This is a genomic window from Janthinobacterium foliorum (assembly GCF_978021625.1).
Window position 1 is genome coordinate 1 of the sequence record NZ_CDXDQE010000002.1, and the last position, 57,671, is coordinate 57,671.

Annotated in this window: 48 protein-coding genes and 1 tRNA gene (1 of these 49 running past the window's edge); 25 read left to right on the forward strand and 24 right to left on the reverse strand. The window is 64.1% G+C overall.

Annotated features, from left to right (window positions below; translation table 11 throughout):
- Positions 1-114: 114 nt before the first annotated feature.
- The 5 genes from ACZ92H_RS04490 to ACZ92H_RS04510 all read right to left on the reverse strand — a co-directional run bounded on the left by ACZ92H_RS04490 (position 115) and on the right by ACZ92H_RS04510 (position 3,301).
- Positions 115-993: a site-specific integrase gene (locus tag ACZ92H_RS04490; protein WP_465048468.1), complete on the reverse strand. Its 879-nt coding sequence runs from the start codon at positions 991-993 to the stop codon at positions 115-117.
- A gap of 125 nt (positions 994-1,118) precedes the next feature.
- Positions 1,119-1,193, reverse strand: a tRNA-Val gene (locus ACZ92H_RS04495).
- Between the two features lie 81 nt (positions 1,194-1,274).
- Positions 1,275-1,991: a DNA polymerase III subunit epsilon gene (gene dnaQ / locus ACZ92H_RS04500; RefSeq protein ID WP_131375420.1), complete on the reverse strand. Its 717-nt coding sequence runs from the start codon at positions 1,989-1,991 to the stop codon at positions 1,275-1,277.
- A gap of 103 nt (positions 1,992-2,094) precedes the next feature.
- On the reverse strand, positions 2,095-2,532 hold the full coding sequence (gene rnhA, locus ACZ92H_RS04505; protein WP_131375418.1) for a ribonuclease HI: 438 nt from the start codon (positions 2,530-2,532) through the stop codon (positions 2,095-2,097).
- Positions 2,525-3,301: a class I SAM-dependent methyltransferase gene (locus ACZ92H_RS04510; RefSeq protein ID WP_465048470.1), complete on the reverse strand. Its 777-nt coding sequence runs from the start codon at positions 3,299-3,301 to the stop codon at positions 2,525-2,527. Before ACZ92H_RS04510 ends, rnhA begins: the two co-directional genes overlap by 8 nt.
- Positions 3,302-3,320: 19 nt before the next feature.
- Between ACZ92H_RS04510 and gloB the strand changes: the two genes are divergently transcribed.
- Entirely contained in the window at positions 3,321-4,130 is an 810-nt protein-coding gene (gloB, locus tag ACZ92H_RS04515; RefSeq protein WP_465048471.1) for a hydroxyacylglutathione hydrolase, read from the forward strand.
- Between the two features lie 98 nt (positions 4,131-4,228).
- Here gloB and aceB read toward each other — a convergent pair whose 3' ends face one another.
- Entirely contained in the window at positions 4,229-5,827 is a 1,599-nt protein-coding gene (gene aceB / locus ACZ92H_RS04520) for a malate synthase A (protein WP_465048472.1), read from the reverse strand.
- A 213-nt stretch (positions 5,828-6,040) separates the two neighbouring features.
- Between aceB and ACZ92H_RS04525 the strand changes: the two genes are divergently transcribed.
- A complete protein-coding gene (locus ACZ92H_RS04525) occupies positions 6,041-6,952 on the forward strand; it encodes a LysR family transcriptional regulator (RefSeq protein WP_465048473.1) in 912 nt (303 codons plus the stop codon).
- Positions 6,953-7,411: 459 nt separating this feature from the next.
- Here the strand turns inward: ACZ92H_RS04525 and ACZ92H_RS04530 are convergent, their stop codons facing one another.
- The 4 genes from ACZ92H_RS04530 to ACZ92H_RS04545 form a co-directional block, all read right to left on the reverse strand.
- Positions 7,412-7,615, reverse strand: coding sequence for a cold-shock protein (locus tag ACZ92H_RS04530; RefSeq protein ID WP_010398811.1), 204 nt, complete (start codon positions 7,613-7,615; stop codon positions 7,412-7,414).
- Positions 7,616-7,913: 298 nt separating this feature from the next.
- Positions 7,914-8,276, reverse strand: a complete 363-nt coding sequence (locus ACZ92H_RS04535) for an Hpt domain-containing protein (protein WP_131375408.1) — start codon at positions 8,274-8,276, stop codon at positions 7,914-7,916.
- Between the two features lie 23 nt (positions 8,277-8,299).
- Entirely contained in the window at positions 8,300-8,950 is a 651-nt protein-coding gene (upp, locus tag ACZ92H_RS04540) for a uracil phosphoribosyltransferase (RefSeq protein ID WP_010398816.1), read from the reverse strand.
- Between the two features lie 154 nt (positions 8,951-9,104).
- Positions 9,105-10,799 carry an isovaleryl-CoA dehydrogenase gene (locus tag ACZ92H_RS04545; RefSeq protein ID WP_465048474.1) on the reverse strand — a complete coding sequence of 565 codons (1,695 nt, stop codon included), beginning with the start codon at positions 10,797-10,799 and terminating at the stop codon, positions 9,105-9,107.
- A gap of 371 nt (positions 10,800-11,170) precedes the next feature.
- On the opposite strand from ACZ92H_RS04545, the gene ACZ92H_RS04550 reads away from it, so the two are divergent.
- Positions 11,171-12,910 carry a putative bifunctional diguanylate cyclase/phosphodiesterase gene (locus ACZ92H_RS04550; RefSeq protein WP_131375405.1) on the forward strand — a complete coding sequence of 580 codons (1,740 nt, stop codon included), beginning with the start codon at positions 11,171-11,173 and terminating at the stop codon, positions 12,908-12,910.
- The gene (locus ACZ92H_RS04555; RefSeq protein ID WP_131375403.1) at positions 12,907-14,403 is read left to right on the forward strand and encodes an HDOD domain-containing protein; all 1,497 of its coding nucleotides are present in this window, start codon (positions 12,907-12,909) and stop codon (positions 14,401-14,403) included. The genes ACZ92H_RS04550 and ACZ92H_RS04555 overlap by 4 nt, the downstream gene beginning before the upstream one ends.
- Positions 14,404-14,668: 265 nt before the next feature.
- Here the strand turns inward: ACZ92H_RS04555 and aroC are convergent, their stop codons facing one another.
- Entirely contained in the window at positions 14,669-15,763 is a 1,095-nt protein-coding gene (gene aroC, locus ACZ92H_RS04560; protein ID WP_131375401.1) for a chorismate synthase, read from the reverse strand.
- A gap of 352 nt (positions 15,764-16,115) precedes the next feature.
- Between aroC and ACZ92H_RS04565 the strand changes: the two genes are divergently transcribed.
- On the forward strand, positions 16,116-18,377 hold the full coding sequence (locus tag ACZ92H_RS04565; RefSeq protein ID WP_131375399.1) for a putative bifunctional diguanylate cyclase/phosphodiesterase: 2,262 nt from the start codon (positions 16,116-16,118) through the stop codon (positions 18,375-18,377).
- A 72-nt stretch (positions 18,378-18,449) separates the two neighbouring features.
- Here the strand turns inward: ACZ92H_RS04565 and ACZ92H_RS04570 are convergent, their stop codons facing one another.
- Positions 18,450-18,896 carry a CBS domain-containing protein gene (locus tag ACZ92H_RS04570; RefSeq protein ID WP_092709205.1) on the reverse strand — a complete coding sequence of 149 codons (447 nt, stop codon included), beginning with the start codon at positions 18,894-18,896 and terminating at the stop codon, positions 18,450-18,452.
- A gap of 227 nt (positions 18,897-19,123) precedes the next feature.
- Positions 19,124-19,747, reverse strand: coding sequence for a 2OG-Fe(II) oxygenase (locus ACZ92H_RS04575; protein ID WP_465048475.1), 624 nt, complete (start codon positions 19,745-19,747; stop codon positions 19,124-19,126).
- A 283-nt stretch (positions 19,748-20,030) separates the two neighbouring features.
- On the opposite strand from ACZ92H_RS04575, the gene ACZ92H_RS04580 reads away from it, so the two are divergent.
- The 4 genes from ACZ92H_RS04580 to ACZ92H_RS04595 are packed head-to-tail and all read left to right on the forward strand — an operon-like array spanning position 20,031 to position 25,594.
- A complete protein-coding gene (locus ACZ92H_RS04580; protein WP_465048476.1) occupies positions 20,031-21,341 on the forward strand; it encodes an O-acetylhomoserine aminocarboxypropyltransferase in 1,311 nt (436 codons plus the stop codon).
- Between the two features lies 1 nt (position 21,342).
- Positions 21,343-22,155 carry an alpha/beta fold hydrolase gene (locus ACZ92H_RS04585; protein ID WP_465048477.1) on the forward strand — a complete coding sequence of 271 codons (813 nt, stop codon included), beginning with the start codon at positions 21,343-21,345 and terminating at the stop codon, positions 22,153-22,155.
- Positions 22,156-22,184: 29 nt separating this feature from the next.
- On the forward strand, positions 22,185-23,576 hold the full coding sequence (locus tag ACZ92H_RS04590) for a PoNe immunity protein domain-containing protein (RefSeq protein ID WP_465048478.1): 1,392 nt from the start codon (positions 22,185-22,187) through the stop codon (positions 23,574-23,576).
- Positions 23,577-23,605: 29 nt separating this feature from the next.
- Positions 23,606-25,594, forward strand: a complete 1,989-nt coding sequence (locus ACZ92H_RS04595; protein ID WP_465048479.1) for a DUF6630 family protein — start codon at positions 23,606-23,608, stop codon at positions 25,592-25,594.
- 85 nt (positions 25,595-25,679) lie between these two features.
- Here ACZ92H_RS04595 and ACZ92H_RS04600 read toward each other — a convergent pair whose 3' ends face one another.
- Positions 25,680-26,648: an IS1595 family transposase gene (locus ACZ92H_RS04600; RefSeq protein ID WP_465048480.1), complete on the reverse strand. Its 969-nt coding sequence runs from the start codon at positions 26,646-26,648 to the stop codon at positions 25,680-25,682.
- On the opposite strand from ACZ92H_RS04600, the gene ACZ92H_RS04605 reads away from it, so the two are divergent.
- Positions 26,647-27,042 carry a hypothetical protein gene (locus tag ACZ92H_RS04605; RefSeq protein WP_465052350.1) on the forward strand — a complete coding sequence of 132 codons (396 nt, stop codon included), beginning with the start codon at positions 26,647-26,649 and terminating at the stop codon, positions 27,040-27,042. The genes ACZ92H_RS04600 and ACZ92H_RS04605 overlap by 2 nt on opposite strands.
- A gap of 7 nt (positions 27,043-27,049) precedes the next feature.
- Here ACZ92H_RS04605 and ACZ92H_RS04610 read toward each other — a convergent pair whose 3' ends face one another.
- The gene (locus ACZ92H_RS04610) at positions 27,050-28,426 is read right to left on the reverse strand and encodes a YihY family inner membrane protein (protein WP_465048482.1); all 1,377 of its coding nucleotides are present in this window, start codon (positions 28,424-28,426) and stop codon (positions 27,050-27,052) included.
- Between the two features lie 67 nt (positions 28,427-28,493).
- On the opposite strand from ACZ92H_RS04610, the gene wrbA reads away from it, so the two are divergent.
- From wrbA to ACZ92H_RS04655, 9 genes are all read left to right on the forward strand, one after another.
- Positions 28,494-29,102 carry an NAD(P)H:quinone oxidoreductase gene (gene wrbA / locus ACZ92H_RS04615; protein WP_465048483.1) on the forward strand — a complete coding sequence of 203 codons (609 nt, stop codon included), beginning with the start codon at positions 28,494-28,496 and terminating at the stop codon, positions 29,100-29,102.
- Positions 29,102-29,512, forward strand: coding sequence for a DUF2069 domain-containing protein (locus tag ACZ92H_RS04620; protein ID WP_465048484.1), 411 nt, complete (start codon positions 29,102-29,104; stop codon positions 29,510-29,512). The genes wrbA and ACZ92H_RS04620 overlap by 1 nt, the downstream gene beginning before the upstream one ends.
- Positions 29,509-30,924, forward strand: coding sequence for an FAD-binding oxidoreductase (locus ACZ92H_RS04625; protein WP_465048485.1), 1,416 nt, complete (start codon positions 29,509-29,511; stop codon positions 30,922-30,924). Before ACZ92H_RS04620 ends, ACZ92H_RS04625 begins: the two co-directional genes overlap by 4 nt.
- Positions 30,921-31,346: a DUF4124 domain-containing protein gene (locus tag ACZ92H_RS04630; protein ID WP_465048486.1), complete on the forward strand. Its 426-nt coding sequence runs from the start codon at positions 30,921-30,923 to the stop codon at positions 31,344-31,346. The genes ACZ92H_RS04625 and ACZ92H_RS04630 overlap by 4 nt, the downstream gene beginning before the upstream one ends.
- The gene (locus tag ACZ92H_RS04635) at positions 31,334-33,931 is read left to right on the forward strand and encodes an FtsX-like permease family protein (protein ID WP_465048487.1); all 2,598 of its coding nucleotides are present in this window, start codon (positions 31,334-31,336) and stop codon (positions 33,929-33,931) included. The genes ACZ92H_RS04630 and ACZ92H_RS04635 overlap by 13 nt, the downstream gene beginning before the upstream one ends.
- On the forward strand, positions 33,931-35,007 hold the full coding sequence (locus tag ACZ92H_RS04640) for a lipocalin-like domain-containing protein (RefSeq protein ID WP_465048488.1): 1,077 nt from the start codon (positions 33,931-33,933) through the stop codon (positions 35,005-35,007). Before ACZ92H_RS04635 ends, ACZ92H_RS04640 begins: the two co-directional genes overlap by 1 nt.
- A 63-nt stretch (positions 35,008-35,070) precedes the next feature.
- On the forward strand, positions 35,071-36,924 hold the full coding sequence (locus ACZ92H_RS04645; protein ID WP_465048489.1) for an ABC transporter transmembrane domain-containing protein: 1,854 nt from the start codon (positions 35,071-35,073) through the stop codon (positions 36,922-36,924).
- 42 nt (positions 36,925-36,966) lie between these two features.
- Entirely contained in the window at positions 36,967-37,641 is a 675-nt protein-coding gene (gene leuE, locus ACZ92H_RS04650; RefSeq protein WP_131375369.1) for a leucine efflux protein LeuE, read from the forward strand.
- Between the two features lie 12 nt (positions 37,642-37,653).
- Positions 37,654-38,739, forward strand: a complete 1,086-nt coding sequence (locus ACZ92H_RS04655) for a threonine aldolase family protein (protein WP_465048490.1) — start codon at positions 37,654-37,656, stop codon at positions 38,737-38,739.
- Positions 38,740-38,764: 25 nt separating this feature from the next.
- On the opposite strand, the gene ACZ92H_RS04660 is transcribed toward ACZ92H_RS04655, so the two are convergent.
- From ACZ92H_RS04660 to ACZ92H_RS04680, 5 genes are all read right to left on the reverse strand, one after another.
- Positions 38,765-39,382: a glycoside hydrolase family 25 protein gene (locus tag ACZ92H_RS04660; RefSeq protein WP_465048491.1), complete on the reverse strand. Its 618-nt coding sequence runs from the start codon at positions 39,380-39,382 to the stop codon at positions 38,765-38,767.
- Positions 39,383-39,394: 12 nt separating this feature from the next.
- Complete coding sequence (locus ACZ92H_RS04665; RefSeq protein ID WP_465048492.1) at positions 39,395-39,808, reverse strand: phage tail protein; 414 nt, start codon at positions 39,806-39,808, stop codon at positions 39,395-39,397.
- Entirely contained in the window at positions 39,805-39,939 is a 135-nt protein-coding gene (locus ACZ92H_RS04670; protein ID WP_465048493.1) for a hypothetical protein, read from the reverse strand. The genes ACZ92H_RS04665 and ACZ92H_RS04670 overlap by 4 nt, the downstream gene beginning before the upstream one ends.
- 167 nt (positions 39,940-40,106) lie before the next feature.
- On the reverse strand, positions 40,107-41,540 hold the full coding sequence (locus tag ACZ92H_RS04675) for an OmpP1/FadL family transporter (RefSeq protein WP_131375361.1): 1,434 nt from the start codon (positions 41,538-41,540) through the stop codon (positions 40,107-40,109).
- A 162-nt stretch (positions 41,541-41,702) separates the two neighbouring features.
- Positions 41,703-44,513: a bifunctional diguanylate cyclase/phosphodiesterase gene (locus ACZ92H_RS04680; RefSeq protein WP_465048494.1), complete on the reverse strand. Its 2,811-nt coding sequence runs from the start codon at positions 44,511-44,513 to the stop codon at positions 41,703-41,705.
- A gap of 160 nt (positions 44,514-44,673) precedes the next feature.
- On the opposite strand from ACZ92H_RS04680, the gene ACZ92H_RS04685 reads away from it, so the two are divergent.
- Together ACZ92H_RS04685 and ACZ92H_RS04690 are read left to right on the forward strand one after the other, a co-directional pair.
- A complete protein-coding gene (locus ACZ92H_RS04685) occupies positions 44,674-45,648 on the forward strand; it encodes a thymidylate synthase (RefSeq protein WP_131375359.1) in 975 nt (324 codons plus the stop codon).
- On the forward strand, positions 45,648-46,685 hold the full coding sequence (locus tag ACZ92H_RS04690) for an SMI1/KNR4 family protein (protein ID WP_465048495.1): 1,038 nt from the start codon (positions 45,648-45,650) through the stop codon (positions 46,683-46,685). The genes ACZ92H_RS04685 and ACZ92H_RS04690 overlap by 1 nt, the downstream gene beginning before the upstream one ends.
- A gap of 21 nt (positions 46,686-46,706) precedes the next feature.
- Here the strand turns inward: ACZ92H_RS04690 and ACZ92H_RS04695 are convergent, their stop codons facing one another.
- The 4 genes from ACZ92H_RS04695 to ACZ92H_RS04710 form a co-directional block, all read right to left on the reverse strand.
- A complete protein-coding gene (locus ACZ92H_RS04695) occupies positions 46,707-48,986 on the reverse strand; it encodes a TonB-dependent receptor domain-containing protein (RefSeq protein WP_465048496.1) in 2,280 nt (759 codons plus the stop codon).
- A 199-nt stretch (positions 48,987-49,185) separates the two neighbouring features.
- Positions 49,186-50,532: a VWA domain-containing protein gene (locus ACZ92H_RS04700; protein ID WP_465048497.1), complete on the reverse strand. Its 1,347-nt coding sequence runs from the start codon at positions 50,530-50,532 to the stop codon at positions 49,186-49,188.
- A gap of 9 nt (positions 50,533-50,541) precedes the next feature.
- Complete coding sequence (locus ACZ92H_RS04705; RefSeq protein WP_465048498.1) at positions 50,542-51,795, reverse strand: TerD family protein; 1,254 nt, start codon at positions 51,793-51,795, stop codon at positions 50,542-50,544.
- Positions 51,796-52,038: 243 nt separating this feature from the next.
- Positions 52,039-52,614 (reverse strand): TerD family protein, encoded by a 576-nt coding sequence (locus tag ACZ92H_RS04710; RefSeq protein ID WP_131375350.1) that lies wholly within the window; start codon positions 52,612-52,614, stop codon positions 52,039-52,041.
- Positions 52,615-52,819: 205 nt separating this feature from the next.
- Between ACZ92H_RS04710 and ACZ92H_RS04715 the strand changes: the two genes are divergently transcribed.
- The 4 genes from ACZ92H_RS04715 to ACZ92H_RS04730 form a co-directional block, all read left to right on the forward strand.
- Complete coding sequence (locus ACZ92H_RS04715) at positions 52,820-53,617, forward strand: alpha/beta fold hydrolase (protein ID WP_465048499.1); 798 nt, start codon at positions 52,820-52,822, stop codon at positions 53,615-53,617.
- Positions 53,614-54,099 (forward strand): dihydrofolate reductase, encoded by a 486-nt coding sequence (locus ACZ92H_RS04720; RefSeq protein WP_465048500.1) that lies wholly within the window; start codon positions 53,614-53,616, stop codon positions 54,097-54,099. Before ACZ92H_RS04715 ends, ACZ92H_RS04720 begins: the two co-directional genes overlap by 4 nt.
- A gap of 262 nt (positions 54,100-54,361) precedes the next feature.
- Positions 54,362-56,620 carry an Orn/Lys/Arg family decarboxylase gene (locus ACZ92H_RS04725; RefSeq protein WP_131375343.1) on the forward strand — a complete coding sequence of 753 codons (2,259 nt, stop codon included), beginning with the start codon at positions 54,362-54,364 and terminating at the stop codon, positions 56,618-56,620.
- A 279-nt stretch (positions 56,621-56,899) separates the two neighbouring features.
- On the forward strand, positions 56,900-57,671 hold the 5' portion of the coding sequence (locus tag ACZ92H_RS04730) for a sigma-54-dependent transcriptional regulator (RefSeq protein ID WP_131375341.1). The gene runs 608 nt beyond the window's last position; the window shows 772 of its 1,380 coding nt (coding positions 1-772); its start codon is at positions 56,900-56,902; its stop codon lies beyond the right edge, outside the window.

Here is a 57,671-nt window from a genome sequence, read left to right on the forward strand (position 1 = left end):
CAGCACCAAGCATGCTGCCTGCTGTTTGAACTCAGGGGAAAACGTACGTCTTTGCTTGCTCATCAAACACCTCTCCATGGCGAGCATTCTCGCCTAAATTGGTGTCCAGGTACATTAAACCACTACAATTTGCGACCATAGCAGGCCAAGTATTTCAGCTCTTCTCATGCCCGTGGATATGGCGACGGCAAAAATGAGCGGCATTTCCTTGTTCCGGCATTTGCGCAGCTCCGCAAGCAGCGCTTCCTCTTCGTCCGGCGAGATGATCCGCCGTCGGCGCCGCTCGCCGCCCTTCACCTTGGCCTTGTCTGCTTCTGCAAAGGGATTGTGGCCGTTGAGGCGTTTCCACGCCTTGTTGTCCGTGAAGCGCAGCTTGTTGACGACGGCTTGCAGAGCATATATCTCGCGCTTGACCGTGCTCTTCGCCTTGCCCTGCCGCAATCTGACATCGATGTATTCGGTTGTCTCCTGCTCCGTCAGGTCGTCGATATAGAAATCTCCGATCTTTTGCTTGGCGAAGCCCTTGGCATGCTCCCTCAAGCCCGCAAGAGGTCCCGATGGGACGACGAAGCCGCTTTTAATGTAGGAGATCTCAATGTTGCGGCAGCTTTCCAGGCGCGCCCTGGCGGCCTTTGCTGTTTGCTGGACCTTGTCTACGCCGCAATCTATCAATGGGGTCACGTAGGCGCGCAGATAGCTGTCGATGGCATGGCCAAGCGTGCAGCGCCCTTCCATGATGAATTCCGCGGCAAGGCGCTCGATCTCGGAAACCATCAGGCTCGCGCGGTCTCGCCCTTGGGCTATCAGAAGCCTGCCTTGCGGCGTCTTGGTGTCGGCCAAAAATATCTTGGCGCGCTCGAGCTCGTCTTGCCCAAACGAGCGGTCGACAACGAAGTCGCCACGCTCAACGCGCACTCTGTAACGTATGGATTTTGTTTTGTCGGCGTTTTTCCAGTCGATGACCCGGATGCCGCGAGGAATGGATGATGCCATGATTGGCCTTTGGCGTTGGTGGAATCGTTTGTCGAATTCCCCTATTTTTCACCATCAAGCCGGCATTTGCCTATGCCTTGAAACCTGCCGGCGAACGCCAAGACCTTGATTTCAAAGCTTAAATTTGGTGGGAAGTGCAAGTTTCGAACTTGCGACCCCTGCAGTGTGAATGCAGTGCTCTACCCCTGAGCTAACCTCCCGAAGCGAGGCGAATTATCGCATAGGTGTTGCGGCATTCGCAAGGGCCGGCGGCAGGAAATTTGTCGCGGCCGGCATTTTTCTCAGGCAGCCGCTGGCGGTGCCGTGACGGCGCTCCAGATGCACTGGCCTTTGGCGGCCTTGTCCAGGCCGGCGATGGTGGCTTCGTGGGCGGCCAGTTCGTCGGGCGTGGCGCTCTGGAAGATGACTTCGGCCAGGGGCACGATTTCCAGGGTGGCGCCGTCGGCGGCCTCTTCCACTTCTTCCTCCATGCTCAGGCTGTTCTGCCCGCGCGTCATGGCCAGGTAGACGTCGGCCAGCAGTTCGGAGTCGAGCAGCGCGCCGTGCAGCTTGCGGTGGGCGTTGGAGACGCCGTAACGGTCGCACAGGGCGTCCAGCGAGTTGCGTTTGCCGGGATGCATTTCTTTCGCCTGCACCAGGGTGTCGATCACGCCGTGCACCTGCTCGTGGACGGGCGGCAGGTTCAGGCGCTTGAATTCCGCATTCAGGAAGCCGATATCGAAGGGGGCGTTGTGGATGATCAGCTCGGCGTCGGCAATGTAGGCGCGGAATTCGTCGGCGATTTCCGCGAATTTCGGCTTGTCGCTGAGGAACTCGGTGGTCAATCCGTGGACGGCCAGTGCGCCCTCTTCCGAATCGCGCTCGGGATTGATGTAATGGTGAAAATTGTTCCCGGTCAGCATGCGGTTGTTCAGCTCGACCGCGCCGATCTCCAGGATGCGGTCGCCCGTGCGCGGGTTCAGGCCGGTGGTTTCAGTATCGAGAACAATTTGACGCATGGCAGATTCAGTCTTAAAAGCAAAAAGCGAAGGGCACAGTATAGCAAACCTGTGCCCTCCGGTTACGCCCTGCCCGCTGCTGCATGGCAGGAAATGTTGGTTCTCAGGCGCGCACGGTTTCTACGCCCAGGTTGGCCAGCTCATCCGCACGTTCGTTGCCCGGGTGGCCGTTGTGGCCACGCACCCAGCGCCATTCGACCTGATGCACGGCTTGGGCCGTATCGAGCGCCTGCCACAGGTCGACGTTTTTGACGGGGGCCTTGGCCGCCGTTTTCCAGCCACGCGCCTTCCAGCCGTGGATCCATTCGCTGATTCCCTTTTGCACGTACTGGCTATCGGTATACATCACCACCTGGCAGGGACGTTTGAGCGCCGTCAAGGCTTCGATCACGGCCTTCAATTCCATGCGGTTATTTGTCGTATTCAGTTCGCCGCCGTAAATTTCTTTCTTGGCGCCATCGGCTACCATCAGCGCGCCCCAGCCGCCCGTACCGGGATTGCCCTTGCATGCGCCATCGGCGTAAATTTCTACCTTATCCATCTTGCTGTTCCCGCCTTTTATTCGTGACCGGTGCGCCTGCGGGCGCCGTCGCCGGTTTCTTGGTCCACGCCGGACCGATCAAGCGCATCCCTTTGACACGCTTGATCGCCTGCACTATATACACTGCGCCCAGATATGGCCACCAGCGCGCGCCCGCCCTGTCCATGAAGGCGTTGCGGCGCAGCCATTTTTCTGTGCGGCAGGCGGGCGCGTAGCAGCCGAAATGACTTTGGCTGACGCCCATGTTCATTAATTTTAACCAGTCTTTCATGCGCGGCATAGAGATCAGCTCGCCCGCCTGCGGCAGATAATGGCGGCCCGTGACCCGCCCCACCCCCTGGCGCGCGCCCCACAGGCTGGCCGGATTGAAGCCGCAGACGATCAGGCGCCCTTCCGGAATCAGCACGCGCTCGACTTCGCGCAAGACCTGGTGCGGCTCGGCGGCAAATTCAAGCACATGCGGCAAGACCACCAGGTCCAGGCTTTGCGAGTCGAACGGCAACTCGTCAAACGCAGCCACCAGGGTGGTGCGGCTGCCCTGTGGCGGACGCGGTGGCAGGCGCGAATCGAGCAGCCATTTGTTCGGCATGCGGCTGGCAGCCAGCGTATCGAGCTGGGGCAAGCCGATCTGCACGGCATTAAAGCCGAAGATATCGACGGTCAAGCTGTCGAGGCATTGCTGCTCCCAGGCACGCACGTACAGCCCGGCCGGCGTCTGCAGCCAGCCATCAAGCGCTATAATGGATTTTTCGGATGCCACACTGTCCATTCAGTTTTCTCTTTGACTCATGACCCATTCCCCTGAACACGCTTTATCGGTACTTGCCGTGCCCGCCTTTGCCGACAATTACCTGTGGCTGATCCACGACGGCCGCCATGCCGCCGTGGTCGACCCGGGCGACGCCATGGCCATCCTCGATGCGCTCAAGACGCATCAGCTGACCTTGTCTGCCATTTTACTCACGCATCACCACGCTGACCACACGGGCGGCGTGCCTGAATTGTTGCAGCATTTCGCCGTGCCCGTATTCGGCCCGCGCAATGAGGCTATCACAGCCATCACGGAACCGCTTGCCGAAGGCGATGTCGCCTACGTGCCCGAATTGGGCTTGCAGATGACCGTCATCGACGTGCCCGGCCATACCAAGGGGCATATCGCCTACGTACGCCAGCGAACCGAGCACGGCGACGCGCCATGGCTGTTCTCCGGCGACACCCTGTTTGCGGGCGGCTGCGGCCGTTTGTTCGAAGGCACGCCGGGCCAGATGGCCGACTCGCTGGGCAAACTGGCCGCCCTGCCCGATGATACCCAGGTATTCTGCGCGCATGAGTACACCTTGTCCAACCTGCGCTTCGCCAGCGCCGTCGAGCCGGGCAACCTGGCGCTGCAGGAAAGAGTCGCCATCGACACGGAAAAACGCCAGCAAGGCTTGTCCACCGTGCCGTCGACCATTGCCCTGGAGAAGGCCACCAACCCCTTCCTGCGCTACCGCGAACCTGCCATCCTGAACCGCCTGAAGGTGGAAGGCAAGCTGGCCAGCGACGCCTCGCCCGTGGAAGCGTTTGCCGCTTTGCGCATGTGGAAGAACAATTTCTGAGGCCGTTTTTATAAGGCGTTGCAGACATCCATACAAAAAATCCCGGCCGATGCTTGCATGCACCGCCGGGATTTTTTAATCGACCTAGTTGATCAGGATCAGATTTCTTCGTACAGCGGCAAGGTCAGGAACTCGGCGAACGATTCCGATGTCGACATTTCCTCGAAGATCTGGCCGGCGCGCACATACGTCGGGCCGTTGCCGCCTGGCGCATCGCGCTGCACCTTGGCCAGCTCTTCCGGAATCATGGCGCGCACCATCTCGGTCGTGACCTTGCGGCCGTCTTCCAGCACGCCCTTGCTCGAGCGTATCCACTGCCACACTTGCGAGCGGCTGATTTCGGCCGTGGCCGCGTCTTCCATCAGGTTGTGGATAGGCACGCAACCATTGCCGGCCAGCCAGCTGCCCAGGTAGTGGATGCCCACGTTGATGTTGTAGCGCAAGCCCGCTTCCGTGATCGGCGCCTCCGGCTGGAAATTCAGCAAATCCGCCGCCTTGACGTCGATATCGGGACGCTGCTTGTCGATCTGGTTCGGCTTGTCGCCGAGCACCTTGGTGAACTCGCCCATGGCCAGCTCCACCAGGCCCGGGTGCGCCACCCAGCCGCCGTCGTAGCCATCGGTGGCATCGCGCGCCTTGTCGTTGCGCACGCCGCCCATGGCGATGTCGTTCTTTTCCGGATCGTTCTTGATCGGGATCAAGGCCGCCATGCCGCCGATGGCCGGTGCGCCCCGCTTGTGGCAGGTTTTCAGCAGCAGCAAGGCGTAGGCGCGCATGAACGGCGCCATCATGGTGACCTTGGCGCGGTCGGCTAGGCAGAAATCCTTGTCCAGCTTGAATTTCTTGATGCAAGAGAAGATGTAATCCCAGCGCCCCGCGTTCAAGCCCGAGCTGTGTTCTTTCAGTTCGTACAGGATTTCATCCATTTCAAAGGCCGCCAGAATGGTTTCAATCAGCACGGTCGCCTTGATCGTGCCCTGTGGCAAGCCCAGTTCATTCTGCGTCATGACGAAGATATCGTTCCACAGGCGCGCTTCCAGGTGCGATTCCATCTTCGGCAGGTAGAAATACGGGCCGGCGCCGCGCGCCAGCTGTTCCTTGGCGTTATGGAACATGAACAGGGCAAAGTCGAAAATGCCGCCGGAAATGCGCTTGCCATCGACCAGCACGTGCTTTTCATCGAGGTGCCAGCCGCGCGGACGCACGACGAGTGTCGCAATCTTGTCGTTCAGCTTGTACGACTTGCCATTTTGCTCCAGCGAAATCGTCTTGCGCACGGCATCGAACATATTGATCTGGCCCGTCAGCTGATTGTCCCAGTTGGGCGTGTTCGAATCCTCGAAGTCCGTCATGTAGCTGTCCGCGCCGGAATTGAAGGCGTTGATGACCATCTTGCGCTCGACAGGACCCGTGATTTCCACGCGGCGGCATTCCAGCGCTTTCGGAATCGGCGCGATCTTCCAGTCACCGTCGCGGATGTGCGCGGTTTCCGGCAGGAAATCAGGACGCTCGCCCGCATCGAGGCGCTTGGCGCGTTCCACGCGCACGGCCAGCAACTCCTGGCGTCGCGGCTCGAAAGCGCGCGTCAGCTTGGCCACCAGCGCCAGCGCCGCCGGCGTCAAAATCTGTTCATAGCCGGGCTGGATTTCGCCCGTGATTTGCATGCCTTCGGGAAGTGCGATCGTATTCTGCGTCATGAAGTTCTCCGTTTTTAGTAAATATATGCAAAAGTAATCTGGTGATCCAAGTATATGGCAACGATTAGGGCGACTGGCCTGGCGGGGACAAAAAACACTCTGCCAGGCGGCGCGTTTGTCCTATAGTATTGCACTATAAAGCATGGAAACGAGACTAATAATCACTTCATCTATGCGTTTTTATCACAAGTGAGTGCGCGACGGGAGCATGCCATGGGCCAGTTCAGACAAATATCGACCTTCGTGGAAGTGGTGGCCAAAGGCAGCCTGTCGGCCGCGGCGCGCGCCGAAGGCATCGCACCAGCCATGATCGGCCGCCGCCTCGATGCGCTGGAGCAGCGCCTGGGCGTGAAATTACTCCAGCGCACGACGCGCAAGCTGGCCCTGACGAATGAAGGCGCCGCGTTCCTGGAAGATTGCCAGCGCATCCTGGGCGAGCTGGAAGAAGCGGAATCGGCCGTCGCCGAACGCAGCGTGAAGGCCAGCGGCCATTTGCTCATTTCTGCACCGGCCGGCTTCGGCCGCCAGCACGTGGCGCCCCTGATCCCCTCGTTCGTGGCCGAACACCGCGACGTGACGGTGTCGCTGAACCTGAGCGACCGCCTCGTCGACCTGATCGGCGAAGGCATCGACGTGGCCATCCGCATCGCCAGCCTGTCGGACTCGTCACTGGTCAGCACCAAGCTGGCCGATAACCAGCGCGTGCTGGTCGGTTCGCCCGCCTACTTGAAGCGGGCGGGCACGCCCCGCATCCTGGCCGACCTGGCGAAACACAATTGCCTGGCCATCAGCAGCGAAGGCAGCCAGCGGGGCTGGACGTTCCGCGAAAACGGCAAGAACGTGACCCTGAAAGTGACGGGCAATATGGTTTGCAACGATGGCGAAGTGCTGCACGACTGGGCCCTGGCAGGCAAAGGCCTGGCTTGGCGCTCGATGTGGGAAGTGGGCGCGGAAATCGAATCGGGGCAATTGGTGACGGTGCTGGACCAGTTTGCGGCGCCAGGCAACGATATTTATGCCGTGTTTGCCCAGCGCCGGCACTTGCCGCTGCGCATACGGGCGTTCGTGGATTTTTTAAGGCATGCGTACGCGCAGCCCGATTACTGGCGCGAACGGGCTTTCTGATCGCGCCCGATCAGGTCACACCTGCCGCCCGTCGCGCTGTGCGCCCGGCGACGCTCACCGCCTCGGCGGCCCCGCACCGAATACGGTTGCGTTTCTCGGCCACCAATCACTGCCGCTCGCTACGGCGTGATTGGGCGCGGCGACGTTCCAGCTCCCGCTTCAGCGGACGCACGTGGCCAAACACCGCCGGGCGGCATGGGGGGAAGTAGCGTCGCAGCACAGGTCCGCTTGGCGCAGCCCAAGCCGAGACTTCACAGCCCCATGGCGACAGGGAAATGCGGACAGGCCGGCTTACGGGCAAGCGCCAGGCCGGCCTGACCGGCGCTGCGGCGCAGTTACCCGACAATTGGCCGCGCACGGCTCCCCGCGAAGCATCCAAACCCCAGGCCTCAAGGAAATTTGGGCGAAAAAAAAATCCTCGGAGACCGAGGATTTCTTTATTTCGTTTGATCCAGCGTATTAGATTGGCTGAATGTTCGAAGCTTGCTTGCCTTTAGGGCCAGCGGTCACTTCAAAAGAAACGCGTTGGTTCTCTTGCAGGGACTTGAAGCCGTTCGACTGGATAGCCGAGAAGTGAGCGAACAGATCTTCGCCGCCTTCGTCAGGGGTAATAAAGCCGAAACCCTTCGAATCATTGAACCATTTTACGATGCCAGTTGCCATTACAATTTCCTATTTCAGTTAAGTTGGGCTTGCGCCCGTTATATCGTTTGAAGCAAGAAAGAAATGACAGACAAACTGCACAACTACCTCGAATCCAACGATGCCCAATTATACCAACAAAACTGAGAAAAACCATTCTTTCGCAAAATAAACTTGCGAACACTACTTTGATAGCCAAATCCCCGTCTTGCGGCGCCCTGTACCAGCGGCATGGAGACACTATATCCTAATCTGCGATGGCACGGCTTTGCGTTGCATCAAATGAATCATTGCAACCACACCAGCGCATTACTGTCACTCAAACGCTGAAGTGGGTAGCGGCCGCATTGCGCTCTGCCCAGCGCAACAGCGTTCCCACCTGCGCGCTCACGCCCGGCCATTCGGCCAGTACCTGGCCCGGCTCATTGAGCAAGGTGCGCACCAGTTGCTCGATGCGCCGGCATTCCTGGCCCAGCGCGGCGAAGCCGAAGGTGGCAGCCGAACCGGCCACCGCGTGCAGGGCCCGGTGCAAGTCCGTCAGCGGCTCCAGGCGCGGGCCTTCGTTGTCGCAGCGGGCCTGCGCCTGCGCGATGGCCTGCATCAGGGCCGGCACGCCAGCCGCATATTTGTCGTTCAAGGCGCGCAGACGGGCGCGAAAATCCGGATCGATCAAGGTTGCCATTACAGTGGTCGCCGTGATGGTGCTTACTTGGTGCCGAAGATACGGTCGCCCGCGTCGCCCAGGCCAGGCACGATGTAGGCGTGGTCATCGAGGTGCGAATCGAGGGAGGCGCAGAACATCTTGACGTTCGGATGCGCGTTCTGGAAGACGGTCACGCCTTCCGGTGCCGCCACCAGGGCCAGGAAGATGATCTGTTCGTCCGTCACGCCGCGCTTCTTCAGCACGTCGACGGCATACACGGCCGAATTGCCGGTCGCCACCATCGGGTCGCACAGGATGAAGGTGCGCTCGTTCAAGTCCGGCAGGCGCACCAGGTATTCCACGGGCATGTGCGTGGCCGGGTCGCGGTACACGCCGATATGCCCCACGCGCGCCGATGGCACCAGGTTCAGCAGGCCATCGCTCATGCCGATACCGGCGCGCAAGATGGGCACGATGGCCAGTTTCTTGCCGGCGATGACGGGCGCGTCGATGGTGACCAGCGGCGTCTTGATTTCGCGGGTGGTCAGCGGCAAGTCGCGCGTGATTTCGTAACCCATCAGCAAGGTGATTTCCTTGAGCAATTCACGGAAAGTGCGCGTCGACGTATCGTGCTCGCGCATGTGGCTCAGCTTGTGCTGGATCAAAGGATGATCGGTAATGAACAAATTCGGGAAGCGTGGATCTTGTTTCATGTTGTTTTTCTTTCTCTGCTATCTAGCGCGGCGGCATGCATGCACCGCAAGCACGCGATGTGTCGATAAAATCATGGATTGCAGCATTATCCCAGCCCGCAGCCCGCCTGTGGCCGGAATTTTCGAAATAATTGCATGCCGACACCGGGCAAGTTCAATACTCGCGCAGCGCGCGCGCCAGGATGGCCGGGCAATCCGTGCCGGCAGGCAAGCGCCCGTACGCCCCGCCAGGCGCCATCACCAGCCGCGATTGCAGGAACGCTTGCGCGACAAAGGGCGGCGCATGGCGCAGCAGCAAAGCGGCCTGCACGGCCAGCACGATGCGCTCCGATAATTGCCTTGCACCAAATTCATCGCCTTGCGGTCCGTCCAGGTCTTCCAGCAGGCGCGCGCGGTACTCGACAAAGGCGGCGTGCGCATCGCCAGCCAGCGCCAGTTCGGCCGCCAGCGCCGCGCGCGCGGCGGGCGTTTTCCCGAAGGCGCGCAGGACGTCGAGGCACATCACATTGCCCGAACCTTCCCAGATCGAGTTGACGGGCAGTTCGCGGTACAGGCGCGCCAGCGGCGCGTCTTCCACGTAGCCGGTGCCGCCCAGCACTTCCATGGCCTCGGCGCCGAAACCGGGACCGCGCTTGCAGATCCAGTATTTGCCGGCCGGCGTCAGCACGCGGGCCAGCATGGCTTGCTGCGGATCATCCTTTTCATCGAAGCAGCGGGCCAGGCGCAAGGCGAACGCCGTGGCCGCCTCCGATTCCAGCGCCAGGTCGGCCAGCACGTTCTGCATCAGCGGCTGCGTTACCAGCGGCTTGCCGAACACGGCCCGCAGGCGCGCATGGTGCAGCGCCTGCGTCAGGGCCGCGCGCATGATGCCGGCGCTGCCCAGCACGCAATCGAGGCGCGTGTGGCTGGCCATTTCCAGAATGGTGGGAATGCCCCGCCCCGGCTGCCCTACCAGCCAGCCATACGCGTTGGCGAACTCCACTTCCGATGACGCGTTCGAGCGGTTGCCCAGCTTGTCTTTCAGGCGCTGCACGCGGATGGCATTGCGGCTGCCGTCGGGCAGGAAACGGGGCACGAAAAAAAACGACAGGCCTGCACTGCCGCCCCCTTCGTCCGCCTGCGCCAGGATCAAATGGGCATCGCTTTGCGGCGCCGAGAAAAACCATTTGTGGCCGACGATGCGCCAGGCGCCGTCCGCCTGGTCGCCAAACAAGGTGCGCGCCTCGGCCGGCGGCACTTGTGCCGCCCGCGTGGTATTGCTGCGCACATCGGAGCCGCCCTGCTTTTCCGTCATGCCCATGCCGACCAGGGCCCCGCGTTTCTGTTCCACCGGCAAGGAGCGGGGATCGTATTCGCGCGCAAGGATTTTCGGCAGCCAGCGCGCGGCGATCTGCGGCAGCTCAACGGCCTGGCGCAGCGCCGGCACCGAGGCATACGTCATCGTCACGGGACATTGCGCACCGTTTTCCACCTGCCCCACCAATAGATAGGCGGCCGCGCGCGCCACCTGGGCGCCGGGGCCAGGCGCTGCCCATGGCGCAGCGTGCGCGCCGGCGCCGACGAGGATGGCCATCAATTCATGCCAGGCGGGGTGGAACAGCACCTCATCGATGCGCCGGCCGGCGCGGTCGAACTGCTGCAGTTCCGGCCCGTGCCGGTTCGCCTCGCGCGCCAGCGCGTAGGTCGCGGCCTGCCCCAGTTGCTCGCCCAGCGCATCGAGTTCCTGCAGCGCCGCGCCGCCCCCTTCCCGCAGCAGGGCCTCGATCAGGGCAGGGTCGCAGGCAAACAGATTGACGTTTTCAAACGGCGTCGCCTGGTTGAAAACTTCATGCGTGTCAAAGGCATTCATGGGCATCTCCCGCGATTTGTTATCATGGCGCCCTTGTCGCAACTGGCGCACCGTCCACATCGTCCGTGAGCCAGACTAGCGCAAACACGCCGGCGGGGCAAGCGCGCCACGGCGGCGCCCGGCAGGATAAAAATCGGCCAGCACAAAAGCAGGCTGATTTTTTTCATGCAAGGCAGGAATATTTACAAAACCTGAAGCAATGTTGCTCTATTTCATGTAATCGGGTGCTTTTCAATGATACATTTCGTGTGGATCGCGTAGTGATAGCGACCCTCTGCCCGGCAGGGGCAAACAGCACGATGCATTTTTCGTTGGCGCCCTGCCCTGCAGCGGGCGCCAGCACTGATAAAAAAAAGGTAAAAGCCAGCACGATGTTTTCCAGTACCCCATCCGCCGCCCACCGCGAAGCTCGCCACGAGCTGGACAACCTCATGGAAGAGGCTGGCGACGTCGTGTTCCGTCTCGATGCGGACGGCCTGATCCTGTTTGCCAGCAAGCGCGCGGCCACCCTGTTCGGCGCCCCCAACGGCCTGTCCGGCCATTTGCTGCTGCCGCTGGCGGCCGAAGCGTCGCGCGCGGCGCTGCAAGCGGCGCTCGAAGACGCCCTGGAAGAACCGGGCCGCCTGGAGGTGCGCCTGCAAACGCCGGACCAGGAAATCTGGTTCGAACTGCGCCTGTCTTCCTATATGAGCGCGGCCGGCATCGCCGAGCTGCTGGTGGTCGGCCGCGATACATCGGCCCAGCACAACACGGAAGAACGCCTGCGCCACATGGCCACGCACGATGCGCTGACCGGCCTGCCGAACCGATTGCTGCTGTCGGACCGCATCCGCATGGTGATCGCCCAGGCCGCGCGCTCGGGCCAGGGCTTTTCCGTGGCTACCATCGGCCTCGATGGCTTTAAAAAAGTCAACGACGGCCTGGGCCACCCCGTCGGCGACGCCGTGCTGCGCCTGGCCGCGGCGCGCCTGCGCAAGACCTTGCGCGACAGCGACACCCTGGCGCGCGTGGGCGGCGATGAATTCGTCGCCGTGCTGCCTGGCAGCGCCACCGACGCGCAGATCAAGCTGGTGACGGGCCGCCTGCTGGCCACCCTGCAGGCGCCGTTCGAAGTCGACGGCCACACGATCTACGTGGGCGCATCCGTCGGCGTCTCGATCTATCCGCTGCACGCGGAAGACGAAGTGCGCCTGGTGGCGCTGGCCGATGCGGCCATGTCGCGCGCCAAGGAAACGGGCAAGGCCCGCTGCCTGGTGTACAGCCCGCGCCTGAACGGCCCGTCGGAGCACGATATCTCGCTGGAAGCGGCCATGTTCCACGCCGTGCGCGAAGGCGAATTTTTACTTTTCTACCAGCCCATCGTCGACGCCCGCACGCGCCAGATCCAGGGTTTTGAAACCCTGATGCGCTGGAAGCATCCGACCCTGGGACTGGTGCCGCCCGTGCGCTTCATCCCCATCGCCGAGGCGAATGGCCTGATCAATCTGCTGGGCGCCTGGGCGCTGAAGGCGGCCTGCGTGCAGCTCAAGCAGTTCCAGGACGTGGCCAGGCGGCCGCTGTACATCTCCGTCAATATCAGCCCGCGCCAGTTCCGCAACGACAAATTCCTCGACGTGCTGGACGACGCCATCGCTTTTTCAGGCCTGTCGGGCGAACACCTGGTGCTGGAAATCACGGAAGGCACGCTGATGATCGACCCCGTGCATGCGGAAACCATCCTCGGCAAGATGACGGAACGCCGCGCGCGCATCGCCATCGACGATTTCGGCACCGGCTATTCCTCGCTGGCCTACCTGAAGCGCTTTCCCATTTCCGTGCTGAAGATCGACCGCACCTTCATCAAGGATTTGCCCGCATCGAGCAAGGATGCGGCCATCTGCAATACCATCCTCGACCTGGCCAAGCACTTGAATCTGTCGGTGGTGGCCGAAGGCGTGGAAACGGAAGAGCAGATGCATTTCATCGAGTCGCGCGGCTGTCATTATGTACAAGGCTATCTGACGGGAAAACCGATGCCGGCCCACGCCGCGCTATCGGCCTTGAGCGAAAAAACCTATGCGGCGCTGGTGCCCACGCCGTCTGCCCATGAGCTGCGCGGAGGTGTGCAATGAATCCAGGTCATTTCACGGCGCCGACACAGCTCGGCAAAAATACCCTGGACCTGCTGTGGGCGCGCACGCGCCAGCAGGGCGACATGCCCGGCTTCGCCAAGGCCATCAGCGCCATCCTCGGCGCCATGCGCGGCGAGGACGACCACGAATTCGACATCACGCAAACGGTGCTGTCGGACCCTGTCCTCACGCACAAGGTGCTGCGGCTGGCCAACAGCGGCATGTACTCGGCCTTCGGCCAGCGCGTCAACACGGTATCGAAAGCCGTGCTGGTGCTGGGCATCGACGCCATCGGCCACCTGGCGCTGGGACTGAAGCTGATCGAGGAACTGTCGCAAGCCTCGCCCGACTCCGTCAGCGCCCACGTGGAAATGGAAAAAGCCGTGCTGGCCGGGATGGTGGCGCAGCAAGTGGCCACCAGCGCCGGCAGCCTGCAGGCGGAACAGGCCGTGGTCTGCTCCATGCTGCATACGCTGGGCCGCATGATGGTGACGTTCTACATGACGGATTTCTGGGCGCGCATGCAGGCGCACGCCGGCCCGGGCAACGAGGCGGCCGCCGCGCGCGAAATCCTCGGCCTGTCGCTGCCGGAAGTGGGCTATGCCACGGCCGCGCACTGGGGCTTGCCGCAGCACCTGATCAACGGCATGCGTCCGATGGACCCGTCGCCGGACAACGCGCCCGTCAGCGGCGCCGACTGGATGGCGGGCCTGTCGACCATGGCGGCGCGCTGCGCCGACTCGCTGTGGCACGACGATGCGGCCGGCGCGGCGCAAGTGCACGCGCTGATCGACGACTATGCGGGCACGCTGGGCATCACGGCCACCGACCTGGTGGTGGCCGTGGACAAGGCCAAGGCCATGGCGGCAGCCGACCTGTCGATCGCGCCGCTGTCGAAACCGGCCGAACGGCGCGCGCGCCAGCTGGCCTCGACGCGCATGCGCGCCGAGGGCAACCGGGTCTTGATCAGCGGCCTGGCCGACCTGCGCGGCGCCATCGGCAGCGCCAGTCCGGGCCAGATGGTTTCGATGGCGCTGGAAACGCTGCACCAGGGCTTCGATTTTTCGCGCTCGGTGGCGTTCGTGCGCAACCACAAGGATCATTTGTATTCGGCGCGCATCAGCATGGGCGACGGCATGGCCGATCTGCAGGACCTGATGGTGTTTGGCGACGCATATGAACCGAACGTCTTCCACGCGGCCCTCAACAGCGACCGCGTGATCTTCATCGACAATGCGCGCGACCCGAAATTTGCCGCCAAGCTCCCGCAATGGTGGAAGGCCACCCTGTCGGAAGCGCGCAGCTTCGTTGTGCTGCCCCTGTCGGCCAACGGCCATCCCACGGGATTTTTGTATGGCGACTGGGACGACAGCTTCCCGCCGATTCAATTGAACCAGACGGAATTCAACCTGATCAACGATATCCGGGCGTTATTGGTGCAATCGGTGGAGATGCGGCACCAACTGGAGCTGGTGGCGAACAAGGTAGCATGAGAACACCTGACCAAACCTACTGCGCGTCGGTATAGGCGGCCTGCGATGCTCACCGTACTAGCGTACGGTTGCGCTTCTTAGCCACCTCTCCCTTCCGCTCGCTACGGTTTTGTCAGGTGCCGCGAACTTTGTTGTCTAATGAGAAAAACCACATCGACGCGTAGGTCGGGTTAGCCAGAATGGCGTAACCCGACATCACCGCAACACATGGCATGGGGCGCAGGTCGGATCAGGGCCGCAGGCCCGTCATCCGACAACCTTCAGCTCATTTCAACTTCGGCGTCGAAACCGACACATCGCCGCATTGCGCGCGGTGCATCAAGGCGTGGTCGATCAGCACCAGCGCCAGCATGGCTTCGGCGATCGGCGTGGCGCGGATGCCCACGCACGGGTCGTGGCGGCCGAAGGTTTCCACCATCACGGGATTGCCCTCTTTATCGATCGAGCGGCGCGGCGTGCGGATCGACGATGTGGGCTTGATGGCGATCGAGACGCTGATATCCTGCCCCGTCGAGATGCCGCCCAATACGCCGCCGGCGTGATTGCCGATGAAGCCTTCCGGCGTCAGTTCGTCGCCGTGCTCGGACCCCTTTTGCGCCACCGAGCCGAAGCCGGCGCCGATTTCCACGCCCTTGACGGCATTGATGCCCATCATGGCGTAGGCGATGTCGGCGTCCAGCTTGTCGTAGATGGGCTGGCCCAGGCCGACGGGCACGTTCTGCGCGATGACGTCGATGCGCGCGCCGATGGAATCGCCGTCGCGGCGCAACTGGTCCATGGCTTCTTCCATGCGCGCGATCAGGTCCGCATCGCCGCTGGCGGCAAAGAACGGGTTCGCATGCACGTGCTCCCAGGACTGGAACGGCACGGGAATGCCGCCCAGCTGGCTCATGCATCCCTTGAACGTGGTGCCGTACTGCTGCAGCAGCCATTTCTTGGCGATCGCCGCCGCGCCCACCACGGGCGCCGTCAGGCGCGCCGAGGAACGTCCGCCGCCGCGCGGATCGCGCACGCCGTATTTATGCCAGTAGGTGTAGTCGGCATGACCAGGGCGGAAGCTTTCCGCGATATTGCCGTAGTCCTTGCTGCGCTGGTCTTCATTGCGGATCAGCAGCGCGATGGGCGTGCCCGTCGTCACGCCCTGGTAGACGCCGGAGAGAATCTCGACAGTGTCCGATTCCTGGCGCTGCGTCACGTGGCGCGAGGTGCCCGGCTTGCGGCGGTCCAGCTCGGGCTGGATATCGGCTTCCGACAGGACCAGCCCCGGCGGACAGCCATCAATCACGCAGCCGATGGCCGGGCCATGCGATTCGCCGAAAGTGGTAACAGTAAACAGCTTGCCAAAAGAATTGCCGGACATAGTAGGAAGTGTGAAAGACTGGAAAACCCAATTCTACCAGCCTGCGGGGCAGGCCATGCCGCTAATGCCGCGCCAGCGCCCGATATTTACCCCGTGCCGCCGCCCCGCCGCCACTTTTCACCCGCCCCACCCCGCCATTTTAAAATTCCATGTTTTTTTTCGTATGAAAAATACCAAATACGAGTCGCAATCATGCAATGCAAGAAATATTGCCCTACAGAATAGATTTAAAAAAACATTTTGCTTATTAAATAGCTATATACTTGGATCAGAGCGCGGCACACAATACTGAACGCCACACCATATTTAGCCCGCGCCGTATTGATATCGAGTCATCCTGGAGAAGCTATACATGCCCGCACCGATCATCCCCCTTGCCCCCCACAAGGACGATCACGACGACCTGGTATTCCTCGATGAGCAACCAGCTGCGCCGCTGGCGGCCGCGCCGCGCAGCGTGTGGCGGGTGATGATCATCGACGACGATGAAGACGTCCACTCCACCACCACTTTCGCGCTGGGCAACCTGGAAATGCAGCACCGCCCGCTGGAGTTCGTGCATGCCTATTCGGCCGGCCAGGCGCGCGAGCTGCTCAAGCATGAAAGCGACATCGCCGTCATCCTGCTCGACGTGGTCATGGAACAGGACGACGCGGGCCTGCACCTAGTGCGCTACATCCGCGAAACCCTCAAAATGACGGACGTGCGCATCATCCTGCGCACGGGCCAGCCCGGCTATGCGCCGGAAATCGACGCCATCCGCGACTTCGACATCAACGATTACAAGACCAAGTCCGAACTGACGCGCATCAAGCTGTTTACCACCGTGACGGCGGCCATCCGCTCCTACGAACAGATCCGCTCGATCAGCAGCAGCCGGCGCGGCCTGGACCAGATCGTCCACGCCAGCACGCAGCTGATGGCGCTGCACGGCGTGCAGAATTTCTCGGCCGGCGTGCTGGCGCAGATCGCCGACCTGCTGGGCATCCGCGCCGACGGCGTGCTGTGCGTGCAGGAGATGCTCGACAATGGCGGCAAGGAGCTGCTCGTCTCGGCCTGCACGGGCAGCTTTTCCGGCTTGCCGCACAGCGCCCTGTGCGGCCTGCAGAATCCCCGGGTGATGGCGTCCATCGAGCATACGCTGGCGCAGCGGCGCAATGTGTACGCGCACGACTACGCCACCCTGTACTTCGCCGGCAAGGCCAGCCGCGACGCGGCCGCCTACCTGCTGCTGCCGCGCCCCCTGTCCGCCATCGACGAAAGCCTGCTGGAAGTGTTTTGCAGCAACGTCGCCGTGGGCCTGGACAACGTCGAGCTGGTGTCGCACCTGCACAACGCCGCCTTCTACGACCAGCTGTCGAAGCTGCCGAACCGCACGCGCCTGGTGGAAATCCTCGACGCCACCCTGGCCGGCCCCGCGCGCGACGACGCCACCCTGTCGCTGGTCGACCTCGACCACTTTGCCGAAACCAACGATGCGCTGGGCCACCAGTTCGGCGACCTGCTGCTGGTCGCCGTGGCGGGCCGGCTGCAAACCCAGCTGGGTTCGCAATTGACGGTGGCGCGCCTGGGCGGCGACATTTTCTGCGTGCTGGGCGATTCGTCGCAAGTCAATCCGGCCAACATCCTGGCCCTGTTCCAGGCACCGTTCTGCATCGACGGCCAGGATGTGCAGCTATCGGCCACCCTGGGCCTGGTGCGCCTGGGCGAGCACGCGGGCACGGGCGCCGATGCGCTGAAGGATGCCGACATCGCCCTGAAACGGGCAAAAAGCCAGCAGCGCGCCGGCCACTTCTATTTTTCGCGCAGCATGGGCATCGAAATCCGCGAACGGGTGCGCATGATGCACGCGCTGCGCACGGCCTTTAGCCAGGGCCAGCTGTTCGTCGTGTACCAGCCGCAGATCGACCTGACCACGCGCCGCCCTGTCGGTGCCGAAGCGCTGCTGCGCTGGCAGACGCCGGACGGCAAGTTCATCTCGCCCGACCGCTTCATCCCCATCGCAGAGTATTCGGGCATCATCATCGACCTGGGCGAATGGGTGCTGCGCACGGCCTGCCGCGAACTGGTGCAGCTGCGCGAGCAGGGCCACCGCAATTTCGTCATGTCCGTCAACGTCTCGCAAGTGCAGTTCCGCCACCCGCTGTTCCTGGAAATGCTGCGCGCGGCGCTGGAAGAGACGCAGGCGCCGCCCGAATTCATCGAGCTGGAAATCACGGAATCGATGGCCATGGAAGAGCCGGACATGCTGATCAAGATGCTGTGGCAGATCAAGCAAACGGGCGTGAGCATCGCCATCGACGACTTCGGCACGGGCTTTTCCTCGCTGTCCTACCTGCAGCGCCTGCAAGTGGACCGCCTGAAGATCGACCGCGCCTTTGTAACGGAAATCACGGGTTCGGCGCGCGGCAGCAGCATCGCCGAGATGGTCATCCAGCTGGGCCGCAACCTGGGCCTGGCCGTGATTGCCGAAGGCGTGGAAGACGAACGCCAGGCGCAGATTCTGCAGGCGCTGGGCTGCCCGATGGCACAGGGCTTCCTGTTCGCCCGCCCCATGACGGCCACGGCGCTGGGCAATTGGCTGAACAATGAGGCGCTGCAGGGCGCGGCCTAGGCTATCGAGCTGCTTGCCTGCAATGCAAAACGCCGGCTGCTGCCGGCGTTGTTTTTACTGCATCGCAGTCTTTCAGTCCGCCGTTTCGGCTGGCCAGTCGCGGATGTAGGCCTTCAGCATCTGGTTCTCGAAGCTCTGCGCTTCCAGCACGGCGCGCGCCACGTCGTAGAAGGAGATGACGCCCAGCAAGGTCTTGGCATTCATGACGGGCAGGTAGCGCGCATGCTTTTCCAGCATGATGCGGCGCACCTCATTGACTTCCGTATCGGGGGTGACGGTGATCGGGTGGTCATCCATGTGCTTGCGCACGGTGCCGCCGCCGATCTGGCCCGCGTTCTCGTGCAGGGCATTGAGCACTTCGCGGAAGGTCAGCATGCCGACCAGGTCGCCAAATTCCATGACCACCAGCGAACCGATGTCCTTTTCAGCCATGGTATTGGCCGCGTCAAGCAGGGGCTGGTCAGGCGTGACCGTGTAGAGGATATTGCCCTTGACTTGGAGAATTTCAGATACTTTCATATTGGCCGTCCTGTCCGCGTGATTGGTTTTTTAGTTATTCTAGCCCTTACAGCGACTGTAGCCTATGCCTGCGGAAAAATCCAGCCTTGCGCGCAATCAAATCAAGGGGAAAGTCGGGCAAGAAAGATGGCGAACGGATGCGCGGCGCGCCGGGAAGCGCAGCGGTACGGTAGCGTGCGCATCGCCGGCCATCCCCCGCGACGCGCAGTCGCCTTGCTGAGACGGTTTCAGCCCCGGCGGCGGAACCAGCCGGCGATGGACAGGCGTTCGCGCGCCGTCGGCAGCACTTCATGCAGCATCTCGCCCGACAGGAACATGGCCATGCGCCCCGCTACCGGATCGACATCCACCACGGGCGCGCCATGCGGATGCAGGCGCAGTGCGCCGCCGTGTTCCGGCAGCCAGTCATCGTTCAGGTACAGCACGACGGAGACCGTGCGCTTGTCGTCGTCGCGGAAGCGGTCCAGGTGGGCGCGGTAAAAGGCGCCCGGCGCATACAGGGCGAAATGGCTTTCGTATTCGTCCAGGCCCAGGAACAGCTCGCGGTTCAGGGTCTGGCGCAAGGTTTCCATGTGCGCCAGGTAGCTGTCGCAGGCCGCTGACCGGCCCGTTTCCAGCCATTCGATATGGTCGCCGCGGATCTCCGGCTGCAGCAGCGGCGCATGGCCGCTGCCCACGCCGGCACCCTTCATGTTGCCATTGAGCATGGATTGCACGCATTCGGCAGCCAGCTGACGGCTCAGTTCCGGGGGGATGAAATGCTCTTGCATGACCCAGCCTGCGTGGCACAGGCCGTCGACGATAGATGGTCCGGGTACGGCAAGGGCGCCGTCGAACGATATTGCGGGCATACGATCTTTCCTGGTGGACGTGTCATGAGCGTGCGTCTGACTCCCAGGATTTCGCTGACGTGCCGCTGCCCGCCTCGCGGCGCACGCGCGAAGGCCCAGGCAGCGCGAAAATCGCTGACCCGATATCCTACCACCGCCGCCGCGTGGCGGTTACTTTTTTTTGGGACTTCAGGTTACGCTGCCCGCCCGCCGCCACGGCGCCATGCGCCCTGCACAGGAGCCCTTTTGCTCTGCCACAAATCAGGTTACGATCTTGCCACTATAAAAACTTGGCGGAGACACCATGAGCGGCCCGAAATACCCCGGCTTTGACACTTTATCCCTGCATGCGGGCGCGACGCCCGACCCGGCCACGGGCGCGCGCGCCACGCCCATCCATTTCACGTCCTCGTTTGCCTTCAAGAGCTCGGACCATGCGGCCTCGCTGTTCAACATGGAGCGGGCCGGCCACGTGTATTCGCGCATCTCGAATCCCACCACCGCCGTGCTGGAAGAGCGCATCGCCGCCCTTGAAGGGGGCGTGGCCGGCATCGCCACGGCCAGCGGCCAGGCCGCCATGCACCTGGGCCTGTCCACCATCGCCGGCGCCGGTTCGCACATCGTCGCCTCGCGCGCCCTGTATGGCGGCTCGCACAACCTGCTGGCCTACACCCTGAAACGCTTCGGCATCGAGACGACGTTCGTCGACCCGCGCGACGCAGATGCGTGGCGCGCCGCCATCCGCCCCGAAACAAAAGTGCTGTTCGCCGAAACCCTGGGCAACCCGGGCCTCGACGTGCTCGACATCCCCCGGATTGCCGCCCTCGCCCACGAGCACCACCTGCCGCTGCTGCTCGACTCGACCTTCACCACGCCGTATCTGCTGCGCCCTTTCGAGCATGGCGCCGACCTGGTATTCCACTCGGCCACCAAGTTCCTGTGCGGGCACGGCACGGCCATCGGCGGCTTGCTCGTCGATGGCGGCACCTTCGACTGGCAGGCGGCGCATGACAAAACGGGGCGCTACGCCGAATTGTGCGAGCCGTATGACGGCTTCCACGGCATGGTCTTCGCCGAGGAGTCGACGGTGGCGCCGTTCGCCCTGCGCGCGCGGCGCGAAGGCTTGCGCGATTTCGGCGCCGTCATGAGTCCGCACAACGCCTTCGCCGTCCTGCAAGGCATCGAGACCCTGGGCCTGCGCATGGACCGCCACGTGGCCAACACGCGCAAGGTGGTCGACTTCCTGCTGGCCAACCCCGCCGTGGAATCCGTGTCCTATCCCGAACTGCCGTCGCACCCCGACTACGAGCTGGCGAAGACCCTGCTGCCGAAAGGCGCGGGCGCCGTCTTCACTTTCAACCTGCGCGGCGACCGCGCGGCGGGCCAGCGCTTCGTCGACAGCCTCAACATATTCTCGCACCTGGCCAACGTGGGCGACGCCAAGTCGCTCGTCATCCACCCCGCCTCCACCACGCATTTCCGCGTGCCCAACGAGCAGCTGGAACAGGCCGGCATCACGCAAGGCACCATGCGCCTGTCCGTGGGGCTGGAGGACGCGGACGACTTGATCGAAGACCTGGCCCGTGGCCTGAAACTGTCGCAGAAAGGCGCCTGAGATGCAGTTCACCATCGATAACACCACGGCCTACTGCTACACGGGCAGTAAAGTTTTTAACCCAAGTCAGCCGACGGCCGTCTTCATCCACGGCGCGCAAAACGACCATAGCGTGTGGGCGCTGCAGACGCGCTATTTCGCCCACCACGGCTGGAACGTGCTGGCCGTCGACTTGCCGGGCCACGGCCGCAGCGGCGGCGCAGCGAAAGCCAGCGTCGCGGCACTGGCGCGCTGGATACTGGATGTGCTGGACGCGGCTGGCGCGGCCAAGGCCATGCTGGTCGGCCACAGCATGGGCTCATTGATCGCGCTGGAAGCGGCATTCCTGGCGCCCGGGCGCATCAGCCACCTGGCCATGCTGGGTTCCACCTACCCGATGAAAGTCTCGCCGGCCCTGCTGGAAACGGCATTGAACGATGAGCAGGCGGCCATCGACATGGTCAATATCTGGTCGCATTCCTCGATCGCGCAAAAGCCTTCGTTCCCCGGCCCCGGCTTCTACGCCATGGGCGGCGCGCGGCGCCTGAAGCAGCGCATCGCCGCCCTCAACCCCGATCACGTGTTCCACACGGATTTTTATGCCTGCAATGCCTACGCGAACGGCGAAATCGCCGCCGCTTCGGTACACTGCCCCACTTTATTCATTTTCGGCGCGCGCGACATGATGACGCCGCCCAGGTCGACGCGGCTGCTGACGTCAAGCATCGCGCACGGCAAGGTGGTGCAGGTCGACAGCGGGCACGAATTGATGGCGGAACAGCCCGATGCCGTGCTCGATGCGCTGTTCGCCTTCGCACAGTCGGCCCCGGCATGAGCGCGCGCTTTTTTTAGGATAGATGGACCATGTTGTTGAATACCCTGTTTGACGAATTGACTGGCCGCGGCAGCGGCACCGAGGCGGCGCGGCACGCGCGCTATGAGTGGCTGGAACAGCTGCGCTGCACCAATCCCGACGCGGCCGAAGGCGGTGCCATGGCCGGCATCCCCGGCCACCACTGGTACCGGCTGCCGCAAGCGCTGCGCGTGGCCGGCCAGCAAACGGATCTGCTGGTCGGCACCCTGAACGCCCAGTACCTCGTGTTTGCCGGCCGCCACGCTGCCGCGTTCGCGGCCGAACTGGGGCTGCAATACGACGCCAACAACCGCATCGACCGGCCCGGCGGCCTCGATGAACTGCTCGACGCCTATGCGGAACAGCCCGACGACAGCTGGAACACCTTGCCATCGTCGCGCATGGAAGCGACACTGGCGGGCTGGGACGACGTGTATTTCCGCGTGCGCGACCTGAGCGACGGCAAGGCCATCCAGAGCGTCACCACCATCGCCTATGAAAGCAGCCGCTTTCCTGGCTATACCCTGCTGGGCACCACCCTGGTGGGAGCGGGCGCCATCGCCCACGACGACGAAACGGCGCAGTATCTGCAGCAGGTGTTCGCCGACTGGACCATCCAGCGCGCATGCGCGGAAAGCTGTTTGCCATCCGTGGCGGCGTGGCCGCACGCGCCGCGCCAGGCGCCGCCCGCCGCTTTTGATTTTGCCCGCAACCTGCGCTACCTCGACGCCCTGCTGGCCGCCTACGGGCACGCGCAGGCACGGGCGGAAAGCGACGGCGGCGATTGTGCCTACTGGGCCTGCGCGGCCGCCAGCGCGGCCTACCAGGTGTTCTCGCTGCGCTACACGGCGGGCCTGCCCTTGCCCGAAGTAGAAACGGCGCTGGAGGCGGCCATTGCCGCCTGCGAAGCGGCGCGCGCAGCCCTGGCCGACGCCTACGATGACGACGCCCTGCCCGCCTTCGACTTCGAACAGCTGACCGATTACGCACGCACCCTGCAGCTGCTGGGCGCCGTCCTGCTGTTCGGCCGGCATGACCTGGCCGCGCGCCTGGCCGCGCTGCAGACGGCCTTCGATGGCGAAGACGGCGTGTACGAGGCACTGCTGTCGGCCGCCGATCCGAGGCGCCCCGCCGTCGACGAGTGGTATTTCGCCGAACCCTACTCGTCCCTGTACGACTGCCTGCACGCGGACGATCCCGCGCAGCAGCTGGCGCACCTGCGCCATTACCTGGCCAGTTGGCACCCGGCGCTGGTGCAGGAAGACTGGTTCAATGGCCATTTGCGCACGCAGGGCCTGGGCGGCTACTACGGCCTGTGGGCCTTCGAGGCGGCCGCCGCGGCGCAACGCCTGGGACTGGAGCGCGGCGCGCTGGCGCACTGGCTCATGCCGCCAACACCCTGAATACCCCGTTTACTTCCAGATAAATATCGATGATCAATACCGCAGCCCTGTTCAGCACTGCCTTTCTGCCCGGCCAGGCCGGCTTCGACACCGGGACCATCACCGGCCTGGCCGAATGGCGGCTCGCTATGCCCATGCTGTTCCAGCTGCTCGTCGGCGCCGGCACGCAGGCCGTCGCCTGGCCCGTCTACGGCGACGGCGAGGACTGCCCCTGCGTGCTGGCCGCGCCGATGGCGCAGGCGCAGGCCAGCTGGCAAGCGTTATCGGCCCTGATGGCGCCGCCCCGCGACGCGGCATCCATCGTCGCGCGCGGCGCCATCGGCGCCCTGCTGGCCGGCGGCCAGTCCTGGCTGGTGCTCGACTGCGTGCAGCTGATTCCGCACGACATCGGCACGCCGGACTACGCCGCCGCCCTCGACGCCCTGCGCGCCGAGGCGCAAGCCTTGCACTCTGCCCTGCTGCGCGGCGAGCGCGCAACGCTGGCGCCTCTGCTGGCCGCCGGCGCCGCATCGCCCGCTACTGGCTACTGGTCCGCCACGGCCAGCGCGCAGCTGGCCGATGTCGAGGAAATCGATACGGACGACCTGCCCTTCCTGCACGGCCTGGAGGTGCAGGCATGGTGCGACGACGCCTTATGCTACGAGGTGCGCAAGCCCGGGCAGCACGCCACGCTGGGCCTCGTCACGCCGTATGGCCGCTGGATCGCGCCCCTGTCGCCGGGACTCGTCTCGCTGGACACCAGCGACGCGCACGATGGCTGGATCACGTTTGCCCAGGCAGACCAGCCCGCTGCGCACGGCGTGATGGACTTGAATGGCAGCGTGGTGCTGGCGCCTGCCCCCGGCGCCCTGTACGTGATCAGCCCCCATCTGGTGCAGCACGTGGCGCCGGACGGCAGCAGCCGCCTGCTGCGCCTGCCCGACGGCGCGCTGCTGATGGACTGCGTGGACAACATCTGCCAACGCGACGACGGCCATATCGACATCGAACGCCAGACGACCGATGACGAACGCAATGTCTGCGGCGTGATCGACGCCACGGGCAAGGTGCTGCTGCCGGCCGTTTACAGCTCCGTGCAGGACTTCGGCACGAAAAAGAAGATCGCCATCGTCAGCCAGCGCATTGACGGCCGCTACCTGTTCGGCATTGCCAACAGCCAGGGCGAGCTGCTGGCGCCATGCCGCTATGAAGCCATCGATTGCGCCACCACCTCGTCGCCGCCCCGGCTGCGCAAGAATCTGATCTTCGCCATTGACGCGCAGGGACTGGCGTGCATGCTGGCGCCTGATGGAAAACAGGCTTTCTCGCCGCGCTACCCGCCCGCCCACCATTTGCGCGGCGTCGCCGTGCAAAGCGATTTTTTATATGTGGTCAAGGATGGCATGGCCTGGACCATGGATTTCACGGGCCGGCTGCTGGAGCAGCTCGACACCGTGGAGAACTTCAAGGCCGCCATCACGGCCCAGCTGAGCGCATCGCTCGGCTTGACGAAGAAGAAAGCGCCGCCGCGCCGCCGCTTTACGCCGCCGCAGCTTCTGGCGCAGGCAGACCGCGGCCAATTGCATGCCATGGCCGCCCTGCTCTTGCTGGGCGACGCGGCATTGGCGCAGCGCTGCGTGGACATCACCTTGGAGGAACTGGCAGAGGACGACCCGCAAGAGGAATACGAAGGCGACACGCCAGCCGCCGCCTGCTTCTTCCTGCTCTGGTCGACGGCCGCCGATGCGCTGGGCCATGGCGCCACGCTAGACTGGAAGTCGGTGGAACAGATCGCCCGCATCGGCCAGCTGATCGACTTGCCCGCGCTGCAGGACTTTGCCTGGACGGAGCAGCAGGATGGCGATGCCATGGCCGAAGGCCTGGCCGCCATCGCCGCCCATCTGGCGCCGCATCAGCTGCGCCTGGTAAACCTGCATGGTGGCGAAGACACGTATTACCTGGGCGTGGTGCGGGCAGAGGATGCCGCGGCGTTCAGCCAGGTGGCGCAGCAGGCGGCCCTGCGGCCCGTGCTGCTTTGAGCCCCCGGCCCGGCGGCGGACCGCAGGCCATGCCACTTCACGAAACGACACGGCAGGGCTGGCCATGCAAGCGGAAAAATTTAGGCTATGTCACCGTCAGATGTGGGAATGCGCCCAATGTTGCTTTCAATAACGTTTCTGGTGAACGGATGCGTCTGGCGTCGAGTATCCAGCGCCATCCCAGGTAGTTTGGCAGGTAGCGCGTCGCCACGCCGTGAAACGCTCTTAACCATTCGCGCAGGCGGCTGTGATACGCATTGACGTTCTGCACGTGCGCGGCACCGCGCACGCGGATGCCTGCGGGCAAGTTGACGGCCTGGTGGCTGATCCCCGCTGTGCGCGCGAAGTCCCGGTAGGCGGCATGGCCGTCCGTCACCAGCAAGACATCCTTGTCGATGACGGGAGACAAGCACTCATGCAGCTGCGCCGTCGTCAGCGCGCCTTGTCCGGTGACGAAAGCCAGGGTTTGCCCCGTGCGGTCGCGCGCCACAAGGATGCAGACTTGCTCACTGGAAATGCCACGCTGGCGGGCATGGCCGCCCCGGCGGCGCGCCGGACGCGTCAGATGCCGCGCGCCCTTTTGCGATTCCAGCACATACAGTTCGTCGGCCTCGGCGATGCCATGCAGACAATGCGGCCGGTCCGTTTTTGCCAGGGCTAAAAAGCGGTGGCGCCAGCGGAACGCGGTGTTGCGGTGCACGCCCAATTGGCTGGCTGCCTGGCGTACCGAGCGGGAATCGAGCAGGCAGTCGGCATAACCGAGCCACAGCGATTTATGCCGCAGGCGAGCCAGTGGCGTGCCGGTGAGCGCATTGAAGGTGCGCCCGCAGGGCACGCAGCGGTAGCGCTGCAGGCCGTGCGCATGGCCATGCCGATGCAGATGGGGCGAGTGGCAGGCGGGACAGGCCAAGCGCGACTGCGCCACGCCCTCCAGCAGCGCGACGGTCGCGTCGTGTGGCGTGTTGCCACGCAGCAGGGCCATGCCCGCCTGCCGCTGGCGCCGGCTCAACTGCGCAAACTGCGCGATAAAGCTGATCCATTCGGCTGGCTGCATGGTCTGCTCCCTGTGTGGCGGGTATGCAGAGTCAGACAGCAGCGCCAAGGAAAGATTCCTGCATTTCCCCTATTTTACGAGGACAGAGCCAAAATTTATCGATGATATCGTTGCAGCCAATGCATCGCTGCTGGCGCTGTATGCGCAGGGGCGCCAGGAACAAACCCGGCTTGGCGCCATGCTCGATGCGCTGGCACTGGCCGAAAACCAGCGCGAACAGCTGCCGGACATGATCAAGCTGGCGATCGAAGACAGCACGTACCCGCTCCTGTGCGGCATCGGGGGCAGCGCGTCGCTCGGTGGCAGCCAGCAGGACTACACGCTGCTCGACGAGGATGGCAGGACGCTGACGGGGGCGCTCGACAGCCTGCTGTACGAACGCCTCAACACCTGAGTGCCCGTCAATTGCAGCGCACTTCCCCGAAATGCTGGGCCAGGCTCATGCCCAGGCCCTGCTCCACGGCGTTTTCCACCTGCGCCGCCAGCGCGGCCGCTTCCTCGGCCGCCTTGATGTCGCGCTCGTTGGTGGAACCGGCAGGATAGCCGGAATTGACGCGCATGCCGCCAAAGACAAAGACGCGGTAGACGTCGGCCAGGGTGATGCGGTTGACGTTGCCCAGCAAGACCCAATGGTCGGAACTGTCGGCCACGCGCTTGCCCCACTGCACCCGCACCGCGCCTTCCACGTTGACCCGCCCCACCCAGCCTTGCAGCACCATCTTGTCGAGCAGGTTTTCCATTTCCTCGAAACCGAGGCGCGTGCTGCGGCGGATCTCGGCCGCGCCCACCAGGGCCGAATCGGCGCAGTGGCAAGCCTGGTGCAGCACTTTCAGAATGGCCACGGCGTCGACGAATTCGCTGCCCGGCGCCGCCTCGTACCACCAGCGCTCGTATTTCACGACGGGCAAGGCGGCCACCAGCAAGGCGCCCACCAGGGTGATCATCCAGCTCAGGTATATCCACACGAGGAACAGCGGCAAGGCCGCCAGCGCGCCGTAAATGCGCGAATACGTGGGGAATTCCTGGATGAATTCACCGAAGCCGCGCTTGGCCACTTCGAATGCCAGCGCGGCCAGCAAGCCGCCCCAGGCCGCGTCGCGCCAGTCCACGTCGCGGTTCGGCACCGTGATGTACAGCAGCGTAAACGCCAGCATGGTCAGGCCGACCGACACCAGGGTATAGAACACGGTGCCCAGAAAAGGCACGGCGCCCACCACGCCGCTGGTGGCAATGAAGACGCGCGAGGTCACCGTCAGCGACACGCCCACCAGCAGCGGCCCCAGGGTGACGATGGCCCAATAGACCAGCAGGCGCTTGGTCCAGCGGCGCTCCTGGCGCACGCGCCAGATGCGGTTGAAGACGCGCTCGATCAAGCCCATCATGCCCACCGACGTGACGATCAGGGCGCCCGCGCCGATGGCCGACAGGCGCGTGGCCTTCGAGGCAAACGTGGTCAGGTAGTCGAGGATGGTGTTCGAAATCCCCTTGGGCATCACGCTTTGCACGAAATAGTCTTCCAGCGCGTGGCGGAAGGTATTGAATAGCGGGAAGGTGGTGAAGATCGCCAGCGCCAGCGTCAGCAGCGGCACCAGCGCGAAGACGGTGGCGAAGGTCAGGCTGCCCGCCACTTGCGGCAGGCTTTCCTCGCGCACGCGGCGGCGCGCAAATTGCAGCAGGTCGCGCGTTTCGGACCAGGTCAGGCCGCGCACGGCATCGAGGACCATGCCCAGGACGCGCCACAAGTATTGGAAGAACGGCAGTATATATTTTGAAAACATGTTCGAAATCAGGACGGCGCCATGACAGCAGTCGTATCAGGCTGTAAAGCGCCCTATAATACCAACGATGAAGCCAACCAATCTGATTATTCTCGTATTGTTTTATTCACGCCATGGCGCCACGCGCCAGCTGGCCGAACTGATTGCCCAGGGGGTGGAAAGCATGCCTGGCTGCGATGCCCGCCTGCGCACCGTGCCCGCCGTTTCCACCGTCGCCGAAGCGACCGCGCCGGAAGTGCCAGAGGACGGCGCGCCCTACGTGGAACTGGACGACTTGCAGGAGTGCGCGGGCCTGGCCCTCGGTTCGCCCACGCGCTTTGGCAACATGGCTGCCGCCATGAAGTACTTCTGGGACGGCACGGCCAGCGACTGGCTGGCCGGCAGCCTGTCCGGCAAGCCCGCCTGCGTGTTTACGTCCACGGGCAGCCTGCACGGCGGCCAGGAATCGACCCTGCTGTCGATGATGATTCCCCTCTTCCACCACGGCATGCTGGTCATGGGCCTGCCCTACACGCATGCTGAACTGATGACGACGTCCACGGGCGGCTCGCCCTACGGCGCCACGCACTGGTCGGGCATAGCCGGCGACAAAGCCATCAGCGAGGATGAAAAGCGCCTGGCCGTCGCCCTGGGCCGTCGCCTGGCGGAGAACGCCCTGAAACTGGCAGGCGCGTGATGCACGGCACCTTGCACAAATACCTGCACTGGGGCGCCATCGCCAGCCTGGCCACCCTGATCCTCTGGTGCGTGCTGTGGGAGATGCTCGTCGCCCCGCTGCATCCGGGCGGCTCCTGGGTCGCCTTGAAGGCCGTGCCGCTGCTCATCCCCCTGTACGGCGTCGTCAAGCGCGATGTCTACACCCTGCAATGGTCGTCGATGGTGATCCTGCTGTACTTCACGGAAGGCGTGGTGCGCGGCTACAGCGACACCAATCCCGTCTCGGCCATGATGGCCTGGGGCGAGGCGGCCATCGTCTGCATATATTTCATCTGCGCCGTGCTGTACCTGCGCCCGTACAAAAAGGCTGCCAAGCGCATGGCCAAAGAGCTTCTGGAAAAAGTGAATAAAGTGAGCATCAAGAAATGACAGACCGCACCGACTTCCTCGCCGCCTGCCGCGACCTGCTGGGCGACACCTACGTCCTCACCCTGGATGCCGACATGACGCCCTTCGTCACCGACTGGCGCGACCGGTTCACGGGCAAGGCCCTGGCCGTGCTGCGTCCCGCCACGGTGGAGGAAGTGGCGGGCGTGCTGCGCGCCTGCGCGCAATGGCGCATTCCCGTCGTGCCGCAAGGCGGCAATACTGGCCTGGTATTGGGCAGCATTCCCGACGCCGCAGGCACGGCCATTGTGCTGTCGCTGGCGCGGCTGAACAGCATCCGCGCGCTCGATCCCGTCAACCGCACCATCACGGTGGACGCTGGCTGCATCCTGCAAACCATCCAGGAAGCGGCCAGCGCCGCCGGCTGCCTGTTCCCCCTGTCGCTGGCGGCTGAAGGCAGTTGCACCATCGGCGGCAATCTGGCCACCAACGCGGGCGGCACGGCCGTGCTGCGCTACGGGAATACGCGCGAACTGTGCCTGGGCCTGGAAGTGGTCACGCCGCAGGGCGAGGTCTGGAGCGGCTTGCGCGGCCTGCGCAAGGATAATACGGGCTACGATTTGCGCGACCTGTACATCGGCGCCGAGGGTACCCTGGGCGTCATCACCGGCGCCGTCATGAAACTGTATCCGCAGCCGAAAGCCTGCATCACGGCGCTGGCCGCCATGCCCTCTCCCGCCCACGCGCTGCGCCTGCTCTCGCTGATGCAGGACCATTGCGGCGCCAGCCTGACGGGCTTTGAATTGATGTCGCAGTACTGCCTGCAGCTGGTGGCGGAACAATTCCCGCAGCTGCCGCGGCCTTTCGCCGAAGCGCACGGGCAGTATGTGCTGCTGGAACTGTCCAGCAGCCAGTCCGAAGCGCATGCCGTGGAATTGCTGGAAGCGAGCATCGGCGCGGCGCTGGAAGACACATTGATCGACGACGCCGTCGTCGCCAGTTCGGTGGCGCAGTCGGAAGGCCTGTGGCAGCTGCGCGAGCACATCCCGCTGGCGCAGGCGCAGGCGGGCAAGAACATCAAGCACGATATCTCGCTGCCGATTTCCCGCATCGCCGATTTCATCGCCATCACGGATGCCGCTTTGGCAACAGCCTTCCCCGGCTGCCAGCTCGTATGCTTCGGCCACCTGGGCGACGGCAACCTGCACTACAACGTGGCGCCGCCAGCCGGCATGACGGACGGCGACTTCCTCGCCAACCAGGACGCCATCAACCGCATCGTGCACGACCAGGTCCACGCCTTCGGCGGTTCCATCTCGGCCGAACACGGCATCGGCGCCCTGAAGAAGGCCGACCTGGCGCACTACAAGTCGCCGCTGGAACTGCAGCTGATGCGCGCCGTCAAACAGGCGCTGGACCCGCAAAACATCATGAATCCCGGGAAAATTCTGTGAGAACGCCATTCTTCCTGTTCGCCCTCTGCGCGGGCCTGGCCGGCCATGCCGGCGCGCAGGACGTCTACAAATGCGTGAAGGATGGCCAGACCAGCTACAGCGCCACGCCATGCACGGGCGGGCAGCTGCAGATCCTCGAAGTGCCATCGCCGCCGGCCGTCGACAAGGGCGCGGCCACGCGGCAGGAACGGGTGGCCAGCCAGCTGGAAGCGGCGCGCAAGAAGCAGGAGCAGCTGGAAGACCAGGCGCGCGAACGGGGCGCCAGACAGCGCGAGGCGCACGAGAAGCATTGCGCCCAGCTGCGCCTGGAGCAGAAATGGGCGGCGCAGGACGCCGTCGGTGCCGGTGATAAAAACCGCGACGCGGCCCAGCTCAAGGTGCGGCGCGCCGGCGAACGCCTGGCCATCGAATGCCTGCATTGAGTGCGCCGGCGGCAAATCCGGCGGGCGCGCGCCTGCTGTCGCGCTGGCTGCTGCTGGGCGAGTGGCGCGCGCATCCCGTGCGCGCCTTGGTCGCCATCCTCGCCATCGCCATCGGCGTGGCGCTGGGCTTTGCCATCCACCTGATCAACGCGGCTGCCTTCAATGAATTTTCCACGGCCGTGAAAAGCCTGTCCGGCCAGGCCGACGTGCAGGTGGCCGGGCGCGAAGCGCTGTTCGATGAAAGCATCTATCCATGGCTGGCACAGCGCGATGGCGTGGCCGTCGCCTCGCCCGTGCTGGAACTGCAGGCCGGCGTGGCCGGCAGCACTGGCCCGGACGGCGGCCCCCTGCACATCCTGGCGCTCGACGTCTTCCGCGCCGGCTTCATTTCCCCCGACCTGATCGGCGCGCCCGCCGAAGGCCGGACCTTCGACACCCTGGCCGACGACGCCATCTTTCTGTCGCCGGCCGCCCTGCGCTGGCTCAAGCTGGGCGAAGGCGACCGTATCGCGCTGCAATCGGGCACCGGCACGGTCAGCCTGCGCGTGGCCGGGTCGCTGCAGCGCGCGCGCGCCGGCCAGCGCATCGCCGTCATGGATATCGGCGCGGCGCAGTGGCGCTTCAACAAGCTGGGCAAGCTGTCGCGCATCGATTTGAAGCTGCGCCAGGGCGTCAACCGCGATGCCTTCCAGGCCGATCTGGCGGGCGCGCTGGAAGCGCAATATCCGGGACGTTTCCGCGTGGGCCAGCCGAATGATGAAAACCAGAATAGCCGCAACAATAACCTGAGCCGCGCCTACCGCGTCAACCTGACGGTGCTGGCCCTCGTCGCCCTGTTTACGGGGGCGTTCCTGGTGTTTTCCACGCAGGCGCTGTCCGTCATCCGCCGCCGCGGCCAGTTCGCGCTGCTGCGCGTGCTGGGCATGGAGCGGGGGCAGCTGCTGCGCCAGGTGCTGCTGGAAGGCGCCAGCCTGGGCGTGCTTGGCGCCGCGCTGGGCATCGCCGGCGGCTACGCCTTGGCGGCCGTCGCCCTGCGCTTCTTTGGCGGCGACCTGGGCGCCGGCTATTTCGCGGGCGTGCAGCCGCAGGTGCAATTCACGCCCGTTGCCGCCTTGGTCTACTTTGCCCTGGGCCTGGGCGTGGCCTTGCTGGGCTGCGCCACGCCCGCGCTGGAAGCGGCGCGCGCGGCCCCCGCCATCGCCCTGAAATCGGGCAGCGAGGAAGTCGTGACGACGCGCCTGGCCAAGACCTGGCCGGCGCTGGCCTGCCTGCTGCTGGCCGGTGCCCTGAGTTTCCTGCCGCCCGTCTTCGAGCTGCCCCTGTTCGGCTACCTGTCCATCGCCCTGCTGCTGATCGGCGCCATCGCCCTGATGCCGCAGCTGGCCGCCGTCGTCTTCCGCCTGCTGCAGCGCGCCTGGATGCGCACGGAGAGCAGCCTGCATGCGCCCGTGCGCAGCCTGACCCTGGCGCGCCTGGCAAACGCCTCGGGCCAGGCCGGCATCGCCCTCGGCGGCGTGCTGTCTAGTTTCAGCCTGATGGTGGCGATGGCCATCATGGTGTCGAGCTTCCGCGTCTCCGTCGACGACTGGCTGCTGCAGATTCTGCCGGCCGACCTGTATGCGCGCACGGTTTCCGGCGCGGGCACCGGCGGCCTGAACCCGCGCGAACAGGACGCCATCGTCGCCTTGCCAGGCGCGGCCCGGGTGGATTTCCAGCGCGTGCGCAGCCTGTCGCTGTCGCCGGACCGCCCGAACGTGGTCTTGCTGGCGCGTCCCATCCTGCTGGCCGATCCGGGCAAGAGCATGGTGCTGGTGGGCGAATCGCTGCCCGTGCCGGCAGGCAGCCGGCCCGTGTGGCTGTCCGAAGCGGCGGCCGACCTGTACAACCGCAAGCCGGGCCAGCGCATCGAGCTGCCGCTGGCGGGCGGCCTGCACCAGTTTTTCATCGCCGGCATCTGGCGCGACTATGCGCGTTCGTCCGGCTCCATCCAGATGCCGCTCGATGATTACCGCGCCCTGACGGGCGACCTCGATGTCAGCGACGCGGCCCTGTGGCTGGCCAAGGATGTCACGGGCGACGAGTTGCAGCAGCGCCTGAAGGCCCTGCCGTTCGGCGCCAGCCTGGAAGTGTCGAACCCTTCGGCCATCCGCGCCCTGAGCCTGCGGATTTTCGACCGCAGCTTCGCCGTCACGTATTTATTGGAAGCCATCGCCATCGTCATCGGCCTGTTCGGCGTGGCCGCCACGTTCTCGGCGCAGACCCTGGCGCGCGCGCGCGAATTCGGCATGCTGCGCCACGTGGGCGTAAGCCGCGGGCAGATCCTCGCCATCCTGGCCCTGGAAGGCGGCGCGCTGACGGCGCTGGGCATCGCCACCGGTTTCATCCTGGGTTTGCTGATCAGCTTTGTGCTGGTCTTCATCGTCAATCCCCAGTCGTTCCACTGGACCATGCAGCTGCACCTGCCCTGGCCCCTGATCGCCACCGTGGCAGGCGCCCTGCTGACGGCAGCGGCCCTCACGGCCCTCGTCGCGGGCCGCCAGGCGCTGTCCGCTGGCCCCATCCGCGCCGTCAGGGAGGACTGGTAATGCGCCGCTTGACTCTTTTGCTCATGTTCTGCAGTGCCACCACCTTGGCCGCGCCGCCCGCGTTCGCCCCCGTCACGCCCCTGCCGCCCGGCCAGACCCTGCGCCTGCCGCACGACTTCGGCGCCCATCCCGCATATAAAACGGAATGGTGGTATGCCACGGGCTGGGTCAAGACCAGCGGCGGCGAACAACTGGGCTACCAGGTGACCTTCTTCCGCAGCGCCACGGCCACCGATGCGGACAATCCCAGCGCTTTCGCGCCGAAACAGCTGATCATCGGCCACGCGGCCCTGTCCGACCCGAAAGTGGGCAAGCTGCTGCACGACGAAAAAAGCGCCCGCGAAGGTTTTGGCCTGGCCCATGCCAAGGTGGGTGACACGGACGTGAAGCTGGACGGCTGGCGCATGCGGCGCCAGGCCGACGGCACTTATCAGGTCAGCCTGGCCGCGCGCGACTTTACCTTGCAGCTGACCCTCGCGCCCACCCAGCCCGTGCTGCTGCAGGGCCAAGGCGGCTATTCGCGCAAGGGCGCGCGGCCCGCGCAATCGAGCTATTACTACAGCGAACCGCAACTGGCTACCCGTGGCACCATCGCGCGCGCGGGCGGCAAGCCGGAAGCCGTGACGGGCACCACCTGGCTCGATCACGAGTGGTCCAGCCAGGTACTCGATGCGGACGCCAGCGGCTGGAACTGGATCGGCGCCAACCTCGCTGACGGCGGCGCCCTGATGGCCTTCCAGATCCGCAGCAAGACAGGTGCTAAACTATGGGCGCACGCGACATGGCGCGACGCGTCCGGTAAGATGACGCAGTTCGCGCCCGAGGACGTCGATTTCACGCCCACGCAGCTGTGGCGCTCGCCCCGCACGCAGGCCGAATACCCGGTCGCCACGGAGATCCGCACGGGCGCGACACGCTGGCAGGTCAAGCCGCTGCAAGCCGACCAGGAACTCGATTCGCGCAGATCCACCGGCGCCGTGTACTGGGAAGGCGCCGTGACGGTGGAGCGCGATGGCCAGCCGGCGGGCCGCGCCTACCTGGAAATGACGGGCTATGTGCAGCCGATGAAGTTGTAAGCAATGCATAAAATGCCGGGGGCAGACCCCGGACAAGCAAAAAGTAAATCAAAGCGAAAAACAATGACAACCAGTACAGAAACAGGCAGCACGAGTACAGCAACCGCCGCAAGCACCGCACCAGCTCTCGACACCGGCACCAGCCGCGAATTGAAAAAAGGCAGCCTGGCGGCCTTCAAGGGCCTGATGCCCTTCCTGACGCCGTACCGCAAGCAGTTCTTCCTGGCCGGTATCGCACTGGTGGTGGCGGCCGCCTCCACCCTGGCCATTCCCGCCGCCTTCAAGCAGATGATCGACCTGGGTTTCGGCGGCGCGGCCGGTTCAAAGAGCATCCAGCACGTGGATCTGGTGTTCCTCGCCCTGTTCGGCGTGGCCTCCATCCTGGCGCTGGCGACGGCGGCGCGCTTTTACACGGTGTCGTGGCTGGGCGAGCGCGTCACGGCCGACATCCGCAGCGCCGTGTACCGCCATGTCGTCACGCAAAGCCCGGAATTCTTTGAAACCACGCAGACGGGCGAAGTCCTGTCGCGCATCACCACCGACACGACCTTGATCCAGGCCGTCGTCGGCACCAGCATCTCCATGGCGCTGCGCAACGTGCTGCTGTTCCTGGGCGGCCTGGTGATGCTGTTCGTCACCAGCGCCAAGCTGGCCGGCATCATCATCGGCCTGCTCATCCTCGTTGTCGTGCCCATCATCGTGTTTGGCCGCAAGGTGCGCAAGCTGTCGCGCGACTCGCAAGACCGCATCGCCGACGCCTCGGCCATGGCCGGCGAAATCCTCAACGCCATGCCCACCGTGCAGGCGTTCACGCACGAGAAAATCGAATCGAAACGCTTCGGCGATTCCGTCGAAGGCGCCTTCATGACGGCCATGCGCCGCATCCGCGCGCGCGCCCTGCTGACCATGATCGCGATCTTGCTGGTCTTCGGCACCATCGTTTTCGTGCTGTGGCTGGGCGCGCGCGCCGTGCTGGAAGGCTCGATGACGGGCGGCGACCTGGGCCAGTTCATCCTCTACGCCTCCATCGTGGCCGGCGCCATCGGCGCCCTGTCCGAAGTCATGGGCGAAGCGCAGCGCGCCGCCGGCGCCACCGAGCGCCTGCTGGAACTGATGGCCGTCAAGTCCGAAATCGAATCGCCGGCCACGCCGCTGGCGCTGCCCGCGCGCGCCGCGAATGGCGCCGCCCTGTCCCTGAACGACGTGGTGTTCTCGTACCCGTCGCGCCCGGATACCTACGCGCTCGATCACGTCAGCCTGGATATCCGCGCCGGTGAAACGGTGGCCGTCGTGGGGCCGTCCGGCGCCGGCAAGACCACTCTGTTCCAGCTGTTCCTGCGCTTCTACGACCCGCAAAGCGGCAGCATCCGCCTCGACGGCGTGGACATCAAGCAGCTCGACCTGCATACCCTGCGCGACGCCATCGGCATCGTGCCGCAGGATACCGTGATCTTCTCGGCCGACGCCATGGAAAATATCCGCTACGGCCGCGCCGGCGCCAGCGACGGGGAAGTCATCGCAGCGGCAAAGATGGCGGCTGCCCACGAATTCATCGAGCGCCTGCCGAATGGCTACAAATCCTTCCTCGGCGAACGGGGCGTGCGCCTCTCCGGCGGCCAGCGCCAGCGCATCGCCATCGCCCGCGCCCTGCTGAAAAATCCGCCGCTGCTGCTGCTCGATGAAGCGACCAGCGCGCTGGACGCGGAATCGGAACGCCTGGTGCAAAAGGCCCTGGAAGCGGCCATGGTGGGCCGCACCACCGTCATCATCGCGCACCGCCTGGCGACAGTGCAGCGGGCCGACCGCATCATCGTCATGGAAGACGGCAAGATCGTCGAGACGGGCACGCACGCCTCGCTGGTGGCGCTCGGCGGCATCTACGCCAACCTGGCGGCCCTGCAATTCCACCACGTTTGAGGACATCCGATCAAACGTCGACACTACCAAGACCAAAGAAAAATGAACGCACTTTTCCACGCCAACCTGGGCATCACCGATTTCTGGACTTTTTTACTCGGGACGATCTTCATCGTCATCCTGCCCGGCCCCAATTCCATGTACGTGCTGTCGGTGGCGGCGCAACGGGGCGTGCGGCCCGCCTACCAGGGCGCCTTCGGCATCTTCGCCGGAGATCTGATCCTCATGGTGCTGTCGGCCTGCGGCGTCGCCTCGCTGCTGAAAGCCAGCCCGGCCCTGTTCTACGTGGTGAAATACATCGGCGCGGCCTACCTGGGCTGGATCGGCCTGCAGATGCTGCTCCAATGCTGGCGCAAGCTGCGCGCGCCCAGCCCTGCCGAAGGCGAAGCGCCAGCCATGCCGGCGGCCGTCAAGGAAAGCGAGCCATTCCGCAAGGCCCTGATCATCAGCCTGATGAATCCGAAAGCCATTCTGTTTTTTATTTCCTTCTTCATCCAGTTCGTCGACCCCGCGTTCCCGACCCCCGTGCTGTCCTTCATCGGCCTGGGTATGATTTGCCAGGTCATCAGCTTCAGCTACCTGACGGCCATCATTTTTGTGGGCGCCCGCCTGGCCGAGACCTTCCGCCGCCGTCGCCGCCTGTCGGCAGGCATGGGCGGCGGCGTGGGCGCCATGTTCATCGCCTTTGGCGCAAAACTGGCCACCGCCACCCTGTAAGGAAGAACCGCCTTGACTGACCTCGAACTGCGCCAGCGCTGCCACGCCGTCCTGCCGGGCCACCGCCAGCCCACCCCGGCCGCCACCTTCGCCGCCATGGCCGCCTGGTGCGAGGCCAATGCTATCGCGCACGACACGTATGGCGAGGGCGCGCTGATCGAACAATTCGAGAACAAGGTCGCCAGCCTGCTGGGCTTTGAAGCGGCCGTGTTCTGCATCACCGGCACCATGACGCAGGTGACGGCCCTGCGCCTGGCCTGCCAGGACCGCGGCTCGCCGCTGGTGGCGCTGCATCCCACCTCGCACATCCTGCGCCACGAACGGGGCAACCACGAATTGCTCGACCACTTCAAGGGCTTGATGCTGGGCGACCCGCACCGCCCGTGGACGGTGGACGACCTGCGCGCCGTGCCCGATGCGCTGGGGGCCGTGCAGCTGGAACTGCCGATGCGCGAAATCGGCGGCCAGTGTCCGTCGTGGGATGACTTGAACGCGATCAAGCGCCACTGCCGCGACAGCAATATCCACCTGCACATGGATGGCGCGCGGCTGTGGGAAGCGCAAGCGGGTTTCGACCAGCCCCTGCCCGCCATCTGCGGCGGTTTTGACTCCGTCTACGTGTCGCTGTACAAGGGCATCGGCGGCCTCGGTGGCGCCATGCTGGCCGGCAGCCGGCCGTTTGTCGAACGGGCGCGCGAATGGTTCCGCCGCCAGGGCGGCAATATCGTCCACCGCACGCCCTACGTGGTGGCCGCCGCCATGCAGTTCGATGCGCGCATCGCCGCCATGCCCCGCTATTTCGCGCGCACGCAATGGCTGTACGCGCTGCTGCGCGACTTCCCGGCGATTGCCGTCAATCCCGCCAGCCCTCAGGCCAACATGCTGCACCTGCACCTGCCCGTCTCGCGCGAGCGGGCCATCGCCATCCGCAACCAGGTGGCCGCCGAGCACGGCATCTGGCTGTTCGGCCGCGCCAGCCACGCCGCCCTGCCCGGGCGCAGCGTGGTGGAATGGTATGTGGGGGATCATCTGCTGGACTTGCCGGACGACAGCGTGCGCCTGGCCCTGACCCTGCTGGACCAGGCCATGCGCGCCTAGCCTCCGCCTTCCGCTCAGGCGGGCATCAGCACAGCAACGCCTTCAGTTGCGTCAGCGAGCCCGGATAGCGGCTCAGGTCCACCGGCCCGGCGACGCCCTGCACGCTGCCCGTATCCGCATATTGCCACAGCGTGTAGCTGGTGGCGCCGGGCGGCAGCGCGGGACTCGGCCCGGCAGTGTAGTGGGCGATCCATAAAGGATGGGCGAGGAAAGGCAGGTAGGAACCCACATAACTGCTCCAGAAACTGGCCGTCGTGTAGATGCCGGGCATGCAGCCGAGCCGCTCGCCCACCTGCTGCAGCCATTGGGCGACGGCTGCCGCGTAGGCAGGCTGTGCCAGCCCCGGCTGCTCCACATCGAGCATGGGCGGCAAGTCGCCCCGGACACTGCCCACCGTATTGCAAAAGTTGGCGACCTGGTCCGCCACCGGCGTCGCGGGCGAGAAGAAATGATAGGCGCCGCACGGCAGCCCTTGCGCCCTGGCGCCCGCGCGGTTGCTGGCATACTGCCTGTCGACCCAGCTGCCGCCCTCGGTGGCTTTCAGGTAGACGAATGCCGGCACCGCCGCGCCGGTGGCGATACTGCCCCATCCGATGGGTCCGTTATTGTCCGAAACATCCATGCCTTGTAGATAATCTGCCATGCTGCGCTCCTGCTAACGGGAATGGGGGAAGGCCGGAAATGGCTGGCGTGTCCGCATGCCATAGGTAAATTTGATCAGATAGTTGACGCCGCTGCTCTTCGCGCTGTGCTCCGGCCCGGCCGGCCCCGCGCTGACGCCGGAAGCGGCCTGCGCGGCAGCATCGGCAGCGTGGCCGCGCAGCAAGCTGCCCCGGTAATCGGGTACGCAGAATTGCGCGTCCGCCCCGCCATACAGATAGCCGAGCACGACGAACAGCTCGGGATAGCTGGCGGCGTCCAGCATGCGGCCGTCACACGGCATCCAGCCGCTGGCTTCGATCTGCCCGCCGGCGACATCCCCGGCAAAGGCCACCACGGCGCCGACAGGCGTGTCGCCGAAGCCGGGCTGGGCGAGGAACGGCGGCAGTGCGGGAAACGTGGCGCTCATGGCTGCGGCTCGCCATTGCGGCCGGCACCGCCTGGCGGCTGCGGTCTCGCACCTGCCGGTGCCGTCGGCGATGCCGCATCGTCGCCGTGAGCAACGCTGTGGTCAGCGTCGTGGTCAATATCGCTGCGCATGGCATGTCCTTCTCGGTTTTTCCTGTGTATCAGGATGTGCATCCGGTTTGATTATAATAATGAATCAACATTCTTGAAAAGCAAGTTTCGTTCTGCACAGCACAAAAAAAGGCGCCCGAAGGCGCCTTTTTGACATGCCGGCGGCCGGATCGGCCACCATCATTCGCTTAGAACTTGTAGTTGTAAGCAATACCGATCAGCTGCATGCGGGTCTTGAACAGGCCCTTGGTGGTTTCACCGTTGCCGGTGCAGCCCGACGTCACTGGCGAGCAGTTATTCGTGTAGTTGACGTCAGCATCCTTGAAGTCGATATAGCTGTATGCCAGGTCGATCGAGGAATTGGCATTCAGCTTCCAGTTGGCGCCGATCGAATACTGCATGCGGTCGCTGTCCGGCAAGGCTGGATGGCGCAGTTCCGCGCTGCGCACTGGCGCCTGGTCGTGGGCGATACCGGCACGCAGCAGCAGATTTTCGCTGTACTTGTAGTTGGTGCCCAGCGACACGCGGTAAGTGTCTTTCCAGTTCTGGCGGATGCGCTCGGCGCCTTCGGCCGTCGGCGGGAACTGGATATCCAGGTTTTCCAGGCGCGAGGTGCGGGTCCAGGTGACGTCGCCCATCAAGGCCCAACGGTCATCCATCTGATGGAAGGCGTTGACCGACAGGGTTTCCGGCGTGCGCACTTCCACCAGCGCCTTGGAGTTGACCTTGCCCGATGCGGCGGAAATGAAGCCATTCACGGCGGCGTTGTTCGACACCTGCGAGAAGTCCCAGATCGTGTCGCCTTTCAGCTTGTGCGAAATCGACGAGCGATAGGCGATACCGAAACGCGTGCCTTCATTCAGCTGATATAGGTAGCCCAGGTTGAAGCCGAAGCCCCAGTCATCGCCATCCATCGAGGCATGGCCATCTTTCGCTGTACCCAGTGCGGTCCTGGCGGCATTGAATGCATCCATGCCCTGGGTCTTGAGAATATTCGTCAGGAAGGCGGTCGACGCGGCTGGCGCATGCTGGCCCAGGAAGGCGACCGTGCCCGGCACGTCGACGGCCTGGCCCAGTTCCGCCTTCATGTATTCGGCAGTGATGCCGAAACCGAACGAGTGGTGCTGGTCCAGTTTGAACGAAACGGAAGGATTCAGGGCGATGGCTTCGAGCTTGATGTTGGTGATCGCATAGCGGCCGCTCCATTCATTGCCGTAATCGAGCTTGGCGCCGTATGGCACGAACAGGCCCATGCCGACGGTCCATTGCTCATTGAGCTTCTTGCTCGCATACACGGCTGGCGCGACGACGGCGTCCGGCGCATAGTCCTTGGTCGTGCCGCCCGGATTGCGGCCCGTGAAGGTCTTCGAGCCCGTGTCCTGGTAGGTCGAATGCGGTACGACGATGGTGCCGCCGCCGACGAACTGCGTGCCTTCCAGGCGCGACATGCCGGCCGGGTTGTAGAAAATGGTCGAGGCATCGGCCGCTTCGGCGCTGTTCGCGTCGGCCGTACCCTGGCCGGACACGGATTGCGAACCGAAACGGTAACCGGATGCTTGTGCGGTGGAAGAAATGCCGGCGAAGGCGGCGATGATCAGGAGGGGCAGATATTTATGTTTCAAGTTCGTCTCTCTTAATATTATATGGTTTGTACTTCGGCATATTGTCTCGGGCGTTTCAACCTGGCCCGTCCTGCACATTTCTTGCCGCCGTGAACTCCAATTCACCGGCGGCATGAGCGAAGCATATAATATTTTTGAAAAAAAAGCGAACGATCGCTCTTTTTATGAAACGACGTTGTTTTCCGCACTATGCACGGGGCTGTACGGCGGCAGCACGGGCGCGGGAAGTGGTATTAAAAAGCGCTTGCGCATCAGCGCCAGCATGTGTTCCGCAGGCACGGGACGCGAGATGAAATAGCCCTGCACTTCGTTGCACTGCAAGGCGCGCAGGATGTCGAGCTGCTCGCGCGTCTCCACCCCTTCGGCCACCACGCTCATGCCCAGCGCATGCGCCATCGACAAAATGGCGCGCACGAACACTTCGCCCTGCTCCGAGCGGCCCAGCTCCATGGTGAAGGCACGGTCGATCTTCAAGCCGTCCATGGCGAACTTCTGCAGCTGCGACAGCGAGGAATAGCCCGTGCCGAAATCGTCGACCAGCAGGCGCACCCCCAGCGCGCGGATGGCCGACAGCTGCTCCACGGCGCGGTTCTGTTCATCCATCATGGCCGATTCCGTGATCTCCACCTCGATCATGCGCGCGTCGATGCGGTGGCGCGCCAGCGCGGAGGCCAGCACCTGGTGCACGTCGCCGCGGCCGAACTGGCGCGCCGAGACGTTGATGGAGACCGGCACCAGTTCCTGGCCCGCCGCCTGCCAGCGCGCCATCTGCAAGCACACTTTTTCGATGACGACTTCGCCCAGCTGCGAAATCAGGCCGCTGCTCTCGGCCACGGGGATGAATTCCAGCGGCGGCACCATGCCATGCTGCGGATGGCGCCAGCGCACCAGCGCCTCCATGCTGCACAGCTGCCCGCTCATCGCGTCGACCCTCGGCTGGTAAACGACGAGGAACTGGTCCTGCTCCAGCGCGGCCACCAGGCTTTGCTCCAGTTCCCGGCGGTTGCGGATGGTCTCGAACAGTTCGGGCTGGAAGAAGCGGTGGTGGCCCTTGCCCGCCACCTTCACGGCATACATGGCGATGTCGGCATTTTTCAGCAGCACATCCGTCTCGGCGCCATCGCGCGGGTACAGGCTGATGCCGATCGAGGCGCCCATCTTGTGGCGTTCGCTGCCCAGGTAGAACGGCTCGTCGAAAGCGATGGCGATGCGCTGCGCCACCTGCTCGGCGCGGCTATCGTCTTCCACCGGGTCGAGCACGACGACGAATTCATCGCCGCCCAGGCGCACCACATGGTCGCCCGGCCGCAGCACGGCCTTCAGGCGCAGCGAGGCGGCGCGCAGCACCTTGTCGCCCTCGGCGTGGCCCTGCGTATCGTTGATATCCTTGAAGCCGTCGAGGTCGATGAACAGCAGCGCCAGCATGTGCTGCGCAATGGCCGCGCGCGCCAGTGCGCCGGGCAGGAATTGCTGCAGCCAGTAGCGGTTGGGCAAGCCCGTCAAGCCGTCCTCGTTGGCCAGGCGCCGCAGGTCGCGCTCGTGCTCCTTGGCCGTGCTGATGTCCTGCAGGGTGACGGCCAGGCGGTCGCCGCTGCGCACCAGGCGCCGGCGTATCCAGCGCAGCTTGAACGGATTGCCTTCCGGCAGCTCGATCTCTTCCTCGGAAAAGCCGGACTGCATGGCGGCGCGGTAATTATGGATGAGGTCGCGGAAATACGCTTCGTGCGCGCGCGACTGCAGCCGCATGCCCAGCAGCTGTTCGCGCCGCACGCCAAAGTAGCCGGCGCCCGGCTCGTTGCAGTCGACAATCTCGAAATCAAGGATGGCGCCGTCGTCGCCACGCAGGGCGGAAATGATATAAAAGCCGTCGCTCGTGCCTTCGGTGGCCATGCGGTAGGCGTTGCGCACGCCTTCGGACTGGTGGTGGCGCCAGGCCAGGCGCAAGGACAGCACGGTGGCAACCACCGTAAAGGCCAGCAGCAGCAGCGTCACGCCCAGGGCGATGCCGATATAGATGGTGCGCGTTTCTTCGTAGGGATGCAGCATTTCGCTGTCGGCCAGGCCCACGACGGCCGTGAACGGATACGCTTTCAGCGCCTGCCAGCCCACGTAGCGGTTCTGCTTGTCGGAAAACGCCACCCGGCCGCCCGACTCCATGGCGCCGCTGTCCGTTTCCAGGAAACTCGTGTCGAGAAACGGCGTGGCACGGTTGCCGTGCGCGGGCAGCACGCGCGAACCGAGGCGCGTGCTGAACAGTTCACCCTCCTCGCCCACCATGGCGGACATGCCCAGCTTGCCGAAGTTGACGCTGTCGTAGAACTCGGAAAAATAGCCGGAATGGATGGAAATGAGCAGGACGCCGTCAAAATTGCCATCCTCGTCTTCCAGGCGGCGCGTGAAATGCACGAGGCTTTCGTCGGTGCCCGGCGCCGTGGCCACATCATCCGCCTTGTCCGCCGTATCTCCGTTGACCCGTCCCAGCGCGATGCGCAGGGCGCTGGAATTGCTGCGCCAGTGACGCAGGAGGAAATCGCTGCGCTCGTTCGTGCGCAGCCGCGTCAGCGGCGCCGTCGCCGTCACGGCATGGCCCTTGCGGTCGAGGATGGCGACGATGGCAAATTGCGGCAAGGCATACATGCCCTGCGTCTTCAATTGATCGAGGCGCAGGTGGCCGCGCGAATTTTCCCATTCATACTTGAGCTGCAGGGTCAGCTGGTCCATCTGTTCCAGGGTGCGCAGCAAGTACTGGCCATACGCCTTCGATTGCGAGGCCACACTGTCGAGCGCCTGCTGCTGGGCAACCTTCTTTTCCGCTTCCAGCTGCAGCAGGGTGGCCGTCCACAGCACGCCGCACAGGGCCAGGCACAGCAAGGGCCAGGCGAGGATCAGGCGCAGGTTCGCCTTGAGAAAATCGGCCCTGCTCATCTCCACCACGGCGGCGTTGTTATTATTTACAAATTGTCGCAAGAACATGGTGCCCGCATCTGCCATTTCTGTATTTCTTTAGGGACACACAAATTACCACAGAGTCATGATTGCATGTGAGACAGCAGCGTAATTATGTACGTCGGCCGCTGACCGCCTGTCGCGCCTGCGTTACAATCAGCATCCTTACCGTTGGAGAGTGTTACACATGCAGCAATATCAAGATTTGATCAAGACCGTCCTCGAAACGGGCAGCTGGCAAGACAACCGCACGGGCATCCGCACCCTGAGCGTGCCGGGCGCCATGATGCGTTTCGACTTGGCCAATGGCAACTTCCCTGCCGTGACCACCAAGAAACTGGCTTTCAAATCCGTGATCGGCGAATTGTGCGCCTTCCTGCGCGCCTCGCGCAACGCGGCCGAGTTCCGCGCGCTGGGCTGCAAGGTCTGGGACCAGAACGCCAATGAAAACGCGCAATGGCTGGCCAATCCCTACCGCGCAGGCGAGGATGACCTGGGGCCCGTGTACGGCGTGCAATGGAGGCAGTGGCCCGCGTATAAATTGCTGGACGCCAGCCAGCCCGCGCAGATCGCCGACGCGCAAGCCAACGGTTTTACGCTGGTCGCTCCCATCGTCGAGGACGGCGTGCAGAAAGTGCTGCTGTACAAGGCCGTCGACCAGCTGCGCGAGTGCCTGGATACCATCATGACGAACCCGGGCAGCCGCCGCATCCTGTTCCACGGCTGGAACCCGGCCGTGCTGGACGCCGTCGCCCTGCCCGCCTGCCACCTGCTGTACCAGTTCATCCCCAACGCCAGCACGCGCGAAATCTCGCTGTGCCTGTATGTGCGCAGCAACGACATCGGCCTGGGCACGCCTTTCAACATCGCCGAAGGCGCGGCCCTGCTGCACCTGGTGGCGCGCCTGACGGGCTACACGCCGCGCTGGTTCACGTATTTCATCGGCGACGCGCACATCTATGAAAACCACCTCGACATGGTGGAAGAACAATTGAAACGCACGCCGTTCCCGGCGCCGCGTTTCGTCATTTCCGACCGCGTGCCCGATTACGCCAGGACGGGCAAGTACGAACCGGAATGGCTGGAAAAGATCGAACCGTCCGACTTCTCGCTGGAAGGCTATGAACACCATGCGCCGATCAAGGCGGCGATGGCCGTCTGATGGCAGTCACTCCCCTTGCCGCCCTGCACCGCAAACTGTTTGACGAAACCGATGGCAACAAGTTCGCGCGGCTGAAAGACCGCCTGATCAACAAGCATGGGGTGGACGAGCGGCGCGCCGTACTCGATATCCTCATCGGCTACGCCAGGGATGGCCAGCTGCTACATTGGCGCAACTTCCTCATGACGGACATCATCGCGCTGGCCGAGCCTGGCGAGTGCGGCGACTTCTTTAGCGCCTGCCTGGAAGTGCCCGACCTCAGCTACTGGGCCGTCGATGGCATGCTCAAGAGCATGGGCACGGCCGCGTATGGCCCACTGGTGGCGCTCGCCGCCCGGGAAAATGCCGAGCGGAGCGCGCGCGCCAAGGCCATCAAGAGCCTGGCCGTCGCCAGCGGCCAGCCCTTCGACCGGGGCTTGATGGTCGATCCCGGCCACTGGAAGACGGAACAGCTGCGCGTGGTCGAAGTGCTGGCCTGGCAGGCGGGCGGCTACCCGGATGGCCAGGGCTTTGCGGCCCCGGCCACGCATGCCTCGCTGGCGGCGCCGCAATCGGCGCTGGAAAAAGCGGCTGCGCGGCTGGAAAAGAAACTGGCGGCCAGGCGCCGGCGCGAGCAGGACCTGGCGCAGCCGTCGAACTGGCTGGCCATCGCCGCCCCTGCCGACATGGCGCAGATCAATGCGCGCTGGACCTTGCCGGAGCACTATCAGCGCTTTCTCGCCTGCTACTCGCCCATCCGCGTGCACATCGCGCATGCGGACTATTTCCAGGGCCTGAACCTGTATGGCGCGGCCGAACTGCTCAAGGCGCAGCACGGCTATGCATGGAATCCTGTCACGCAGGAAAGCATCAGCGGCTGGCCCGCACATTACCTGGTGATCGCCGATGCGGGCGCCGATCCGTATTGCCTCGACCTGGGCGCCATCGCCGATGGCGATGCCCCCGTCTACACGGCCATGCATGGCGCGGGAACCTGGCAATTCGCGCGCCATGCGGACAGTTTTATTGCCTTCCTGCAGGAGATCGCCGCCGCCTGACGCCGCAACGTCAGGCGGGCATCACCCTTCTCCGCCAGGGCCTGGACCGCCGGGGCCGCCCGGACCACCGGGACCGCGGCCACCGGGCGGACCGAAGCGCGGCTCGCGCTCGCCCTCTTTCGCTGCCGTGGCGGCGCCGCCCAGGCGGTACGACAGCCCCACATACAGCATGCGTCCGTCGAAGCGGCGCGTGCTCGTTTCGCGCAGCGAGGCGCTGTTGATGACGGTTTCCATCTTGTTGGTGCTGAATACATCCGTCACATTCATGACCAGGCTCAGCTGCGGCGTCACCGTGTGGCGCCAGCTCAGGTTCACGGTATTGTTGGGCGAACGGTAGCCCTGTCCCGACAGCATCTTGCCCTGCATTTGCAGCGCCAGCTGCAACTGGTTGCTCGGATCGAACTGGTAGTTCAGGCGCGCGCGGCCGCTCAGGGCATTCGCCGTGCGCGTGCTGAGATTGCCCAGGTCGTCCGAGCTGGTCTGCTGGCTGCGGGCCAGGTTGCCGCTCGTGTTCAGGGTCAGCGATGGCGTCAGCTTGCCGCTGACGCTGAACTCCAGGCCACTTGAATGGCTGCCTTCGCCGTTCTGGCGCGTCGTCAGCAGCACATTGTCGCTGATGAAGTAGCGGTAGTCGACGATGGCGTCCGTGTCGCGCCGGTGATAGGCGCGCAAGCTGCTTTCCAGGCCGGCGATCTTCGTTTCATAGCCGATCTCGAACGAATCCGTCTGCGTGGGTTTCAGCTTGGGATTGCCGGCCGACACATTGAACTCGTCGCGGTACACCACGTAGGGGTTCAGGTCGCCCGCGTTCGGGCGGCGGATGCGGTGCGCATAGCTGAAGCGCAGATTGCTCTCGTCGCTGACCTTGTACGTGGCGAACAGGCTGGGAATGTAGTTGATGTAATTATTGCTGGCCTCGCTGCCGCTGGTGATCTGGCGCACGTTCAAGTCCGTGTATTCGGCGCGCAAGCCGGCCAGCGCGCCCCAGCGCTCGCTCAGGCGCATCTGGTAGGAGCCGTACAGGGCGATGGTGCGCTCGTCCATCTCGAAGCGGTTGCTGCGCATGGGGTTGACGGTTTCCGCCAGGCTGGCCGGGTTGATGTCCGTATACAGGGTGTCGAAGCTGCTCTTGTTGTCGGCCACCTTGTAGCCCAGCTTGGCCGTGCCGCCCGCCAGGGGACGCTCATAGTCGCCGCTGAAATCGATGATGCGGTTGCCCGTCTCGCTGTGCTGGCGCGCGCGGCTGTCGAAGGCATCGACGGGCGCCACCGCATAGGCATTGGCATAAGCGCTGTCGCTCTCGTTGGTCGACGACGACACGCGCAAATCGATTTTCAGGGTTTCGCCCGGCAATTCTCCCTTGTGGTCGTAGCGCCCGCCCCAGCTGGTGTTGCGGCTGTCGCCATTGCGCACGGTGCGTCGCGTGTAGTCGCCGATGGTGTTGCCCAGGCTGTCGCCATTGAGGTAGCGGTCCTGCGAGCGCTGGTCATTGCTGCGGCCGTTAAACGACGCGCTGGCGGCCAGGGTGTCGTTGGCGTTCAGGTTGTAATTGACGGTGCCATTCAAGCCCAGCGAATCGTTCAAGCCGTTGCTGGTGGAACTCTGGCTGCTGGGGGCGAAGGCGCCCGTGCCCCGCTCCAGGCGTTCGCGGCTGACTTCGCCGACGGAATTGCGCCCGTCGTGGCGGAAATTGATGCCGCCCTGGTAGCCCCATGGGCCTTCATTATAGGAACCGGACGCGGACGTGTTGTAGCGCCCGGCAATCCCCGCATTCGCATTCACGCTGCCAAAGCCGCCCGGCTTGCGGTTGCGCTTCATGACCAGGTTCAGGATCGGGCCGCCACCGGCCTCGTTGCCGAACTGGGCGCCGGGATTGTTGATCACTTCCACCGATTCGATATCCTCGGCCGCCATGGCGTTCAGGGTGGCGCCGCGCGAATCGCCCTGCAGCATGGCCGACGGCTTGCCGTCGATGAGAATCTGCACATTGCTGCTGCCGCGCAGCGAGACGCTGCCATCGGGATCGACGGCCACGGACGGCACGTTATTCAAGGCATCGGCCGCCGTGCCGTTCGTGCTGCCGACGTCGGACTTGACGTCGTAGACTTGCCGGTCGATGCGCCCCGTGGGACGTTCGGCCGTCACGCTGACGGTCGCGGGCGCATCGACGGCCGGCGCCTTGGCCGGTGCTGGTGCGGCGGGCTTGACGACGGCGTCGCCGGCGGTGGTGGTTTGCGCCTGGGCGGCGCCGGCAACGAGCAGGCTGCCGCCCGCCAGACAATGGAAAAGGATTTTATGCATGGGACCAAGAAAGTAATCGGGACGCTACGGATGAGGCGCTACGCCGCAGCGTGAGGGCACATCGAAAGCATGCCACGACTGCAATGGCCAAAGCAAATGCGAACCATTGTTATTTACTTCAATTTACAAATCTCTTGCGCTTGTGGCATTCCAGCCTCATCCGGGACGGGCGAGGCTGGAAATCGGGCTGCAGAAGATGCTACTTCAGCAAGCCATTGCCGCGCGCCAATTTCAGCCAGCCCGGATATTCCGTCATCAATAAATCATACAGTTCCGCATCGCTGTGCTCATCGGGCGAGCTGACGGAAAAGTAATTGGCGTTGTCGACCAGGCGCCCTTGCAATTCATCGAGTTTTTCCAGGAAGGGGAAATCGGAATCGGCAAAGGCGGCGAGGAACTTGCTTTTCGATTTGCGCCCCTTGCCGATGCCCATGAATTGCCAGAAGATCGGTTCATGGCTGGCCCAGCGCAATTGCTTCTCCGTCGTCGCCTGGTCGCTGGTGCCGCCGTCCGTAACGAACATGACGTAGACGGGCAGCTCGGCGGCGATGGGGCGCGTGCGCTCGCCGCCGCGGGCATCGGGGAAATAGAATGCACGGATGGCCTGCATGGCGGCGCCATAGCGCGTATCGCCTTCCAGCGGATGGCGGGTGATGGCCTGGCCCACATAGGTGTTGCAGTTGCTCAAGGCCATGGGCGCCGGATGGTGGACGTTCTTGCCGAACAGGAAGACGTCGATCTCGCCATCGTCGTCGAACTTGCAGCCCAGGGCCAGGATGCGTTCGGCAAAGCGCTGCACCAGGCCCTCTTTATATAGCCGCCCCATGGAGCCGGAAATATCCAGGCACAGGCAGACCTTGGCGCGGTGATCCGACAAGCCCACTTTTTGCAAGGATACGCCCGCCTGCTTGACCAGGCTGACCAGTTGCGGCGCATCCCGCTCGACCCGCTTTTCCAGGTTCAGCTTGGCTTGCACGACGGCCGCCGCCGGGACGGCCGGGGATGCCGGCTTGGCTGGCGCCGCCTGCTCGACATCACCGCCGAAGTGGCGCACCAGCGCGTCCAGGCCCCCATTGAAACCCTGGCCCACGGCCATGCAGCGCCAGCCGCCATCCTTGCGGTAGAGCTCAAGCAGCATGACTGCTTTTTCCTGCGCGAAATCCGATCCCCCAAAGGCGAAGCGCGCCAGTTCGCGCCCGCCCGCCTGCAGGCGCACATGGCCCGATTGCAGCTGCGACATCACGCCGCCGCCATCGATGGCGGCCGTCACGACGAGCCGGTCTATGCCGGCCGGCAAGCGCGCCAGTTGCAGGGCAAAGGCGGCGACGTCACCGCCGCTGCCGCTGCGCGCTTCCACGCCGCCGCAGGGCGTGCGGGGCTGGTTGAAAAACGTCATGTAGCGCTCGTCGGACAGCTTGCCGTTGGCATCGAGGCCGAAGCAGGCCACGTCGAGCGCCAGTCCCTGCGCGGCGACGCCCAGTTCCAGCACGCCATCGGGAACGAGATGGGCCAGCGGCAGGCGCTGTCCCTTGGTCAAGGTTTCCATCAGTATCTCCTATGCAATATAACGACGCGGATTGTCCGCATTGAAGTCGTCCTCGTCTTCCTTGTCCTCGCCCTTGAAGACGACGGGGCCGTTGAAGGCCAGCTGCAGGTGCTCGCCCTGCCAGCTCAGCCAGGGCGTCGCCTCGCTGCCGGGATCGGAGGTCTTGCCGGACGGTTCCAGGATGATGCTGTCCGGCGTGATGCGGGCTATGCCGATCACATAGGTGTAGACCGTGTCATCCCCGGCCGCCTTGGACAGGCGGAAGTCGAAATCGCACTCGACGACCTGCTCGCCATACTGCATGACCATTTTCGGCCGCATGGACGCCACCGGGACGGCGCCATTGGCCAGCGCCGAATACACGCTGAAGACCAGGCCCACCGTGCCGCCGTAGTGCTGCGCCAGCGCCGGATTGACTTCCACCGTTTCCGTGGCCGGTTCCTTGCCCGACGCCCCCGCCACGTCGCCCAGGTGGCGCACGAAGGGCATGGCGTCAAAGCTGCCTGGCGTATCGGGCGCCTGGATGAAACGCATCTGGCCATTCGGCAAGAGGATGCCAACGCGCAAGTCGAGGTCGTCGTTATCATCGTCGCCATCGCCGTTATCCACCCAGGTGGCCTTGACGGTGAGTTTCTTCGGCGCGCCCGCGCCCTTTTCCAGCGAGACCTGGTGCGTCTGGCCCGCCTTGGTCAGCGAGATTTTCGACAAGGAAATCTTCGGCGCCGCTGCGGGCTCAGCGGCCGGCTGCGCCACCTCGCCGCCAAAATGCGCGACCAGCGCATCGAGGCCGCCGTTGAACCCCTGGCCCACGGCCATGCAGCGCCAGCCGCCGTCCTTGCGGTAGAGTTCAAACAGCATGACGGCTTTTTCCTGCGCAAAATCAGACCCGGCAAAGGCGAAGCGGGCCAGTTCGCGCCCGCCATCGAGCAGGCGCAGGTGGCCGCTGCCCAGCTGCGCCATGGTGGCCGCGCCATCGACGGCGGCCGTGACGACCAGGCGTTCGATGGAAGCCGGCAAGCGGTCCAGCTGGAAGCGGAAACCGGCCGCATCGCCGGACGGCGCCGCCGCTTCCACGCCGCCGCAGGGCGTGCGCGGCTGGTTGAAGAAAGTCATGTAGCGCTCGTCGGCCAGCTTGCCGGCGGCGTCGAGGCCAAAGCAGGCAAAGTCCAGCGCCAGGCCGGCATTGTTGAGGCCCAGTTGCACGGCATTGCCCGTGACGAGGCCGGACAGCGCCAGGCGCTGCCCCTTGATCAGGTTTTCCATGGGAGTATGTATTCAGGTGTGAGAGCTTCGGACTACGGCTCAGGGCAAGGCGGGTCGTCCGCAGACAGTACGCATATACAGTCAGTCCATGGCGGAGCAACGCCGCCATGGACTGCCGTTCCGGGTTCTATACCAAGCTGAAAGAGCTTCGGACAACGGTTCAGGGCAAGGCGCGTCACCGAAGACAGTACGAATAGTACGGCGAGGTGACGCAACGCCGCCATGGGCCGTTTTCCGGAGCTCTTAGGCGTTGATGCCGAAAGAACGTGCCAACGGTCCCAGGCCGCCCTTGAAACCCTGGCCGATGGCCTTGAATTTCCATTCGCTGCCGGCGCGGTAGATTTCGCCGAAGATCATGGCCGCTTCCGTCGAACCGTCTTCCGACAGGTCGTAGCGGGCGATTTCCGCGCCGTTGTCGCCGTTCAGGCAACGGATGTAGGCCTTGCCGACCATGCCGAAGTTCTGCTTGCGCGCCTCCGCGTCATGGATGGTGACGGCCACGGCGATCTTGTCGATGTCGGCGGGCACATTGGCCAGGTCGACGGCGATTTTCTCGTCGTCGCCATCGCCGCCGCCCGTGGTGTTGTCGCCCGCGTGGACGATGGAGCCGTCGGCGGACTTCAGGTTGTTATAGAAAATGAAATCAGCGTCGGAGCGGGCCTTGCCATCCGCTTTCAGCAGGAAGGCGCTGCCGTCCAGGTCAAAGGCGGCGCCATCGGTGGCGCGCGGGTCCCAGCCCAGGCCAATCACGATTTTCTTCAAGCCCGGAGCTTCCTTGCTCAGGTTGACATTGCCGCCTTTTTGCAAACTGATCGCCATGGTGTTTCCTCTTTAAAGTGTGGGTTGCATTCGGTGTGACAGCTCACTACGCCGGCACGCCGGCTTGATGAGCCATGAGCCTACCATAAACCAAATGCGTGCCATACCCGCACTATTGAAAATAATGCCACCCCTGGCCCGCCCCGCCGGAGCACGCCGGCAAGAAATGACCGATAATGCCGCTCGACAAGAATTTTGCATCCCCATGAGCGATTTGATCCCTGGCTTGACACTGCACGCGGACGGCACGCGGCTCGACTGCATCCCCGGCACCCTGTGCGATGCGCGCATGTGGGCGCCCCTGGCATCGGCCCTGGGCGGCGCCTGTCATTTGCGCCACGTGCCCCTGCACGAGGCACGCACGCGGGCGCAGATGCAGGCACTGATCGCCAGCCATAGCGCCCCGGCATCGCACCTGGTGGGGTTTTCGCTGGGCGCCTACCTGGCGCTCGAACACGCGCTGGCACATCCGCAGCGCGTGCAATCCCTCACTTTGATCGCCAATTCCGCCAAAGGTTTGCAGCCAGAGGAAATTGCCACGCGCCAGCGCATCGTCACCATGCTCGAGCGCAATGCCTATGCGGGCATCACGCGCCAGCGCCTGCGCGAACTGCTGCATCCCTCGCATCTGCAAGACGCCACGATCACGGGCCTGATCCAGCAAATGGGCCTGGACCTGGGCAAGGACGTGCTGCTCGCACAATTCATCACCACCATAGACCGCCCCGACCTGATGGCGCGCCTGCCGGAACTCAGCTGCCCCGTGCTGATCGTCGGCGCCGCGGACGACAAGCTGGTGAACCCCGACGACCTGCGCGCCATGGCCGCCCGCCTGCCGCAGGCCACCCTGCGCATGCTCGATGGCGGCTCGGGCCACATGATTCCGCTGGAAGCGCCGGGCGCGCTGGCCGATGCGATACGCGCGCATCTGGAGGCGGCGGGCAATTTCAACGATAATGGCGGGCATCGGGCGTCGCCCCCACCACTTTCCCAGAATCAATGAGCACACTGACCATCATCGTCGCCACCGACCAGCAAGGCGGCATCGGCATCAACAACACCTTGCCGTGGAAACTGCCGGAAGACCTGGCGCATTTCAAGCGCCTGACCACGGGCCACCCCATCCTCATGGGCCGCAAGACCTTCGATTCCATCGGGCGCCCGTTGCCGAACCGCCGCAACATCGTCATCACGCGCAATCCCGACTGGCGCCATGAAGGCGTGGAAGCCGTGTCGTCGGTGGAAGCGGCCATCGCGCTGCTGGCGGGCGCGCAAGGCTATGTCATCGGCGGCGCCGAGATTTACCGCCAGGCATTGCCACTGACGCAGCGCCTGGTCATCACGGAAATCGGCCAGACCTTCGATTGCGACGCCTTTTTCCCCGCCGTGGATCATGCCGTGTGGCAAGAAACCGCGCGCGAAGCGCATGTTTCTGAAAAATCCGGCTTGCCGTACGCCTTTGTCACGCTGCAACGCAAAGCCTGATAAGGTGGCGCCTTGCCGCACGTTTAGCTGCACGCTTTAGCCGTAGGCGCTTGCTGTAATACTGCTGTCACACCATTGCGTCACTCTGGCGCAGTCTGGTGAAATGGCGATGTGATATTTTTTTCCCGCAGAGGCCGCATTTCTGCGAGAATCCCGTTCTTATTTTTTTTCTGCGACTGCCGGGCACCGAAACCGCCAGGCTGCCGCGCCCTAGTCCGCCCCTCCATTACGTCAGGGGCGGCTTGCTTTTTTGGAGACATGCATGAAATTTCGTTTCCCTATCGTCATCATTGACGAGGATTTCCGTTCTGAAAATACGTCCGGCCTGGGCATTCGCGCCCTTGCCGCGGCAATGGAAAAAGAAGGCATGGAAGTGCTGGGCGTGACCAGCTACGGTGATTTGTCGCAATTTGCCCAGCAACAATCGCGCGCGTCGGCCTTCGTGCTGTCGATCGATGACGAGGAATTCGGCTCCGGTTCCGTCGAGGACACGAATATCGCCTTGAAGTCGCTGCGCGCCTTCGTCGAGGAAATCCGCTACAAGAACGCGGACATCCCTATCTATATGTATGGCGAAACGCGCACCTCGCGCCATATCCCCAACGATATCCTGCGCGAACTGCATGGTTTCATCCACATGTTCGAAGATACGCCGGAATTCGTCGCGCGCCACATCATCCGCGAAGCGAAATCCTACCTGGATGGCCTGTCGCCGCCCTTCTTCCGCGCGCTGGTGCACTACGCCAACGACGGTTCCTATTCGTGGCACTGCCCCGGCCACTCGGGCGGCGTGGCCTTCCTGAAGTCGCCGATCGGCCAGATGTTCCACCAGTTCTTCGGTGAAAACATGCTGCGCGCCGACGTCTGCAACGCCGTGGAAGAACTGGGCCAGCTGCTCGACCATACGGGCCCTGTCGCCGCCTCGGAACGCAATGCGGCGCGCATCTTCAATGCCGACCATTGCTATTTCGTTACCAACGGCACATCCACCTCGAACAAGATGGTGTGGCACTCGACCGTGGCCCCCGGCGACATCGTCGTCGTCGACCGCAATTGCCACAAGTCGATCTTGCATTCCATCATCATGTGCGGCGCCATTCCCGTGTTCCTGATGCCTACGCGCAATCACCTGGGCATCATCGGCCCCATCCCGCTGCATGAATTCACGCCGGAAAGCATCGCCCGCAAGATCGAAGCCAACCCGTTCGCGCGCGAAGCGAAGAACAAGAAGCCGCGCATCCTCACCATCACGCAATCGACCTACGATGGCGTGATCTACAACGTGGAAACCCTGCGCGAAATGCTGGACGGCAAGATCGACACCCTGCACTTCGACGAAGCGTGGCTGCCGCACGCCACCTTCCACGATTTCTACAAGAACATGCACGCCATCGGCAAGGACCGCCCGCGCGCCAAGGAGTCGATGATCTTCTCGACCCAGTCCACGCACAAATTGCTGGCAGGCCTGTCGCAGGCCTCGCAAATCCTCGTGCGCGAATCGGACACCGTCAAGCTGGACCAGGACGCCTTCAACGAGGCTTACCTGATGCACACCTCGACCTCGCCGCAGTATTCCATCATCGCCTCGCTGGACGTGGCCGCGGCCATGATGGAAGCGCCGGGCGGCACGGCGCTGGTGGAAGAATCGATCATGGAAGCGCTTGATTTCCGCCGCGCCATGAAAAAGATCGACCAGGAATGGGGCCAGGACTGGTGGTTCCAGGTGTGGGGTCCGGACAACTTCAACGACGAAGGCATGGGCGAGCAAGCGGACTGGATGATACGCGCCGAGGACGACTGGCACGGTTTCGGCGACCTGGCTCCCGGATTCAACATGCTCGACCCGATCAAGGCCACCATCGTCAACCCGGGCCTGTCCCTGGATGGCCAGTTCGGCGAGACGGGCATCCCCGCGTCCATCGTCACCAAATACCTGGCGGAGCACGGCGTCATCATCGAGAAGTGCGGCCTGTACTCCTTCTTCATCATGTTTACCATCGGCATTACCAAGGGCCGCTGGAATACCCTGCTGACGGCGCTGCAACAGTTCAAGGACGACTACGACAAGAACCAGCCGATGTGGCGCATCCTGCCGGAATTCGCGGCCGCCAACCCGCGCTACGAAAAAATGGGCTTGCGCGACCTGTGCCAGCAGATCCATGATTTCTACAAGGCTTACGACGTGGCCCGCCTGACGACGGAAATGTACCTGTCGGACATGATCCCCGCCATGAAGCCATCGGACGCGTTCGCCAAGATGGCGCACCGTGAAATCGAGCGCGTGGCCATCGACGACCTGGAAGGCCGCATCACGTCCATCCTGCTGACGCCGTATCCACCGGGCATCCCGCTCCTGATCCCGGGCGAACGCTTCAACAAGACCATCGTCGATTACCTGCGCTTTGCGCGCGACTTCAACGAGCGCTTCCCCGGCTTCGAGACGGATGTGCATGGCCTGGTGAAACGCGAAGTCGACGGCAAGCGCGGTTACTTCGTCGACTGCGTCAAGATGGACGACTAGTCACGGTTCCTCCAATCTGCTGCGCGGCGCGCTTTGCGGCCGGCGCTGCTCACCGTACTTCAGTACGGTTGCGCTGCCCGGCCACAAATCACTGCCGCTCGCGACGATTGGATGAAGCGTCGTGACGTTCGCCAAGAACAGTGCACACTATTTAACGCCGCCTGATGCACATCAGGCGGCGTTTTTCATTTCGGGCGACGGCGCACGCTTGTGCCAGATCAAATGGCTGGGGTGGCGGACTTCTAAGATGGGCCACTCGCGTAGTGGGATGTCCCGTATATGGCGCTCAAGGTCTGGCTGGAAGTGATGCAGCAGGCGGCGGCTGGCAGTGGCGCCTTGCTGCTTGCGGCCTTGAAGCAGGCTCAGGTCACGATGGTGCGGCGTGCCGATGGCGCGTCCGCCAACCATGGCATCGTGCTGTTTGCCCAGGCCGATGCGGCCTTGCTGCACGGCCTGCCGGGGCTGTGCCGGCAGGCGCGCGTGCTGGCGATCGCCGCCTGCGGCCAGCCCTTGAGCTGTGCCCAGCAGCGGGCCGTGCTGGCGGCGGGAGCTCTCGACGTGCTGCTGTGGCCGGCGGATGCCATCGATGCGGGCCAGGTGCTGGCCCGGCTGCAGCGCTGGCAGGCCGTGGCGCAGCTGCTGGCATCGAGCGCCGTGCGCCAGCACCTGGTGGGCGACAGTGCCGCCTGGCGCGGCTTGCTGCATCACGTGGTGGAAATGGCCGCCTTCAGCCAGTCATCCGTGCTGATCACGGGCGAAACGGGCACGGGCAAGGATGTCCTGGCGCAACTGATTCACCGTCTCGGCAACTGCACGGGCGGCTTCACCATCCTCGATTGCGCCACCCTGTCGCCGGAACTGGCCGGCAGCGAACTGTTCGGCCATGAACGGGGGGCATTTACCGGCGCGGCCGGATCACGCGACGGCGCTTTCGCCCTGGCCGACGGGGGCGTGCTGTTCCTCGATGAAGTGGGCGAACTGCCCCTGCCCCTGCAGGCGCAACTGCTGCGCGCCATCCAGGAGCGCAAGTACAAGCGCGTCGGCGGCAACA

Bases quoted from the DNA above. Each gene is read 5' to 3' on its own strand.
- ACZ92H_RS04490 (WP_465048468.1), bottom strand. From the start codon at position 993: ATGGCATCATCCATTCCTCGCGGCATCCGGGTCATCGACTGGAAAAAC.
- dnaQ (WP_131375420.1), bottom strand. From the start codon at position 1,991: ATGCGTCAAATTGTTCTCGATACTGAAACCACCGGCCTGAACCCGCGC.
- rnhA (WP_131375418.1), bottom strand. From the start codon at position 2,532: ATGGATAAGGTAGAAATTTACGCCGATGGCGCATGCAAGGGCAATCCC.
- ACZ92H_RS04510 (WP_465048470.1), bottom strand. From the start codon at position 3,301: ATGGACAGTGTGGCATCCGAAAAATCCATTATAGCGCTTGATGGCTGG.
- gloB (WP_465048471.1), top strand. From the start codon at position 3,321: ATGACCCATTCCCCTGAACACGCTTTATCGGTACTTGCCGTGCCCGCC.
- aceB (WP_465048472.1), bottom strand. From the start codon at position 5,827: ATGACGCAGAATACGATCGCACTTCCCGAAGGCATGCAAATCACGGGC.
- ACZ92H_RS04525 (WP_465048473.1), top strand. From the start codon at position 6,041: ATGGGCCAGTTCAGACAAATATCGACCTTCGTGGAAGTGGTGGCCAAA.
- ACZ92H_RS04530 (WP_010398811.1), bottom strand. From the start codon at position 7,615: ATGGCAACTGGCATCGTAAAATGGTTCAATGATTCGAAGGGTTTCGGC.
- ACZ92H_RS04535 (WP_131375408.1), bottom strand. From the start codon at position 8,276: ATGGCAACCTTGATCGATCCGGATTTTCGCGCCCGTCTGCGCGCCTTG.
- upp (WP_010398816.1), bottom strand. From the start codon at position 8,950: ATGAAACAAGATCCACGCTTCCCGAATTTGTTCATTACCGATCATCCT.
- ACZ92H_RS04545 (WP_465048474.1), bottom strand. From the start codon at position 10,799: ATGAATGCCTTTGACACGCATGAAGTTTTCAACCAGGCGACGCCGTTT.
- ACZ92H_RS04550 (WP_131375405.1), top strand. From the start codon at position 11,171: ATGTTTTCCAGTACCCCATCCGCCGCCCACCGCGAAGCTCGCCACGAG.
- ACZ92H_RS04555 (WP_131375403.1), top strand. From the start codon at position 12,907: ATGAATCCAGGTCATTTCACGGCGCCGACACAGCTCGGCAAAAATACC.
- aroC (WP_131375401.1), bottom strand. From the start codon at position 15,763: ATGTCCGGCAATTCTTTTGGCAAGCTGTTTACTGTTACCACTTTCGGC.
- ACZ92H_RS04565 (WP_131375399.1), top strand. From the start codon at position 16,116: ATGCCCGCACCGATCATCCCCCTTGCCCCCCACAAGGACGATCACGAC.
- ACZ92H_RS04570 (WP_092709205.1), bottom strand. From the start codon at position 18,896: ATGAAAGTATCTGAAATTCTCCAAGTCAAGGGCAATATCCTCTACACG.
- ACZ92H_RS04575 (WP_465048475.1), bottom strand. From the start codon at position 19,747: ATGCCCGCAATATCGTTCGACGGCGCCCTTGCCGTACCCGGACCATCT.
- ACZ92H_RS04580 (WP_465048476.1), top strand. From the start codon at position 20,031: ATGAGCGGCCCGAAATACCCCGGCTTTGACACTTTATCCCTGCATGCG.
- ACZ92H_RS04585 (WP_465048477.1), top strand. From the start codon at position 21,343: ATGCAGTTCACCATCGATAACACCACGGCCTACTGCTACACGGGCAGT.
- ACZ92H_RS04590 (WP_465048478.1), top strand. From the start codon at position 22,185: ATGTTGTTGAATACCCTGTTTGACGAATTGACTGGCCGCGGCAGCGGC.
- ACZ92H_RS04595 (WP_465048479.1), top strand. From the start codon at position 23,606: ATGATCAATACCGCAGCCCTGTTCAGCACTGCCTTTCTGCCCGGCCAG.
- ACZ92H_RS04605 (WP_465052350.1), top strand. From the start codon at position 26,647: ATGGTCTGCTCCCTGTGTGGCGGGTATGCAGAGTCAGACAGCAGCGCC.
- ACZ92H_RS04600 (WP_465048480.1), bottom strand. From the start codon at position 26,648: ATGCAGCCAGCCGAATGGATCAGCTTTATCGCGCAGTTTGCGCAGTTG.
- ACZ92H_RS04610 (WP_465048482.1), bottom strand. From the start codon at position 28,426: ATGTTTTCAAAATATATACTGCCGTTCTTCCAATACTTGTGGCGCGTC.
- wrbA (WP_465048483.1), top strand. From the start codon at position 28,494: ATGAAGCCAACCAATCTGATTATTCTCGTATTGTTTTATTCACGCCAT.
- ACZ92H_RS04620 (WP_465048484.1), top strand. From the start codon at position 29,102: ATGCACGGCACCTTGCACAAATACCTGCACTGGGGCGCCATCGCCAGC.
- ACZ92H_RS04625 (WP_465048485.1), top strand. From the start codon at position 29,509: ATGACAGACCGCACCGACTTCCTCGCCGCCTGCCGCGACCTGCTGGGC.
- ACZ92H_RS04635 (WP_465048487.1), top strand. From the start codon at position 31,334: ATGCCTGCATTGAGTGCGCCGGCGGCAAATCCGGCGGGCGCGCGCCTG.
- ACZ92H_RS04640 (WP_465048488.1), top strand. From the start codon at position 33,931: ATGCGCCGCTTGACTCTTTTGCTCATGTTCTGCAGTGCCACCACCTTG.
- ACZ92H_RS04645 (WP_465048489.1), top strand. From the start codon at position 35,071: ATGACAACCAGTACAGAAACAGGCAGCACGAGTACAGCAACCGCCGCA.
- leuE (WP_131375369.1), top strand. From the start codon at position 36,967: ATGAACGCACTTTTCCACGCCAACCTGGGCATCACCGATTTCTGGACT.
- ACZ92H_RS04660 (WP_465048491.1), bottom strand. From the start codon at position 39,382: ATGGCAGATTATCTACAAGGCATGGATGTTTCGGACAATAACGGACCC.
- ACZ92H_RS04665 (WP_465048492.1), bottom strand. From the start codon at position 39,808: ATGAGCGCCACGTTTCCCGCACTGCCGCCGTTCCTCGCCCAGCCCGGC.
- ACZ92H_RS04670 (WP_465048493.1), bottom strand. From the start codon at position 39,939: ATGCGCAGCGATATTGACCACGACGCTGACCACAGCGTTGCTCACGGC.
- ACZ92H_RS04680 (WP_465048494.1), bottom strand. From the start codon at position 44,513: ATGTTCTTGCGACAATTTGTAAATAATAACAACGCCGCCGTGGTGGAG.
- ACZ92H_RS04685 (WP_131375359.1), top strand. From the start codon at position 44,674: ATGCAGCAATATCAAGATTTGATCAAGACCGTCCTCGAAACGGGCAGC.
- ACZ92H_RS04690 (WP_465048495.1), top strand. From the start codon at position 45,648: ATGGCAGTCACTCCCCTTGCCGCCCTGCACCGCAAACTGTTTGACGAA.
- ACZ92H_RS04695 (WP_465048496.1), bottom strand. From the start codon at position 48,986: ATGCATAAAATCCTTTTCCATTGTCTGGCGGGCGGCAGCCTGCTCGTT.
- ACZ92H_RS04700 (WP_465048497.1), bottom strand. From the start codon at position 50,532: ATGGAAACCTTGACCAAGGGACAGCGCCTGCCGCTGGCCCATCTCGTT.
- ACZ92H_RS04705 (WP_465048498.1), bottom strand. From the start codon at position 51,795: ATGGAAAACCTGATCAAGGGGCAGCGCCTGGCGCTGTCCGGCCTCGTC.
- ACZ92H_RS04710 (WP_131375350.1), bottom strand. From the start codon at position 52,614: ATGGCGATCAGTTTGCAAAAAGGCGGCAATGTCAACCTGAGCAAGGAA.
- ACZ92H_RS04715 (WP_465048499.1), top strand. From the start codon at position 52,820: ATGAGCGATTTGATCCCTGGCTTGACACTGCACGCGGACGGCACGCGG.
- ACZ92H_RS04720 (WP_465048500.1), top strand. From the start codon at position 53,614: ATGAGCACACTGACCATCATCGTCGCCACCGACCAGCAAGGCGGCATC.
- ACZ92H_RS04725 (WP_131375343.1), top strand. From the start codon at position 54,362: ATGAAATTTCGTTTCCCTATCGTCATCATTGACGAGGATTTCCGTTCT.